At 44.6% G+C, this 54195-nt stretch carries 40 protein-coding genes and 1 riboswitch (1 of these 41 running past the window's edge); of the genes, 8 read left to right on the forward strand and 32 right to left on the reverse strand.

Annotated features, from left to right (window positions below; all coding sequences use genetic code 11):
* Together MSG38_RS18670 and rluA are read right to left on the reverse strand one after the other, a co-directional pair.
* Nucleotides 1-282 carry the 5' portion of a D-2-hydroxyacid dehydrogenase gene (locus MSG38_RS18670; protein ID WP_248402383.1) on the reverse strand. The gene continues 681 nt to the left of window position 1, outside the view, so 282 of the gene's 963 nt are visible here — the first part of the coding sequence; its start codon is at nucleotides 280-282; the stop codon falls past the left edge of the window.
* Between the two features lie 34 nt (nucleotides 283-316).
* Complete coding sequence (gene rluA / locus MSG38_RS18675; RefSeq protein ID WP_248402384.1) at nucleotides 317-1051, reverse strand: bifunctional tRNA pseudouridine(32) synthase/23S rRNA pseudouridine(746) synthase RluA; 735 nt, start codon at nucleotides 1049-1051, stop codon at nucleotides 317-319.
* 158 nt (nucleotides 1052-1209) lie between these two features.
* Between rluA and MSG38_RS18680 the strand changes: the two genes are divergently transcribed.
* On the forward strand, nucleotides 1210-2487 hold the full coding sequence (locus tag MSG38_RS18680) for a divalent metal cation transporter (RefSeq protein ID WP_248402385.1): 1278 nt from the start codon (nucleotides 1210-1212) through the stop codon (nucleotides 2485-2487).
* Nucleotides 2488-2598: 111 nt separating this feature from the next.
* Here MSG38_RS18680 and rapA read toward each other — a convergent pair whose 3' ends face one another.
* Entirely contained in the window at nucleotides 2599-5508 is a 2910-nt protein-coding gene (gene rapA / locus MSG38_RS18685) for an RNA polymerase-associated protein RapA (protein ID WP_017062952.1), read from the reverse strand.
* 466 nt (nucleotides 5509-5974) lie between these two features.
* Here rapA and MSG38_RS18690 point away from each other — a divergent pair, with 466 nt between their 5' ends.
* Nucleotides 5975-7354: a PhoH family protein gene (locus MSG38_RS18690; protein WP_017062953.1), complete on the forward strand. Its 1380-nt coding sequence runs from the start codon at nucleotides 5975-5977 to the stop codon at nucleotides 7352-7354.
* A gap of 108 nt (nucleotides 7355-7462) precedes the next feature.
* Here MSG38_RS18690 and tldD read toward each other — a convergent pair whose 3' ends face one another.
* The 26 genes from tldD to MSG38_RS18820 form a co-directional block, all read right to left on the reverse strand.
* Nucleotides 7463-8908, reverse strand: coding sequence for a metalloprotease TldD (tldD, locus tag MSG38_RS18695; protein WP_017061366.1), 1446 nt, complete (start codon nucleotides 8906-8908; stop codon nucleotides 7463-7465).
* Between the two features lie 19 nt (nucleotides 8909-8927).
* A complete protein-coding gene (locus MSG38_RS18700; RefSeq protein WP_248402386.1) occupies nucleotides 8928-9740 on the reverse strand; it encodes a carbon-nitrogen hydrolase family protein in 813 nt (270 codons plus the stop codon).
* 95 nt (nucleotides 9741-9835) lie between these two features.
* Nucleotides 9836-13711, reverse strand: coding sequence for a YhdP family protein (locus MSG38_RS18705; protein WP_248402387.1), 3876 nt, complete (start codon nucleotides 13709-13711; stop codon nucleotides 9836-9838).
* A gap of 10 nt (nucleotides 13712-13721) precedes the next feature.
* Entirely contained in the window at nucleotides 13722-15191 is a 1470-nt protein-coding gene (gene rng, locus MSG38_RS18710; RefSeq protein ID WP_017061363.1) for a ribonuclease G, read from the reverse strand.
* 20 nt (nucleotides 15192-15211) lie between these two features.
* Nucleotides 15212-15835 (reverse strand): Maf family protein, encoded by a 624-nt coding sequence (locus MSG38_RS18715; protein ID WP_248402388.1) that lies wholly within the window; start codon nucleotides 15833-15835, stop codon nucleotides 15212-15214.
* Between the two features lie 7 nt (nucleotides 15836-15842).
* Nucleotides 15843-16331, reverse strand: coding sequence for a rod shape-determining protein MreD (gene mreD / locus MSG38_RS18720; protein ID WP_017061361.1), 489 nt, complete (start codon nucleotides 16329-16331; stop codon nucleotides 15843-15845).
* Nucleotides 16321-17208: a rod shape-determining protein MreC gene (gene mreC / locus MSG38_RS18725; RefSeq protein ID WP_004735927.1), complete on the reverse strand. Its 888-nt coding sequence runs from the start codon at nucleotides 17206-17208 to the stop codon at nucleotides 16321-16323. Before mreC ends, mreD begins: the two co-directional genes overlap by 11 nt.
* 94 nt (nucleotides 17209-17302) lie before the next feature.
* On the reverse strand, nucleotides 17303-18346 hold the full coding sequence (locus MSG38_RS18730; protein WP_017062957.1) for a rod shape-determining protein: 1044 nt from the start codon (nucleotides 18344-18346) through the stop codon (nucleotides 17303-17305).
* Between the two features lie 150 nt (nucleotides 18347-18496).
* Nucleotides 18497-22387 (reverse strand): DUF6701 domain-containing protein, encoded by a 3891-nt coding sequence (locus tag MSG38_RS18735; RefSeq protein ID WP_248402405.1) that lies wholly within the window; start codon nucleotides 22385-22387, stop codon nucleotides 18497-18499.
* A gap of 3 nt (nucleotides 22388-22390) precedes the next feature.
* Complete coding sequence (locus MSG38_RS18740; RefSeq protein WP_248402389.1) at nucleotides 22391-22819, reverse strand: MSHA biogenesis protein MshP; 429 nt, start codon at nucleotides 22817-22819, stop codon at nucleotides 22391-22393.
* Nucleotides 22809-23549: a prepilin-type N-terminal cleavage/methylation domain-containing protein gene (locus MSG38_RS18745; protein ID WP_248402390.1), complete on the reverse strand. Its 741-nt coding sequence runs from the start codon at nucleotides 23547-23549 to the stop codon at nucleotides 22809-22811. Before MSG38_RS18745 ends, MSG38_RS18740 begins: the two co-directional genes overlap by 11 nt.
* On the reverse strand, nucleotides 23549-24118 hold the full coding sequence (locus tag MSG38_RS18750) for a type II secretion system protein (RefSeq protein ID WP_248402391.1): 570 nt from the start codon (nucleotides 24116-24118) through the stop codon (nucleotides 23549-23551). Before MSG38_RS18750 ends, MSG38_RS18745 begins: the two co-directional genes overlap by 1 nt.
* Complete coding sequence (locus tag MSG38_RS18755) at nucleotides 24115-24606, reverse strand: prepilin-type N-terminal cleavage/methylation domain-containing protein (protein WP_248402392.1); 492 nt, start codon at nucleotides 24604-24606, stop codon at nucleotides 24115-24117. The genes MSG38_RS18750 and MSG38_RS18755 overlap by 4 nt, the downstream gene beginning before the upstream one ends.
* A gap of 140 nt (nucleotides 24607-24746) precedes the next feature.
* Entirely contained in the window at nucleotides 24747-25214 is a 468-nt protein-coding gene (locus MSG38_RS18760) for a type II secretion system protein (protein WP_048657957.1), read from the reverse strand.
* Nucleotides 25215-25249: 35 nt separating this feature from the next.
* Complete coding sequence (locus MSG38_RS18765) at nucleotides 25250-25825, reverse strand: prepilin-type N-terminal cleavage/methylation domain-containing protein (RefSeq protein ID WP_081230434.1); 576 nt, start codon at nucleotides 25823-25825, stop codon at nucleotides 25250-25252.
* 79 nt (nucleotides 25826-25904) lie between these two features.
* Nucleotides 25905-26360, reverse strand: coding sequence for an MSHA biogenesis protein MshF (locus MSG38_RS18770; RefSeq protein WP_122082103.1), 456 nt, complete (start codon nucleotides 26358-26360; stop codon nucleotides 25905-25907).
* Nucleotides 26361-26363: 3 nt separating this feature from the next.
* Nucleotides 26364-27587: a type II secretion system F family protein gene (locus MSG38_RS18775; RefSeq protein WP_048657953.1), complete on the reverse strand. Its 1224-nt coding sequence runs from the start codon at nucleotides 27585-27587 to the stop codon at nucleotides 26364-26366.
* A 12-nt stretch (nucleotides 27588-27599) separates the two neighbouring features.
* Nucleotides 27600-29324 carry a GspE/PulE family protein gene (locus tag MSG38_RS18780; protein WP_048614829.1) on the reverse strand — a complete coding sequence of 575 codons (1725 nt, stop codon included), beginning with the start codon at nucleotides 29322-29324 and terminating at the stop codon, nucleotides 27600-27602.
* Entirely contained in the window at nucleotides 29314-30489 is a 1176-nt protein-coding gene (locus MSG38_RS18785; RefSeq protein ID WP_248402393.1) for an MSHA biogenesis protein MshN, read from the reverse strand. The genes MSG38_RS18780 and MSG38_RS18785 overlap by 11 nt, the downstream gene beginning before the upstream one ends.
* 2 nt (nucleotides 30490-30491) lie before the next feature.
* Nucleotides 30492-31331, reverse strand: a complete 840-nt coding sequence (locus MSG38_RS18790; RefSeq protein ID WP_048614825.1) for an AAA family ATPase — start codon at nucleotides 31329-31331, stop codon at nucleotides 30492-30494.
* A gap of 53 nt (nucleotides 31332-31384) precedes the next feature.
* A complete protein-coding gene (gene mshL / locus MSG38_RS18795) occupies nucleotides 31385-33028 on the reverse strand; it encodes a pilus (MSHA type) biogenesis protein MshL (protein ID WP_050622247.1) in 1644 nt (547 codons plus the stop codon).
* A 15-nt stretch (nucleotides 33029-33043) separates the two neighbouring features.
* Nucleotides 33044-33376 carry a hypothetical protein gene (locus MSG38_RS18800; protein WP_017061346.1) on the reverse strand — a complete coding sequence of 111 codons (333 nt, stop codon included), beginning with the start codon at nucleotides 33374-33376 and terminating at the stop codon, nucleotides 33044-33046.
* Nucleotides 33369-34016: a type 4a pilus biogenesis protein PilO gene (gene pilO / locus MSG38_RS18805; RefSeq protein ID WP_048618122.1), complete on the reverse strand. Its 648-nt coding sequence runs from the start codon at nucleotides 34014-34016 to the stop codon at nucleotides 33369-33371. Before pilO ends, MSG38_RS18800 begins: the two co-directional genes overlap by 8 nt.
* Complete coding sequence (locus MSG38_RS18810) at nucleotides 34016-35458, reverse strand: MSHA biogenesis protein MshI (RefSeq protein ID WP_248402394.1); 1443 nt, start codon at nucleotides 35456-35458, stop codon at nucleotides 34016-34018. Before MSG38_RS18810 ends, pilO begins: the two co-directional genes overlap by 1 nt.
* 2 nt (nucleotides 35459-35460) lie before the next feature.
* Entirely contained in the window at nucleotides 35461-37476 is a 2016-nt protein-coding gene (csrD, locus tag MSG38_RS18815; RefSeq protein WP_248402395.1) for an RNase E specificity factor CsrD, read from the reverse strand.
* Between the two features lie 161 nt (nucleotides 37477-37637).
* The gene (locus MSG38_RS18820; RefSeq protein WP_017061342.1) at nucleotides 37638-38195 is read right to left on the reverse strand and encodes a single-stranded DNA-binding protein; all 558 of its coding nucleotides are present in this window, start codon (nucleotides 38193-38195) and stop codon (nucleotides 37638-37640) included.
* 278 nt (nucleotides 38196-38473) lie between these two features.
* Here MSG38_RS18820 and MSG38_RS18825 point away from each other — a divergent pair, with 278 nt between their 5' ends.
* The 4 genes from MSG38_RS18825 to MSG38_RS18840 all read left to right on the forward strand — a co-directional run bounded on the left by MSG38_RS18825 (nucleotide 38474) and on the right by MSG38_RS18840 (nucleotide 44992).
* Nucleotides 38474-39121, forward strand: a complete 648-nt coding sequence (locus MSG38_RS18825) for a LuxR C-terminal-related transcriptional regulator (RefSeq protein WP_248402396.1) — start codon at nucleotides 38474-38476, stop codon at nucleotides 39119-39121.
* A 157-nt stretch (nucleotides 39122-39278) separates the two neighbouring features.
* A complete protein-coding gene (gene galU / locus MSG38_RS18830) occupies nucleotides 39279-40151 on the forward strand; it encodes a UTP--glucose-1-phosphate uridylyltransferase GalU (protein WP_048609613.1) in 873 nt (290 codons plus the stop codon).
* A 149-nt stretch (nucleotides 40152-40300) separates the two neighbouring features.
* Nucleotides 40301-43132, forward strand: a complete 2832-nt coding sequence (gene uvrA / locus MSG38_RS18835; protein WP_122082109.1) for an excinuclease ABC subunit UvrA — start codon at nucleotides 40301-40303, stop codon at nucleotides 43130-43132.
* Between the two features lie 96 nt (nucleotides 43133-43228).
* A complete protein-coding gene (locus MSG38_RS18840; RefSeq protein WP_248402397.1) occupies nucleotides 43229-44992 on the forward strand; it encodes a PglL family O-oligosaccharyltransferase in 1764 nt (587 codons plus the stop codon).
* Between the two features lie 104 nt (nucleotides 44993-45096).
* On the opposite strand, the gene MSG38_RS18845 is transcribed toward MSG38_RS18840, so the two are convergent.
* Nucleotides 45097-46236 carry an alanine--glyoxylate aminotransferase family protein gene (locus MSG38_RS18845; protein ID WP_248402398.1) on the reverse strand — a complete coding sequence of 380 codons (1140 nt, stop codon included), beginning with the start codon at nucleotides 46234-46236 and terminating at the stop codon, nucleotides 45097-45099.
* A gap of 176 nt (nucleotides 46237-46412) precedes the next feature.
* Nucleotides 46413-46590, forward strand: a riboswitch (Lysine riboswitch).
* A gap of 108 nt (nucleotides 46591-46698) precedes the next feature.
* Between MSG38_RS18845 and lysC the strand changes: the two genes are divergently transcribed.
* Nucleotides 46699-48066 carry a lysine-sensitive aspartokinase 3 gene (gene lysC / locus MSG38_RS18850; RefSeq protein WP_050643104.1) on the forward strand — a complete coding sequence of 456 codons (1368 nt, stop codon included), beginning with the start codon at nucleotides 46699-46701 and terminating at the stop codon, nucleotides 48064-48066.
* A 114-nt stretch (nucleotides 48067-48180) separates the two neighbouring features.
* Here lysC and metH read toward each other — a convergent pair whose 3' ends face one another.
* Nucleotides 48181-51858 (reverse strand): methionine synthase, encoded by a 3678-nt coding sequence (metH, locus tag MSG38_RS18855; protein WP_248402399.1) that lies wholly within the window; start codon nucleotides 51856-51858, stop codon nucleotides 48181-48183.
* A gap of 169 nt (nucleotides 51859-52027) precedes the next feature.
* On the opposite strand from metH, the gene MSG38_RS18860 reads away from it, so the two are divergent.
* Nucleotides 52028-53308, forward strand: coding sequence for a sodium:proton antiporter (locus tag MSG38_RS18860; protein WP_017061334.1), 1281 nt, complete (start codon nucleotides 52028-52030; stop codon nucleotides 53306-53308).
* A 622-nt stretch (nucleotides 53309-53930) separates the two neighbouring features.
* Here MSG38_RS18860 and MSG38_RS18865 read toward each other — a convergent pair.
* On the reverse strand, nucleotides 53931-54195 hold a 265-nt coding region (locus MSG38_RS18865; protein ID WP_248402400.1), incomplete at its 5' end, for a hypothetical protein.

Here is a 54195-nt window from a genome sequence, read left to right on the forward strand (position 1 = left end):
AGCCACTGCGATATTGTTACCCTTGCAATAGTCAACATCGACATTATTGACGCCAGTCGCTGACACCGCGATCAACTTGAGTTGTTGTGCTTGAGCTAAATTATCAGCATTGAGCACAACCTTATTGGTGATAACAACATCCGCTCCGGCAACGCGCTCAGCAACGAGTTCTGGAGCAGTAAAGTCATACTCTACCCACTCATGTTCAAAGCTGAGAGGTTTTAAATGGATTTGAGATGGAATGGTGGCTCTGTCGAGAAAGACCACTTTCAACTTCGGCATTGTACGTCCTTGCATTGGTATTGATTTAACCATTCTAAGCTTTTAGCTTGCTGTAGTCTGGAAGCTCTGGCGCAATTTCAAAGTGCTGTTCAATTTGCAGTGATGCTTGAGGGTAAAAGTCACAAGGAACAAAGGCTTTGAAAAGCTGATTGTCAGCCGGATGATAAAAGCTCAGTTCACACGCGTGCAGAGCTAACCTATCACTATAGTTAAACGCATCTGGCGTGGCATAAAACTCGTCGCCAACGATTGGATTCCCTAGTTCCATGCAGTGAACACGTAACTGATGAGAGCGGCCAGTGATCGGCAGCAACTTCAACAATGCCGTTTGAGCCTCTTGTTGCTCCACCACATAGCGAGTCTGTGATGGCTTGCCATCCACGAAGCACACCTTTTGTCTTGGTCGATTTGGCCAATCACAAATGAGCGGCAGATCAATCAAACCTTCTGCTTCTTCTACTGAACCCCATACTCGAGCGTAATAGAGTTTGTGTGTCAGTCGATATTGAAATTGCTTCTTCAAATGACGCTCAGCTTGTTTGTGTTTAGCGAGCAGCATCAATCCCGATGTCGACATGTCTAATCGATGCACGACTTGAATCTCTGGAAATTCGACAACTAACCGACTCCACATGCTGTCGTAATGCTCAGGTAACCTCCCCGGAACAGAAAGCAGGCCTGCAGGCTTGTTCACCACAAGAATATCGTCATCTTGATAAACAATATCAATCCACGGTTCACGCGGTGGTGTGTACTGTTCTAACGCCATTGAAGCCTCTTAATTGCTAGTGAATAAATAATTTACGGTTGATTCGTTTATAAAAAAATACAATTTTCAACATTTTCGTACATAAAAGTTGACGACTTTACAAAACATGGTATTGATAGGGTAACGGATAATAAGAAGTCAGCATCAAAGGAAAAACGATGGACAGTACGGTTAAAACCACCAACACAAAAACACCAACCTCAGCTCCCCTATCAAGTTTAATTAAGTCTCTTGGCCCAGGCATTATGATGGCCGCAGCGGCTGTAGGTGGTTCTCACTTAGTCGCCTCAACCAAGGCGGGTGCGATTTATGGTTGGCAGCTTGCCGCTCTCATTATCCTCGTTAACGTATTTAAATATCCATTCTTCAGAGCCGGCATCCAATACACGCTAGGAACGGGTCAAAGCTTGGTGGAAGGTTACTCTAACCTAGGCCGCCCTTACCTTGTGATCTTTTCGATCTTGAGTGCCATATCTGCGGTCGTGAATACCGCTGCCCTGCTATTATTCAGTGCAAGCCTACTCAGTTACTTTGTTCCTTTCAATTTAGCCACTAGCACCTTGTGCATGATCGTTTTAGCGACCTGTTTGATCATTCTGTTTGCTGGCCATTATCGTGCTCTAGATACACTATCTAAAGCGATCATGGCGATCTTAACCATCACAACCTTAGCTGCTGTTGCGATTGCTATCGGCTCCCCAGTCCAGCCTGATGCTGCTTTTGTTCCGCCATCGCCTTGGTCATTGGCTGCTATTGGTTTTATCGTGGTGACCATGGGTTGGATGCCTGCGCCGATCGAGATTTCAAGCATCACCTCTATGTGGCTAAAAAGCCAAAAAGAGAAGCAGGAAGTGACCGCACAATCAGCACTGTTCGATTTCAATGTCGGCTACATTGGTACTGCATTGCTTGCTTTAGTATTTGTTGCGTTGGGCGCGCTAGTACTTCACGGTTCGGGTGTTGAACTGTCTCGCTCTGGTGTGGGCTTTACTCATCAATTGGTCGGCATCTACGCTTCGACAATTGGTGAATGGTCTCGTCCATTAATCGCTCTTATCGCTTTCTTCTGTATCTTTGGTAGCACGATTACCGTTATCGATGGCTACTCTCGCGTGCTTGCTGAATCACAGCGCCTATTATTCAAAAAAGATTCAAGCCCAAGAATGCTGCAAGGCTGGATCATCATTGTCTCTCTCGCGGCATTAGCGATTGTGATGTTCTTTAGCGCTGCACTGATGCCAATGCTTGATTTTGCGATGGTGCTTGCCTTTGCGACCACGCCATTCTTCGCGCTGCTTAACTTCATCCTAGTGAACAAGGCTAAGCTTCCAGAAGCGCTAGCCATTGGCAGCAAGCTAAAATGGCTGTCTGTCGCGGGTCTTGTTTACCTGTTTGGTTTCTTAGCAGTATTTGTTTGGTGGAAGTGGTTGATGTAGCTCCTCTACCTATACATCTTTCAACAACCAATACAGCTTTCAAACGCTAGATAAAAATAAGGCCTTCATGATGAAGGCCTTATTTCGTTGAAGCATTTCGCTAATTCAAAACTAGTTGTGAGAAACCACAATCAAGCGTAATGAGTCTAGCTGAACCTGAGCTTTGCTGATGTAACCAGTCAGTTCATTGATTTGAGCTTCGATTACCTCTAGCTCTTCATCACGAATATTAGGGTTCACGGCTTTAAGCGCTTGTAGACGCTCTAACTCACCGTTCAGGTTAGTCTGCATATCTCGTTGAGCTTGTTCACGCACTTCTTCCACTTTAGGAAGTACGTGCGTCTCACCCGCTTCGATTAGCTTATGAATCTCACCTTGTACCGAGTTAACTAGCTTGCTCGCTAAGTGACGGTTTACAGGGCTTAATTGACGGTTAAAGCTGTCGAACTCGACCTGAGCTGATAAGTCATTACCACGGCCATCCATCATCAAACGAATTGGCGTCTTAGGTAAGAACTGGCTGATACCGCTGCGTTTCGGCGCTTGCGCATCCACAAGGTAAACCAACTCAAGCAGGATAGTACCCACTGGCAGCGCTTTGTTTTTCAGTAGCGATACCGCTGATGCACCAACACCTTCACTCAGTAGCAGATCGATACCACCCTGAATCATCGGATGTTCCCAGCTAATGAAGTTCATGTCTTCACGAGAAAGTGCAGTATCACGGTCGAATGTGATGGTTGCGCCTTCGTATGGTAAGCCTGGGTAGCTTGGTACCATCATGTGCTCAGATGGCGTCACAACCAGCGCATTCTCACCCTTGTCGTCTTGGTTTAAGCCAATCGTGTCGAACAGGCTCAATGCAAACGTCACTAGGTTAGTATCGCCGTCAGTCGACGCGATCTTTTCTGCAATTTCATGCGCTTTATCACCACCGTTTGAATGCATTTCTAATAGGCGATCACGGCCTTTTTCTAGATCTGATTTCAGGCTTTGATTTAGCTTGGCAGACTCTTCAATCACTTCATCAAGTTGCTCTGTGTTACCAGAAGCCAGCATCTCGATAAGAACATCTGAGTACTTATCGTAAACCGTGCGACCCGTTGGACAAGTTTCCGCAAATGCATTCAGACCTTCATCGAACCAACGCGCAAGAATCGCCTGTGATGTGCCTTTTAAGTAAGGAACATGAATGTCGATATCACGCAGCTGACCAATACGGTCCAAACGACCAATACGTTGCTCAAGCAAGTCTGGGTTGAACGGCAGATCAAACATCACAAGTTGGTTAGCGAACTGGAAGTTACGACCTTCAGAGCCGATTTCACTACAGATAAGAACCTGAGCGCCGCCCTCTTCTTGAGCAAAGTAAGCCGCAGCTTTATCACGCTCTAGAATCGACATGCCTTCGTGGAATACGGTTGCACGTACACCTTCACGCTCACGCAGTGCTTGCTCTAATTGAAGAGCCGTACTTGCACGAGAGGCGATCACTAGGATTTTCTCGCTGCGCTTGTCTTGGATCTTTTCAATCAACCAGTTAACGCGTGAGTCGAACTGCCACCAGCTTGAATCTTCACCTTCAAACTCTTGGAAGATCTCTTCTGGATACAGCATCTTCATAGCACGAGCTTCGGGAGCCATCTTGCCACCGATCATGCCAGATACACGCATTGAGGTTGTGTACTGCGTTGGAATCTCCATCGGCAGTAGGTTCACATTACGCTTAGGGAAGCCTTTGATTGCAGCACGTGTGTTTCTGAAAAGAACACGGCCAGTACCATGGCGATCCATAAGGTTATCAATCAATTCTTGGCGAGCTAAAGCTTGCTCTTCTTCGCTGCTATCACCTTCAATCACACGGAACAGAGGCTCAACATCTTGCTCAGAAAGCAGTTCCGTAATCTGGTTCTTCGCGCTGTTTTCAAGCTTCACGCCGGAGAACAGAGCCGTTACTGCATCTGCAACTGGTGCGTATTGATCTTCTTCTTCAACGAATGCTTCGTAATCGTAGAAGCGATCAGGATCAAGCAGACGCAGACGTGCAAAGTGACTCTCACGACCAAGCTGTTCAGGCGTTGCTGTTAGTAGTAGCACACCAGACGTATTTTCCGCTAAGCCTTCAACCACTTGGTATTCGCGGCTTGGTTTGTCTTGGCTCCACTCAAGGTGATGCGCTTCATCGACAACCAACAAGTCCCACTCGCCTTCAAGTGCTTGCTCGTAGCGCTTACGGCTCTTACGTAGGAAGTCCAAAGAACACAGAACGTATTGCTGGGTATCAAATGGATTGTCCGATTCAGCAAACGCTTCAATACAACGCTCTTCGTCAAAGATAGAGAAATGCAGATTGAAACGGCGCATCATCTCGACTAACCATTGGTGTTGTAGAGTTTCAGGAACCACAATCAGAATACGTTCAGCACGGCCAGACAACACCTGTTGGTGGATGATCATGCCCGCTTCGATGGTTTTACCTAGACCCACTTCATCAGCCAATAAAACGCGCGGAGCGTGACGACGACCCACTTCATGAGCGATGTATAGCTGATGAGGGATTAAGCCAGCACGCATACCACACAAGCCACGCATAGGGCTCTTGTGTTGTTGGTACTGGTTGCTCAGCGCGCGGTAACGCAACACAAAGTTATCCATACGGTCGATTTGACCTGCGTACAGCTTGTCTTGTGGCTTGTTAAAGCGGATCTGGTTACTTAAGAAGATTTCACGCAGAGTGACTTCTGTTTCTTGGGTATCTTCGCGAGTACCTAAGTAGGTTAACAGCCCTTTGTCTTCGATAACTTCTTCGACAGACAGAGACCAACCTTCTTGGCATTCGATGACATCGCCTACATTAAACGTTACTCGGGTTACGGGAGCATCAGTACGTGCATAAACACGGTTTTCTTCTGACGCTGCAAACATTAGTGTCACTGTGCGAGCATCCATTGCTACAACGGTACCTAAACCTAAATCGCTCTCCGTATCGCTTATCCAGCGTTGCCCCAAAGCAAATGTCATGAATCGACTACCTCAATCTTATAGTTGGAATTTGGTCTTCTTAACTGCAGTTTCAAACAAGAACGTTATCGCTCCTGAACTAAAAATATAGCCAAAAATGTCTAGTTTGCAGCCACTTTTTAAGTGCGCTCTCAATAATAAATATCTCGAGAAAATGGTGCAGAAAAAGGTCGCTAATCTTACTCGATGCTGTGATTTAGGTCACGCCTAAAGGAGATGATTTCATGCTTTTTTTCTGTTTTCGCCAGTGCAATCAAACTGTCAAAAATTCATGGTTAATCTATAGGTAGCAGATTGCTGCTCTCAAACGAATACGCCATGTTCACTCGTAACGATATGGTGCTATTCCTCTAGATGAAGTTTAGGTGAGTAGTTGACTATCACCAGAATCAGATACTAATCTTTATATGAGCTTTATCTACGTTCAATGAATGCAAGGCAAGCCGCACGTCGGCAAGGAGATGCTATGGGCGAGACCAACCGGAAGCTATTTGTTTTAGACACCAATATTCTACTTCACGAACCCTTCGCTATATTTTCTTTCCAAGAGCACGATGTCGTTATCCCCATGACAGTGCTAGAAGAACTCGACAGAATCAAAGACAGTAAAAGAGACGTTGCTCGAGACGCAAGAATTGCGATTCGAACGCTCGAAGACCTGTTCAGGGAAGCCACACCAGACCAAATATCGGAAGGCATCCCTTTTTCTAAAGACATAAACGCATCTGGCAGTATTTCAATACTCGCTGACTACGAACTTCAAGAAAGCATCAAAGCCTTCGCCGATGACAAGGCAGGCGATAACAGAATCCTCAACGCAGTCCTCTATCTTCAAAATAAACGCGCGCCACGCGAAGTGGTTCTTATCACTAAAGACATCAACATGCGTTTACGAGCAAAAGGCGCCGGTGTCCGTTTTGTTGAAGACTATCAAACTGACCAACTGATTGATGATATCCAATACCTCACTAAAGGCTTCCAACAACTGGAAGGCTCATTTTGGGATGGTATCGATAATGTTGAGAGCAGAAGTTTAGGCGGAAAGACGCTGCACACCTTAGCAAGAGCGCCGTTCGAGCCAACCTTCCTCAACCAATATGTGATTGATGAAGAAAGTGATTTTGCCGCTCGAGTCGAGGAGATTGAGCCTGAAAGCATTACCCTGAGAGACCTCAGCCGCGAAAGGCTGATGAATCGCAGGGCATGGGACATCACACCAAAGAACGTCTATCAAGGCATGGCGATAGATGCGCTGCTCGACCCTGATATTGATCTGGTGATTCTCACTGGCGCAGCGGGTAGTGGTAAGACGCTGCTAGCCATGGCTGCTGCACTTGAACAAACCATTGAGCGCAAACAGTTCGACAAGATCATCGTAACCCGCAATACGCCTGATATTGGTGAATCGATAGGTTTCCTTCCGGGTACAGAGGAGGAGAAGATGTTGCCTTGGTTAGCCGCAGTGACCGATACGCTGGAAGCGCTGCACAAGAATGACCACTGCACAGAAGGCTCGATGAAATACATCTGTGACAAAGCCAATATTCAGTTCAAATCGATTAACTTCATGCGTGGCCGCTCGATTCAGAATGCGTTTGTGCTTTTGGATGAGTGTCAAAACCTCACCGCTTCACAGATCAAAACCATCATCACCCGTTGTGGTGAAGGTACTAAGATCGTCTGCTCAGGTAACCTAGCGCAGATAGACTCTTCTTACCTAACCCCTGTGACTTCAGGCTTAACCTACATGGTTGAGCGTTTTAAAAACTTCGAAGGCAGTGCCAATATCCACCTCAATGGTGTGGTGCGTAGCCGACTGGCTGAGTTTGCGGAAGAGAACATGTAGTGACTCTATACGCTCACTGAATCCGTAATCTAAAAACAAAAAGCGCCTCACATTGGAGGCGCTTTTCAATTTAATATTTTGAAGTAAGTCTGCAGAGGTTAGTCTGAATTACTCAGTACCACCAACGGTTAGCGAGTCTAGCTTCAATGTTGGTTGACCAACACCCACTGGCACACTTTGGCCAGCCTTACCACACACACCAACACCACGGTCGATGCTTAGGTCGTTACCGACCATAGACACTTGCTGCATTGCTTCGATACCAGAACCGATTAGCGTCGCGCCTTTCACTGGGTGAGTGATTTTGCCATTTTCAATCATGTACGCTTCAGACGCTGAGAATACAAACTTACCTGATGTGATATCAACTTGACCGCCGCCGAAGTTCGGTGCGTAGATACCTTTCTCAACCGTTGCGATGATCTCTTCCGGCGTGTGTTCGCCCGGTAGCATGTATGTATTCGTCATACGTGGCATTGGAAGATGCGCGTATGACTCACGACGACCATTACCTGTCGGTGCTACACCCATTAGACGCGCGTTCAGCTTATCTTGCATGTAACCTTTTAGGATGCCGTTTTCGATTAGCGTGTTGTACTGACCGTTAACACCTTCGTCATCAACGTTCAATGAACCACGTAGATCCGTTAATGTACCGTCATCGACAATCGTACATAGGCTTGAAGTGACTTGTTCGCCAACTTTGCCAGAGAATACTGATGACTCTTTACGGTTGAAGTCGCCTTCTAAACCGTGGCCTACCGCTTCATGCAGCAGAACGCCCGGCCAACCAGAACCAAGAACCACAGGCATTGCACCAGCAGGCGCAGCAACTGCTTCAAGGTTAACTAACGCTTGGCGAATCGCTTCATCCGCAAATTGGTAAGCAACTTGAGTGCCTTTGTCATCACTTAAGAAGAAGTCGTAACCAAAACGGCCACCACCACCAGCACTACCACGCTCACGACGATCACCCTTCTGTGCAAGTACGCTAATAGATAAGCGAACCAACGGACGAATATCACCAGCGTAAGTGCCATCAGTCGCAGCAACCAGCATCTGCTCATGCACACCACTTAGGCTCACCGATACTTCAGTGACCATCGGTTCTTTAGTGCGAATGTAAGCATCTAATGATTTTAGTAATTCTGTTTTCTGCTGTTTTTCCCAACTTGCTAGTGGATTAACTGCATCATAGTAAGCTTGGTTAGAGTTGCGTTTGAACGCTTGAACCTTGCCGTTTTGACCTTGTTTAGCAATACCACGAGCCGCAATTGCGCTCTGCTTAAGGCCATCCAATTGGATTTGGTCAGAGTAAGCAAAACCGGTCTTTTCACCAGATACTGCACGAACGCCAACACCGCAATCGATATTGAAAGAGCCGTCTTTAATAATGCTGTCTTCTAGCACTAAAGATTCGTGCCAGCTTGACTGAAAGTAGATATCAGCATAATCAATTTGGCGGGTAGCAATGCTCGCCAATGTATCTGCGATATTTTGCTCCGTAAGCCCTGTCGGGTTCAGTAGCGCTTCTTCAATTTGATTAATGCTCATAGATGGCTCTTGTTTGTAATTAAAATTGATTGGTAAATCGAGAGTGTTGCGCGATGGGCATATTTTGCCTAATGGACTCGCAACTGGATGTGTCTATCTCAACCACCATACTTTTAGGATCTTGGTCTAACTGTGCGACCACTCGTCCCCATGGATCAACCACCATTGAGTGTCCCCATGTTTCTCTTTGACAAGGGTGTTTTCCGCCTTGTCCTACCGCGACAATCCACGACTGTGTTTCGATCGCGCGGCATCTTAACAGTGCTTCCCAGTGCGCTTGACCCGTTACCGCTGTAAAAGCCGCAGGCACCACAATGATTTGTGCCCCTTGCTTACGTAACTCTGAATACAAGTGTGGAAAGCGCACATCATAACAAATACTCAAACCTAAGCGACCAAAAGGCGTTTCCGCTGTCACAACTTGGTTGCCCGGAGTGAAAATATCGGACTCTCGATAGCACTTATGGGCGTCAGCGACATCCACATCAAACATGTGTAGCTTGTCGTAATGAGTAACGAGGCAACCAAAATCATCAATCACCAAGGTTGTGGTAGTCACACCTTTAGCTGTGCTTATCGGCATACTACCAATAACGATCCAAACTCGATGAAGCTTTGCTAGCTCAGAGATTTTCTTTTGCAGTGAGCCATCATTTAAAGGTTCAGCATACTGGTGATAGTCGGCTTTACTGCCAAAAACTAACGCGTTTTCAGGGCACACAACCCACTTAGCCCCTAACTCTTTGCACTTTGCTACTTCTTGAGCAAGGTAGTCAAAGTTCAATTCAGGGCTAGGGCCAGATGTCATTTGAATCAACCCAACACAATCCATGTGTATCGCTCCTCCATTCATTATGATTCAGAAATCAGCATTTCACCGTATATTAGCTGATTAGGGTACTAGGGTCTTCTCGGCTAATTTAAGGTTTATTCGGCTAATTTTCTCAGCTTCTCTGGTAGCTGGAACTCACCGGAGCTACGAGAAAGCTCGCTCACCGTTGGTGAATCAAGCGGCCCTTTCACCGAGTAATTAACTTGGGTAAAGACTTCAACCACTGGCGAAATAACTGTGGTCACCGCCAATACGTACAGCGCCGTTTGAGGGGTTACCGCAAAGGCCGTTAATACGGGAATACCCGAGGTAATATCTGGGGTAAAGTTCACCTCAGCATCAACCTGACGCGTGTTGAGGTTAGCGATACCTTTGATCTTCATCTCACCGGCGACCGCATCCATATTCAGATCATTGGTCAGGAAGATGCCATTTTGAATCTCGCCAGTGCCTGTGATGCTGTTAAATGCCATACCTTTATCAAACACGTCCGAGAAATCGAGCTGCATCTTACGGATGATCGAATCTAGGCTAAACAGACCAAGCAATCGAGCAGCGCCGCTCACATCCGAGATAATGCCTTTACCAAACTTAGTTTTAACGTTGCCATCAAGAGTATCCATTTTGATCCCCCAAGGCGAGCCGTCCCAGTTTAGTTGGCCTTCCAACGCAAATGGCGCTTTTTGAATCCCGGAAGTAATACCAAAGCGCTCCATGAGTTCGCTGTTGTTTTCACCTTCTACATCAACGGTTAACGATGAATGACTCTTGTCACCTTGCAGTTCCCACCAGCCACTCACATCCGCTTTGTTGCCACCACTTCGAACCTGGATTTTGTTCCACTCGATACGGTCTTCGTTCCTCGTCATTTCAACATCGACCTTACCAACCTTGTAGCCTTGTAGCCAAAAGTCATTCAGCGTCAGGGTCAGGTTTGGCATCGCATCGTGGATCTTTCTATCCAATTTGGAGATCAATGGCGCAGCTTGTTCTTTGCGTTGCAGCAGCTGCTGATCTTGGTTGTTCTTATCACTCCACTCAGGAACAAACAGGTGCAGACGATCCAGTGAAACCGTCAAATCGTAAGGTGGCAGATAGTTAATATCCCCTTCCAGCTCTTGGCTAGACACTTCCATTTGCCACGCTTGTTTGTTCTTGCGAGCACTAAAATCGACATCATTCCAAGAGATACCACCCAAGATCAGCTCTTTACTCTCAAAGGTAATACGGCTTGGCGCAGGTATGGTTGGCGTGTTCATTTGGCTAAGCACAGCCGTTGAAGGCTTGACCGGTTCCATCACAACTGATAACCAATCATCGGCATTGAATTTATCCGTACGAATCAGTGCGTGATGGCCAACAACCGGACTAATTTTATAGCCACCGCGACCAAGCACTAAATTAGTCGCCGTTAACTCTGGCACGTCGCCTGTAATATCAATCTCAGCTTGGTACTTGGTGTTTGGCAATTGCAGGCGCGCGGTAATCGTCTCTTGGTTACCCGATGCTTGTAGCCTTGCAGAGCCACTTTCTAGTGATTTTTTCTCCAAAGGATACGGGTAATCACTCGCCAAGTATTTTAGATCTGATTGTAAGTCTAGTTGGTAGGTAAAGCCGATATCATTCAGCTGGATATCAATCTGGCTTTGCCATTGCGCATGACCTGATAAGCGGCTTAACCATTGCTCACCGATGTAAGGTTCTAGAGGCTTAACGTCCCAATCACCTAACACATCAATATCAACTGCATAGCCAGGACCATCATTAAGGCCCTTAAAATCAAGCGAGATACTTTGGTTAAGCAGATCCGCAGCGAGGCCATTTGCCGTCACTACGTCATTATCAAATTCAATTCGACCCGTGGTGTTCTCAAGCACCATTGGTGGCGCTTCAATCTCAACATGGTTACCACTTAAGTCTGCATAACCCCACGCTCTTGCTTCTTTTTCAGAATCAAACGGAATATTAAGCTGGAACTCAGAAGAGACATCACCACTCACTTGAAGTGCGGTTAACGCTGCGCCTACTGAACCCACCAGTGGCGAAGACGTCATGTAATCGCGCACTGCATTACCTGACGCCGTCGCTTTAGCTTCAATTTCAATATGGCCGCCTTCCCCTAAATAAGGAATGCGTCCTGTGATTCGATCGGCTGTTACATCCATCAATTGAGCGGAACGAGAGTCCAGGTGCATCGCATCATTTTCAAATAGCAGATCAAGCTGAAGATCAGTAATCAGTGGCCACGCGGTATCAAAGCTGAATTTCGCGTCTTCTAAACCAACCCAAACTTGGAAAATACCATCATGATTGGTGTATGGATACTGAGATAAATCACCATGCCACAGCAGTTTTACGGTATCCGCTTTACCCGCTTGAATCGCAGTCGAAAGGTAATCCGTCAAGTCCTGTCCAAGCGCTAGAGTCGGCAGGTAACGCCATGTTTCTCCTACGTTGTAAGCGTCTGCTTCACCGTAAAATGATAAGTAAGGGCTCGCATCTTTAGGGAAGTCTAAGCGGAATGCGCCTAGTACTTGTAAATCTGGCGTTGCTGCTGTGATTTTGTCCGACCACAGTTTCCAGCCGTTTTCATCTTGCTGCCAAACAATATCAACCTGACCTTGTTTGATATTCAAAGGCGCTTGGAAGACATCACCATAAGGGAACACATCGTCAATAACGTGCAGACTGGCTTTGGCTTCCGAAGCCGAACCAAACACACTACCTGACACTTGGCTAAAGCCTGGGACTAATTCCCACTGCTCAATCGCAAGATCAGAAAAGCTGGCTGAATAACGTAAACTGTCGATTCCTGAATCCATAGAGACACGAATATCAGAAACAGAACCGCCCGGTGCCAATACGTTAATCATTTTGGTTGATTGTTCAGAGTCAGGCAGCAGCTTAATCAACGGAGTAATGGTCGCAATATCCAGCTCGGAAACGTTGAGTTGCCATGGACCTTGGTTCCACTTGAACGCTACGTCGAGTTCCGGCCAAGGTGTGTCATCCGTTCTAAGATTTAGTGAGTGACCATTTACTTGCCAGCCATCATCCGTCGGGGACAGCTTAAAGACACCGGACTCAAGCATGAGGTCATGCTCGCCATCTTCGTTCCACGTCAATTCTGAGGGTAAAACCTCAACATAAGCGCTTACTGGTTTGCTATTGCGCAGCGTAAGCCAGCTATTCAAGCTCACTGTACCCGTTTCAATGCCGGATTCCGCCTGCATATAACGAGTTAACCAAGGCTTAACCGAGATACTGTCCGCACTGACATAAAACTCACCCGTCATATCAGTTAACGAGCCGCCATCAATAAAGTTAGCGCTCACTGACAAAGAGTTTAAATTGGCATCTTTAATACTCACCACACCTTCCGCAAGGTGATGTTTACCTGAGTTTTGCCATTTCAGAGTTTCGATATCAAGCTGACGTTCTTCATCAGAGATAGTTCGATATAAAAGAGTGGAATCTTTGGCGGTCACATCCACCAAAGTTTTCAGAAGTAAATTATCGAGCTCTTGTATCACTCGCTTGGAGGAACCGGGATCTTTAGGTTCGTCTTTACCGTTTTGTCCGGCAAACAGATCAATTGAGCGGATATCAAGATACATTTGATTCATGACCAAGTCGGCCACAACCGGGCGCATCTGTACAACCGATTGAATCAAGTCAAACTCGACTTCAACACGCTCGACAGAAAAGCTCACATCTTCAGCATTAGGAAGACTGGCTTTAACGCCTTGCAGAGCAATAGAAGGGTGAGTGTTACGCCAAAAACCGCCCACGTCTTGAATCGAAAAATCAAAACCGGAGTGTTGGTTTACCCAAAGCTCAATTTCAGATTGATACTTGTTTAAATTGGGCAAGGCTACACGCAGTGTAGTAACGGCAATGGCTAGCGTTACTAAGAGAGTAACCACTAACCATAAACATGCACGTAGAATCAGAGTAACGCTTGAGCTCACAAAATTTCCATTACATCATAACAACATCAAACTGCTCTTGTATGTACAGAGGCTCAGCCTGGATTTTAACTTGCTTACCAATAAAGACTTCAAGCTCCGCAAGCGCATGAGATTCATCGCCCTCTAACGCCTCAGCCACGGCAGCTGCCGCATAGACCACAAATTTATCGGCGTCGTACGCACGGTTCACTCGCGTGATCTCTCGAAGAATTTCATAACAAACGGTTTCAACTGTCTTCACACTGCCACGGCCTTCACAAGCCGGACAGCTTGAACACAGGATATGCTCAATACTTTCACGAGTACGTTTACGAGTCATCTCAACCAAACCAAGCTGTGTGAAGCCATTAATATTGGTTTTCACACGGTCTTTGTCGAGCGCAGCCTCTAAAGAAGTTAGTACTCGCTTACGATGTTCCTCAGACAACATATCAATAAAGTCGATAATGATGATGCCACCTAAGTTACGTAGACGCAGCTGACGAGCAATCGCTTGAGTCGCTTCTACGTTGGTGTTGAAAATCGTCTCTTCTAGATTACGACGACCAACAAACGCGCCAGTGTTGATATCAACAGTGGTCATCGCTTCAGTTTGGTCGATAATCAGATACCCACCAGACTTTAATTCAACTTTACGATCCAATGAACGCTGAATTTCGTTCTCGGTATCGTACATATCAAAGATAGGCTTATCACCTTCATACAGCTCAAGCTTGTCTGTAAGCTCAGGCACGTATTCAGAGGTAAACTCTTTTAGGTTTTCATATTCTAGGCGAGAATCGACCTGAATCTTGCTCAGCTCAGTACCGACAAAGTCACGCAAGATACGCTGGCTTAAGCAAAGCTCACCATACAAACGAGTACGCGCCTTGTGCTTACCACGACGCTCTAATACTTTTAACCATAATCGCTTCAAGAATGCGGCATCTTGTGCCAACTCATTTGAATCTGCACCTTCTGCGGCAGTGCGGATGATGAAGCCACCATGTTCGTCACAGTAACGAGACACGACTTTTTTAAGGCGGTTACGTTCAGACTCGCTGTCGATACGTTGAGATACACCAACATGACTTGCGCCCGGCATAAATACCAAATAGCGAGACGGCAGAGTGATATCAGTGGTTAAGCGGGCACCTTTAGTACCAAGAGGGTCTTTGACCACTTGCACCACAATGTCTTGCCCTTGACGAACAAGCTCTGAAATATCACGAACCTGAAATTGCTTCTTTTCGTTTTCAGCGACACATTCAGTGTGTGGGACAATATCAGAGGCGTGTAAAAAAGCTGCTTTCTCAAGGCCTATATCAACAAAAGCCGCCTGCATTCCCGGAAGAACACGGCTTACACGTCCTTTATAGATATTTCCTACGATACCGCGTCGAGCATCTCGTTCGACATGGATCTCTTGAAGAGCCCCCCCTTCAATCATGGCCACACGAGTTTCACTCGGGGTCACGTTCAGCAACAATTCAGCACTCATGGTGCACCTCAGATTAGTAATTATAAGAATTCTTGCAGTAGCTGGTCCGTTTCAAATAAAGGTAAGCCGACAACGGCGTAATAACTACCTTCGATTCGAGTGACAAAGCGTCCACCCAAACCTTGGATCCCATAGCTACCGGCTTTATCGCATGGCTCCCCTGTTTGCCAGTATTGTTCTATTTCTTTTTCACTGAGGGGTTTAAACCATACGTCGGTAATAATGATTTCTGTTCTTTGTTTTTCCTCTGAAACCACAGAAACCGCCGTCATCACTTGGTGACGTTCATTCGCTAACTGAGTAAGCATGCGCTTAGAGTCAGCAAAATCGGAGGGCTTCTCGAGCACTTGCCCTTGGCTTACGACGACTGTGTCAGAACCAAGAACGACTATATCAGAGCCAAGAACTACAGTATCAGAACTAGGAACGACATGCTGCTTTTCAGAAGGGTTATCTTTCAATAAAGACAACGCAGCTAAAGCTTTATCTAAAGATAGTCGCTTAACATATTCTTCGGCGGTTTCTTGAGCGTGTTTACACTCTTCAACATCGGTTACAAGGACAGAAAACTCATAACCGAGTTGAGATAGCAATTCTTTGCGGCGTGGAGAGCCGGATGCCAAAACTAAATGTTTCTTTTCCATCGTCACGCTACCTCACATGCCAATGGCGACGCACGCGTCTCATTAATAAAAACATCCAAGGCCAAAGTATACAGTTTATCAATGCGCTCCATAACGATAACGGATTGAAAACAACATCTTGGATCAAATATTCACCAAAGAAGATCAACACCTCAAACAAGACCGTTAACGCGGCAATGATCATCGCTTGCTGCCATAACGCCATGTTACGAATGACGAGGAAGTTCATCGCAATAATGTACATCACTATTGCCATCATCATGCCTCGAATACCCAGAGTAGAGCCGATCAAAAGGTCCCACAGTAAGCCTAGAATCAAAGCACTACCCACGTTAACACGATGCGGTAGAGCCAAAACCCAGTAACACGTAACCAGCAGTAACCAAGATGGTCTAAATAAATCTAAGCTACCAGGCCAAGGGATCGTCTGCAGAATCAGTGCTATTAAAAATGAGCAGAAAATTACTACCTTGCTTCTCAAAACGCTATTGGCCATCTTCGCCCTCTAACAATGCTTGTTCTATGCTCGATTGATCCGCTTGCATCTGTTTGTTTTCATCAGGCCATACAAGCAGCAGGTATCTGAGCTTATCGAACTCAACTACAGGCTCTGCTTTAATCACAGCGAACTCACGTTTCGGGTCGTAATCAACGGCAGTAACATAGGCGACTGGATAACCTTCTGGGTATACACCACCGAGACCCGATGTCACCAACAGATCTTCTTCTTGTATATCGGTACTGGTTGGAATGTGCTCTAGCTGGATCTCATCAATCATGCCATTGCCCGAAGCAATCACACGGATGTCATTACGAATAACCTGAACAGGAATCGCATTGTTTGCATCAGTCAGTAGTAATACACGACTATTATGAGCAGCAACGAAAGTGACTTGGCCGACAATGCCTTTTTCGTTGATCACCGGCTGACCTTCATACACCCCATCAATCTGACCTTTGTCGATCACGACTTGATGGCGATATGGTGAAGTGTCTACCGCCATAACTTCTGTGACGACTTTCTTCTCATCACGGATAAACGGAGACCCCAACAGCTTACGAAGGCGCTTGTTTTCTTCTTGATATTGCTCAAGCAGAATCAGCTCGCTCTTCAGACGCAAGACTTCTCGTTTAATATTATGGTTGGATTCAATTAACCCTTTGCGAGTGCTAAAACGGTCGTAAACACCATCGAACATAGTGCGAGGCAAGTTGGCTGCATATTGAATAGGCGCAACCATGCTGTTTAATAGATAGCGAACATTTGAGAAAGCATCTAAACGACTATCAGCCAGCATAAGGCTGGCTGATAAAATTACAGCAAAAAACAGGCGCAATTGTAGAGAGGGACCTCTACCAAAAATTGGCTTCATTCTATATTTGGTCCTAGAGCTACATTTGATCCTATAGACAAGGTCCTAGGCTCTTTACATAAAACTAGATAAGAAAAGAGCCTAACACTAGATATTATTCTTCGCTGAACAGATCGCCGCCGTGCATGTCGATCATCTCTAGCGCTTTACCGCCACCTAGAGCAACACACGTTAATGGCTCTTCTGCAACAACAACAGGGATACCTGTTTCTTCTGTTAACAGACGATCAAGGTCTTTAAGCAGTGCACCACCACCTGTTAGTACCATACCGTTTTCTGAGATATCAGAAGCCAGCTCTGGTGGACACTGTTCAAGTGCAACCATCACTGCAGATACGATGCCAGATAGAGGTTCTTGAAGTGCTTCAAGGATTTCGTTTGAGTTTAGGCTAAAGCTACGAGGCACACCTTCTGCAAGGTTACGACCACGTACTTCGATCTCTTCTACTTCATCGCCTGGGTAAGCTGAACCGATTTCGTGTTTGATCTTCTCTGCTGTCGCTTCACCGATCAAGCTGCCGTAGTTACGACGAACGTAGTTGATGATCGCTTCATCAAAACGGTCACCACCGATACGTACAGAAGATGAGTAAACCACACCGTTCAGAGAGATAACTGCAACTTCAGTAGTACCACCACCGATATCAACAACCATTGAACCTGTTGGCTCAGAGACACGGAGGCCAGCACCAATCGCAGCAGCCATAGGCTCATCGATTAGGTAAACCTCACGAGCACCAGCACCTAGCGCTGATTCACGGATAGCACGACGCTCAACCTGCGTTGAACCACAAGGTACACAAACCAAAACTCGAGGACTTGGTTTAAGCACACTGTTGTCATGCACTTGTTTAATGAAGTGCTGAAGCATTTTTTCCGTTACGTAAAAGTCGGCAATTACACCGTCTTTCATTGGACGGATCGCTGAAATGTTACCAGGCGTACGACCAAGCATTTGCTTAGCAGCGTGGCCAACAGCAGCGACACTCTTTGCAGAACCCGCACGATCTTGGCGAATAGCTACAACTGAAGGCTCATCAAGAACAATGCCTTGGCCTTTTACATAAATAAGGGTATTGGCTGTACCTAAATCAATCGATAGGTCGTTTGAAAACATGCCACGAAGTTTTTTAAACATATTCTTCGCTCATCCTGCAAGAATTAGAAGACAAAAATTGCACTAAATGTACCAATGCCTTGCTGTTACGGCAAGGCATTGAAGTACAAACATGGACTGAAACCCGCAATTTCTTACAGATTCCTAACTTAAGGGGCAAAAATTATATTATTACTGACCTGTTAAGCCACTTTCACCTCGGTAGATCACACGATCGTTACCACGGTAGATGCCAAATGTGACGACGGTGGAGGGATCTTCATCGCCTAACTGTCTCCAGTTGTAGCGCAACCATGGTTGATCTTGATCTCCACCACTACATGAGATGTTATTTCCGCCATCATTATCAGGCTCAGAGTCGTCCATTCTTAACCACAGACGGACTTGTTCACGAAGCGAATCAGTATCTGCTGGCGTATTTTGATTTGCTGTGACCTCTTCCTCTCCATCATCCACATTTCCACTACCGTTAAGTGAAACTAAAGTGGTTGCCGCCCCTTCACTGTGCCAAATAACTTGTTTGCAAATATTTGAGCCATTGAAGGAGCTGCGATCATCATCCTCATTAGCAATAAACTCACTGCCATCCCAAAACTCAGCTCGCAGCGGAATAGTTAGAGTAGTACCGGAATTACCACCAATATCATCGAGCGCCATTCGACCATAACGAGCAGGAGGTTGAGCTGGGAATACTGCCGAATCAGTAACAGGGTCAGAGTCCGTAAATGACACAGGATCAACTCCTGTCACTGTTAAACCAAAATTAGTGGCTATTGAGCTAATATCCGAAGTATTAAACGGGGCATCTCTACGGCTAACATCATCTGAATCTGTAACTCGTTGAAGCTCGGCCGCATTGTCATTCAGCAACCAATGTTTACGATCAGCAGACCAAGATCCAGCATCCGTATCTAGCAAGAAGCCGTTATCTATGTTGCTATCATCTAGAACACTAAACTTTGCTTGTAGTTCTGTATTAAAGAATCGGTAATTATTAAGCGCATTATCCGTATCACCTTCACCTGATGCCATTGGATACACTAGATGAACAGCAGAGTCATAAGGCTGACCTAAATAAGCAATGTCGTTTTGATTAGCTACATTCCACTCAGGGGTACCTTGCACAAAATATTTAGGATAAAAACGACCAATAGATTTACTACCAGTGAAACCACCTAAGATTGAGCTGTAGAAGCTTCCGGTTTCAGTTGCAATAAAGTTAAAGCTACCAGCCTCTGAATATCTTAAGCCCTCAAATTTATAACCTTTATTCGCCTGGTCATTCGGTGAAATCTGTTTGGTTAATCGTTCCTCAGGGGTTAAATCACCTAACTCAGCATCAGGATAATCAGTAATGGAGGGGGTGTCTAAAGTTGTTGTAACTTTCACGCTTGCTGTCGACTCAAAGTAATTATTAGTCAACAAATCGTCATCAGTACAAACAGCAGATGAATCGGTATACTTTACTGGGCGAGCGTAAACATCAAATGGCTCTCTAGCACCAATAAAACTGTCTGAGCCTTCCTCTTTACTGTTTCCATCCGAGCTCTTATTAGTACAAATTGCAAATTTCCAAGGTCGAGAGTAGATCGAGAAACTTCCCTCTACATCGTAACTCCCATCCTCGGGGCAACCTGCGAAACCTGTACAATCAAAACTGCTGTCTTTTAAAGTGACATTGAAAAGGCCTGATTCAGAGATAGTTAAGTCTGTTGAGGCGCTGCCTTCTTCAAACTCAGGTAAATAAACCAAAGAACCATCGGAACCACTCCAAGAACTATCAAGCTCGTGGGAAATAGTAATTTCATCATCAGCTTCACCTACATAGTTTTCAGCAACAACAATTGAGTCATCAGAATCGCATGCTAAAACTTTAGTTACTGTCGGTGTCGCCTTTCCCGCAATAACGTTAAGACGATTGGTTGGAGTATTGCCATCCACTAAAGAGAACTTAAATGGTACGAACTTAAACTGACTTTCAACCTCCTTATCTGAATCATCAACTAGCGTTGCAGTTAGTTTATAATCAGAGTCAAAATCGATATTGGCAGTCTCTTTAGCGACGACTTTTAAAGTTAACTCACCCTCGTCATTTGAAAAATAATTAGGGTAAGTACCTGAACCCTGCAGAACAGAAACGTCGAATTCATCAGCATCTGGCGCAATACCTACGGTAACACCTAGACTTTGCGCCGCACCATTATTAGAGGTATTAATGGTAAATTGAGGGGAATCGTCGCCACACATCAAGGCTAGATTCGTCGCAGGTGATATATCAATTTCATAGTCATCTGAAGGTTGAAAACAATGATTGTCAGTCGCGATAATCTGAGCTGTATTCGCCATATAAATTTCATTCGCAGTTACTGCACCATAAACAATACTCGAATTACTTAACCGTACAGCAGACTCACTATAGATAAGTCCAGTAAATACGGCATTTTGACTCAACGTTAAACCACCACCTGATTTTGCGTGGACCAGAAGAACGAACTCAGCTTCACCCAAAGCACCGAACGAGCTGTTATTATTACTCACGCTCACCTTGCGAGCATGAATAGTAACCTTATGTCCGTCAGGGATTTCAATATTACCCGCATTATTAATATCAATCTCATCAACCCAATAAGTACCAGAAGTAAAAGTTACGGTACCCTTGCCTACACTTAACCGACCAATAATCTCATCATTAGAAAAAGTACGGTCTTCTTGCCAAACATTAACAACCTCTGACGATACCTTAAAACTTTCCAGTTCCTGCTTATCAACCATTAAGCCGGAGTCTCCTGAACACCTCAGACCATCACATCCGGGAGTATTCTCATCGGTAATACTCTCCTGCCTAAAACCAACAAAGCGCTGTCCACCGGACATTGGAGCGCCAGAGATGTTTGATTGATTAGATAAACGCAATGCAGCAGAACTACTAGTTGTCCACGTTTGGGCTGGAGATGGAAATAGCTCACAGATTTCAGATATAGGTGGCTTATCAAACAGGAAATAAGAAAAAGGTTCAACAACATGTCCTCTTTCAGGGTCTTTAGTCATATCTTCTTCGTTGATAAGAGAAACCCCTGTTTTGCTTACCGAACATCTACGCAACCAACCACCATTGTTACCGTTCCGAGTTCTTTTAGATGCAAGCAAAGTCGGTGTGGAAGTAAAGCCTGACACAGAAAAAGGGCTGACAAGTTTGCACCCCTCAGTAATCGGTTTAATTATATTGTCATTCAAGGTTGTTGTTTGTTTCGTTGAGCCTTGACCAAGCCAGAACTTACGACCATTAACAAAGCCTTGTCCTAAACCTGCGACAAAACCAACCTTTTCCGGAGTTATCGAATAGCTATTACGACTAACCTCAGACCGGTCAAGAACCAAAGAAAACGAAGAACGAGAGGGGTTTAACGCTATAGGAGTCAACCACAATGGAGAACCATTAGTGCTATTCTGAACGGTTTGGATTTGAACTAACACACCAGGAGAGCTGTTAAAGCTTTGGTTTAATCCAAAATCACTAAAACGCACTGTCTTATTATTATTCCCCGAACCACCGGCATTAGAGTATGTTTTATCGTAGCTAACTTCACCCGCAACGATTTTTGCACCGTTATCGAATTCAAGCACTCCCGGTTCAATAACCAAATAGTCGATATTTTCCATCGGAGCATCTACATAAGTAACTACTTTATGTCCACTGTTATTAGGGTTGCCACATTTCCCCCCGGGCCTCATTCTTACACACGCCTTCGTGGTAGGAGGGAGGAGTTGCTTCACAGATGCTCCAGATGTCGATACTGACATAACACGCAAATCTGAGGGATATTCAGTTGTGTTTGAATTAAAATTTGAGCGACTAGAATTGACAGTTGCCATAACAAAGACAAGTGGAGGAGCTGTATAAGTATTACTAAAATCAAGATCACAACTTACTGACGGCCCCGAAATAGTACACTTGTCAGCGGAAATCGTACCGAACTCAAACTGAGGGTTAGTATTGATATTCGCTTGAACTAATGGAGATAAGAAAAGCGCAACTAATAATATTGAAAAATGCTTTATCATCATTTACTCCTTCACCCAAACTTCTTGAATACGTTGTACTTGGTTGACACCTGAACCACAGATAGCTGTTGATTCTATTTTGAAAAAGCCAACGCCATCTAACACGCCGATTTGTCGACAAGTTAATTGATCTACAGTACAGATGGTCGACATACCACTACTTACTTGGCTTGAGTTTAAGTTGCTACACACGGTGCTCACACTCGTTGAAACCGCAGGCGAAACAGTCAAAGGGTAAACTTGGGTGAGTGCCCACTCATTAGCGGAGTGTGCTAATAGCCAAGTCTGTGTTCCAAGTTGCTTACGGGTCAACGTATCGTGATTTGACCACTGAACTTGCACTAAAGAAGTCGCGAGGAAGCCCATCACCACAATAACAAATACTGCGACGACCAAAACACTGCCTTTTTGAGATGATTTACTATGGCGCATTAAGTACCTGCACATCTTGTTGGTAAACACTTACTTCATTGTTTTGCTCAAGTACAAGATCGATGTGAATTACACCACCTCTTTGTAAGCTTGGCTCTTCGTAACGAAAATTACTTTCAGAATAATTGATGCTATCCGCAACGGTAACTCCATTACGCTGGATTAGACCTTGATTTTGAATAGTATCGTTCACCAAACAGTAACTCACAGAAGCACTTTCATCGTAGATATAGTGGCGCTGAGCGATTGAGTGGCTACTAATACTGACAGAAGGAGCAGTAAATACATTACCTGTCGAAACCAAGCCCGACACAGGAATTCGCTTAGTTGAACCAGCCACCAACTCCGAGTAAGCGGTTGGGTTAATAATAAGGAAATCATCTGCATCGAGTATTGGGGAGTCTTGGCCGATAATAAAATTCAGTTCATCTGTCGCTTCATCAAGGTGATAAAATCCTGAGTACTTAATAGCGTAAAAGGTAAGACATTTTTGAGCAAAAACCGAAGCCGGAGTAATACTCGAATCAAAACTATTAGGGACCGCATGACTGATTTCTCGCGACATTTTCTCAACAACAAACTGCCCTTTTACTTGCACCTTTTGTCTATCGATAGTGTCGACATAACCTTTCATGCCGTATTCAACAAAGCCAGCGATCGCTAAACCAATCACACCTACGACGACAATCGTTACAATCATCTCAATTAAGGTAAAACCACGTTGCTTCATTAGTAGTTCCCCTTGTAAGCGATCACGCTGTAGCGGTTGTTGCCACCAAAGATCTGTAACTCAATACGCTTCATCGTGCCAATAACGTTATCGTTAATACCATCCATGTTTTGATCGTAAAATACGGAGATTTCAACTCTAAAATTGGCATAACTGCCTTCAATATTTTCATCTAGGATATTAGCAAGTGGGTACTTAATAGGTGATACACATGTTGATTCAGTGGTATCGGTGTACCAACAGCCAATATAATCATCGACATCATTAAAAGCAGCGGGCGTTGCCTCTGAGCCATCAACGCCAAGTTCATTAGGCGCAGAACAAGCAGTCGCACCTGCATCCCCACAACGCACCAGACCACCATCAAAATCACTGTGTTCATCAAAACCACGTGCCAATATTTGGTTCATCAAACTCTGACCTAAGGCCACGGAACGGTTTTGATACTGTGGGTCTGCTGAACTTGCCACTTGTGGTGCTAAAAAACTGGTAATCGTGACCATCGCAATACCCAAAACGATAATCACAACAATACTTTCAATCAGAGTAAAACCACGTGAGCGAATCATAGACATGCTCCCTCACGCACATAACCTTGAGAATTAATACAGACTTGGGCGCTATTGCTCGAAGTGGTTGAGTTAATCGAAATGTCCACTCCTGCACTTACTGAAGGGTTCCCCAATAAATCAAAGTCGATAACAGTATTCGCTGGAGAAAACGTTATATCTGATATACGCACATAATCACTACGCGCATCGGCTTGTGACTTTTGATCGCTGTTCGATAGATTTAAGCTGCAAGCGGTGACAGAACCTAGACAGTTACTATTTATAGCAAGGCGAAAACTGTCATTAGCAGCTGAAACATTCGATTGCATTCGATTGACTTGGATTTGGCGAATTACAGAAATGGTTTGCTCTTGCGCAGTAAAAGTGGAATAGCTAGAGGTACCAGCGAAGCGACTTGCGGCAAAGGTGGAAACAATACCTAGGATAATGATAACGATGATCAGCTCTACCAAAGTAAAGCCTTTGGGTATGGGGCTGTTATCCATAATGAGCCTCTAACTGCCAAGCGAATACTAATTATACAAGATAACGAATGTAGTGATCTTATGTATATGAATAGTTTTGATATTTATGCGCTTTAGATAGAAAAAAGGCCAGCAGGAGCTGGCCTTATTTTTTACAAAAATTACGGTGTACAGATATTATTTGAACCACCTGATACTACATTTGCTGTCGCTTCAGTAGTTGCTGTCGCCTCGGTATATAGCACACAGTTTGTGACATAGTTAGCAAGACCGAATGTTGCTGTTGTATCGTTCACATCTTTGATTGCAATAAAGTCAGTACCTACACCTTGTACGATTGCTGCGATTGCTGTTGACGTTGCTTCTGGGTAACCAAATACAGTTTCAATACTTTGCGAGCCTACACCTGTACTAACTGCACCAGAAGTAGATTCAATGCCTGCGATTGCAGCCTTACCGTAAATGATACCTGAAGCACCTTGAATAGCACCCGCTAGGCCTTCAAGAGTTGCATTTTTCGCATCATCTTGCAGGTTTAGGAAACGAGGTGCCGCAGTTACAGCAAGAATACCTAGAATAACAATTACAACCACTAGTTCGATTAGGGTGAAACCGCCTTGTCTTTTCATAGTTAAGCTCTCTCTATGTTTAATTTTACGCAGACTTACTGCAAAGTTACGGTCACACGACCAGTTTTAATTTCGTAAACAAATTCATGTTCTGTACTACCTTCTAATTGAACGTAAGTACAGGTTGCATCACCTGAATTCGCTTGCGCTGAATATTTGTAATTTGAGTCACTAGCAACAACTGAGACTTCACCAACTTTAGGTGGGTTTTGCAGCAAGTTTTCCATCAGTTCAGAACATGTTTTATCTGAAATATCTTGTGGCGCAGTGCCAGAATTGTTGTTCAGAGTCCAAGGGTAGCCATCTCGAAAGTCTGTATCGACGTTGCTACTGTTCTTTGATCTTGTTAACCAAAAATCAACACCATCATAATTTACAGTATTGTATGTTTCAACACCTATCTTCTCTGATGGCCTAGCTTCTGCTTCCCACTGTGCTCTCGCCGACAAAACTGCGGTCGCAAAACCACCAGCAACGCCTTCAATGCTTGATTTCTTGGCTTCATCTGTCACATCTAAAAAGCGAGGTAGAGCGGCAACCGCCAATAAACCAACGACCACGATCACTATGACTAATTCGACAAGGGAGAAACCCTTTTGATTCTTAAGCATTTTCTACCTACTCATCTAATTATTAACGCGCATTATACATTCGCACTCGTATAAAACCATAAAAAAACTGTCAATATTTTCACAAAGCCAAAATATTGGCTTTCACACTAAACCTTTCGCTTTCAAGTAATACATCTATCTGATATTTATCAGAATAATGATAACTACAGTGAAAGTGTATGTTATCACTTTTATCTTCAACACTTGGAGAGCTTAGCCCTAAAATGCTCCCTTGAGGATATAATTGATCCAGCCAATAGTTACAGTCTCGCTCCGTACCTTGAATAGGCATTATCCATCCAGTTCTGCTATAGACCTTTGAGGGTTCCGAGCCTTCTTCTTGCCCAACACCCGATAACAAATACTGCTGTTTGAACAAATTGGCTTGTTCAAGAATCCGCTTGCTCGCGACGATAAATGCTGTGTTAGTCGCTTCCTCTTCTACCGTTTTGAATGCCGAAAGCACACCGACAATAAGAAAAAGAATAACCACAGTCCAAATAACAAAACGTGAGCGTTGTAGGTTATTTAGCATTCCCTAACCTTTGATTGCATCCAACATTCCCCACATCGGCAAGAAAATACCCAGAGCTAAAATCAACACCATACCAGCAACGATGGTTAACAAAATGGGTTCAATTCTCGCGGTTAGGGTTTTCAGATCGTAATCAACTTCGCGGTCATAAAAATCAGCCACTTCAAGTAAGAGCTCATCAATACGGCCCGTCTCTTCACCAACTGAAATCATTTGTATCACGAGCGGTGTGAAAATTTCGCTGTTAATCGCGGTCGATGAAACCGTGCTACCGGCTTCAATGGCCGACTTCATCGCTTGAACTCGCAACTCTAGAAAACGGTTATCTAAGGCTTCCGCCGAAAGCGCTAGCGACTGGTTAAGTGGTACGCCCGCTTTTAGCATCAAAGCAAAAGTACGCGAGAAGCGCGACAATAGTGCTCGATTCACGACCCCACCAATGACCGGCATTTTTAAGCGTAACCGATCCCACTTTTCTAGCCCTTTGTCTGTCTTAACCCAAGCTTTAAAAGCAAAGATAAGGCCAAAGATCACGCCAAGCATTAAGCCCCAGTAATTCACAAAGAACTCAGACATACCAATCAAGATACGAGTCGGCAACGGCAGATCGACACCGAAACGTGCGAACATGCTTGAGAACTGTGGAATAACCTTGATGTTAAGAATGAACATCGCAATCAAAATAAAGCTAATCACGAAGGTTGGGTAACGCATCGCGGTCTTGATTCGCTTACGAGTCTCAACTTCCTGCTCATAGTATCCAGCTAATTGCAGTAAAGCTTGGTCTAGACGACCGGTATTTTCACCAACCCCTATCATCGAGACAAACAGCGGACTGAATACCTTTGGGTGCATCTGCATTGACGCCGCCAACCCACGACCATTAGTTAACTCAGCAACCACTTCTTCTAAGGCGGCTTTCAACTGCTTATTTTCACAGTTTTGAGTTAGGCCTTTCATCGACCTTAATAGTGGTACACCCGCTTTGGTCAGGCTGTATAACTGTCGACAAAACAGAACCAACACCTCTAACGGTACACTCGGAGAGAACAGACTCGATACATCCATATCTAAGACTGAACCACCACTTTTACCCAATTTGATAGAGGTTGGAATGATCCCTTTGCTCATCAAGCTTTCAGCAGCAAGATCTTCGTTATTCGCGTCTAATTGCCCACTTACTTGGCTACCATCAGAGCTGCGACCTACATAACGATACGTTGGCATATCATTCCACCCCTACAGATAAATTGGGTCAGTGGCGCCGGACGCATCACCTTCGCCAAGGTGCATTATCTCATCAAGACTCACAACACCTTGCAGAGCTAGCTCCATCGCAGAAGCTAACAACGGTTTGTAATTTTCAGACTGTCTCGCCGTTTGAGCAAACCCTACCGCATCATTCGCTCTCAGTGCATCCATCATGTTTTGCTCTAGTTCCAACATTTCAAATACACCAATTCGCCCACGGTAACCGGTTAAGTTACAGTTCTGGCAACCACGGCCTTTCATAAACGGCACACCTACTTGGTTAGGGAAACGGACGCTCAGCCACTGCTTGCGAGGTTCATCTAACTCATCCTCAACCTTACAATCTGTACACACTTTACGAACTAATCGCTGAGCGACTACTGCTCGAACAGCGCTCGCCACCAAGTAACCCGGAGCACCCATATCCATCATACGCAACGCACTGTCTACCGCATCATTGGTATGCAACGTACTTAAGACTAAGTGACCGGTCAGTGCAGCTCTCAAGCCAATCTCAACGGTTTCGTGGTCACGCATCTCACCGATAAGAATGATATCGGGATCCTGACGTAGAAAGGTTCTCAAGATAGTAGAGAAATCGAGATTGATCTTAGGGTTAACCTGAACTTGGTTCACACGAGGAAGGCGGTATTCCACCGGGTCTTCCGCGGTAATGATCTTTTTACCGGGCTCGTTTAGCTCGCTTAACGCACCATACAAAGTCGTGGTTTTACCTGAACCAGTTGGACCAGTAACCAAAATCATGCCATGTGGACGGCGCAATTGTTGACGCAGACGAACCAACAGATCACTCGGTATGCCCGACTCTTCTAGTTTACGTAGGCCCGCTGATTGGTTAAGAAGACGCATAACCACTGATTCACCGTGCTGTACTGGCATGGTCGACATACGAATATCAACCGACTGACCTTTAGCACGGATATTAAAGCGGCCATCTTGAGGAAGACGTTTCTCTGAAATATCGAGGTTTGCCATCAGCTTCAAGCGCAGTACAAGTGCAGAAGCGATATTCACTTCATTCAGCAATGTTTCATGCAGTACGCCATCAATACGCTGACGAAGACGCAATACGTTTGAATCTGGCTCGATATGAATATCCGAAGCGCCAACCTGAATAGCATCTTCAAATAGCGAGTTGATCAGCTTAACGACGGTAACTTCATCACTGTCTTCTTCAGCGATATCGAAATCAAAGGCATCATTAACTTGGTGTTCAGCGTGAAGCTGTTCTGCAAACGAGGCAATCTCTTTGGTTCTTCGATAATAGCGATCGAAGCCATCAACCAATTGCCTTTCTTGAGCAACAACGAATTCCAGCGCGTAATCGCCGAGTTGACCAAGCAAAGACTCTTGGGCAAACAGATCTGCAGGGTCACTCATGGCAACACGCAAGGTGTCACCTTGGCGTCCAATAACCAATGCACGAAGGCGACGAGCATGTACTTCGGGTAAAAGCTGTACCGCTTCAACATCGACAACGGCTCGGCTTAAATCAATAAGAGGAATCGCTAACTGCTGCGATAGAAAGCTCAGCATTTGTTGTTCTGACAAGAAGCCAAGCTCAATTAGCGCATCACCGAGCTTACGCCCAGTACTTTTCTGAGCGGCCAGTGCTTGTTCAACTTGAGCCTCAGTGATAATGCCTTCTTCGACAAGCAAATCACCAAGTCTTTTTCTTAATCTAATTTGCATCGCCGCTCTCCTCTAAAGCATTGAGTATTTTTAACCGGTCACGCACAAAGCTCTGTGATTGAGATGAGATACCGACTCTGGTTAAGGCACCTTGGTATGACGCTTTAGCGGCTGTGAAATCGAGCTGGCGTTCTTGCTGAATAGCTAAGCCCAACCACCAGCGAGCGTTATCTGAATCGACCTCAACCAACTTTTGGTAACTTTCCAATGCCACTTCTTCTTGCTGAGACTTTTGACTCAGCGCCGCACGCATCGCCAAGTAATTTTGAGTAGGGTTCGGCGGTAAATGTATTAACGGGCTTAAAGCCGCTTCTGATTGATTCGCTTTAACCAGCAGTTTAGATAACCCTAATCGCAATTTTTCACTGTTGATATTGAGCTTGATACCAGACTGATAAAGCTCATAGGCTTTGCGAGTATCGCCTTTACCAAAATAGAGAATCGCAAGTTTCTGACGGACATCTTCATTTCGTGGCGTATACCGTAGAGCTTCAGTGTAGCCCTTTAACGCACCAGTAAGATCGTTCGCATCAAGCGCTTTCTGAGCCCGACCTTGTGCATTCACAGATAGCTGTTCCGGAGTTAACTCAACCTGCTCGATCAACATTCCGCTATTTTCTGAACCTCCAGAGGCTACAGGCTCATTAGAGATAGACGCAGGGTCTTTTTTTGCCACACTCGCAACGTAAATCGGTTGGGGAACTTCAGTATCAGTCGTTTTAGGCGTGCTTAGAGGTTTAGTTGGTATTTGTTGTTTTGTCGCTTTTGGGGCAGACATAACAACTGATTCGGAAACATCGGGCTTAACTTGAACGCTTTTTGCCATCACTGAATGTTCTGTTGAAAGGCTCGCAGAGTCTAGCGTCACCAGTTTCTTAGTTGGTGATGAGATAGGTTGAGCAACTTCCTGAATGCCATTTGAACCATCAACGACAGAAACTTGAACTTGTAGATCTCGAGTTGAGATTGGCTGCTCAACAATAGACGGCTCAATCACCGGGCCTTGCGATATCGCCCAGCCACCCATAGCTAAGCTCAAAGTAAAGCCTGCAACTACCCAAACCAATGGGGAACGCGTTTTTACTTTAGGTACGACTGCCGCTTCTATCGAAGTCGCTGATTTTTTCTTTGCCAATTCAGACAAGGCGTTGTTAATGACGCTCATAATTAATTCCAACCCCACAGTATTGGCGTTTTAAATTTAGGCTTACACACATCGTACGTTTCATGCATAGCTGAAAACAGATGTTGGTTGTCGATACTTTTCTTATCTTCACTGAACGAAAGCAATAGAGCCTTATGGCAAAGTTGGTTTATCAATCTAGGGATACCTAACGACGAACGACAGATCGCCTTTTTTTGATTCAAGCTGAATAACTCAGGACTGCCACCAGATTTAGCGATTCGATTATCAATATAAGCCACCGTTTCATCGAGATTCAGCGGTCTCAGTGTCGAACTAAATGTGATTCTTTGGCGAAACTGCCTTAGGTGGTAAGCCTCTAATCGAGCATCCAATTCTGGCTGACCTAATAAGACAATCTGCAGCAGTTTTTTATCTTCCGTTTCAAGGTTACCAAACAACCTTAATGTTTCGAGCGCTTCGTCCGATAGAGCCTGAGCTTCATCAAGAATAGCCACCACTCTTAAACCAGAATTGTGCAATTCAATGAGCTTATGCTGAATGTTATCAACCAAGGTTGCTTCATTGTCGACAGCTAAACCAAGCTCTTTAGCAACAGCCTGGCGCAAGTCTGCCCCTGATAACACAGGGTTTGGTAAGTAGATCAGAGCTGTACAGTCATGTAGGTGATTGACCAACATCCGGCAAACCATGGTTTTTCCAGTGCCTACCTCTCCGGTCACCTTAATCACGCCCTCGCCCATTTCCAACGCCGAGATTACCGTCTGAATCGCTTCGAAATGAGGCGCTAAACCATAAAAGAAATCGGTATTCGGCGTTAAGGTAAATGGCAGTTGTTCAAAACCAAAGTGAGCTTGATACATACGACGACCTAGCTTAGTGAGACACTGCCACTCTATATTGAGAAAGTAAGCAATTACTCTTCATCAGGGAACCACTGTTGAAGAAGATCACGTGAACGCTCCAACTCATTTTGCCAAGTATTCACACCCACGATCGTTGGCTTAAGCAAGATCACGAGCTCAGTTTTTTGCGTTAACTGATTGGTATTACGGAACAAATGACCTAAGGCTGGAATATCACCGAGGAATGGAACTTTAGAGGTCACATCACTAGTGTTGGATTTCATCAAACCACCAATAACAACCACATCGCCGTCTCGTGCTCGAATCACTGAGTCAGATTCACGAATAGAGCTTTTCGCTAAAGGAAGTTGCACGATGCCAGTTGTTGAACCTAGGTTGAGCTCTTTCACTTCTTCCTCTACTTCGATAACCGCTGGGTGAACATGTAAGAACACACTGCCTTTGTCGTCTATCTGAGGGGTCACATCTAAAGAGATACCAGAGAAGAACGGAGTTAACTCAACCTCAGGTGCGACGTTCGCGTTGTCACCACTACCGACCGCGCTAGATAAATCCGTCACGTAGTATTCATCAGTACCCACTTTGATAACCGCTTTCTGGTTGTTTGCAGCAGTGACTCGTGGGCTTGATAGAACGTTCAAGTCACCTTGAGTATCCATAAAGCTCAATACCGCTTCAAAACTGCCATCTGAAATCGTTACGTTGGTTTGTCCGCCTAACAAAGAGCTGATGGCATCTAATGGAGGCAATGTTCCACCTGGTCGGTCGATAACCACACCACCACTACCAATCGACTTAGATAAATTAGACCAGCTAATACCTTGTTGGTAACCATCACTCAAGGTTACTTCCATGATTTTGGCTTCTAAGATAACTTGACGCTGCAGGCGTTTTTGAGAAATACCTAAGAACTCTCGAACCTCACGAATTTCGTCAGGGTAAGCTCGCACTGTAATCACACTCGCTTGCGGGGTCACGACAACGCTTTGCCCATCACCCGAACCAATTAAGTGAGCAACCGCCGCTTCAAGCTGTGGCCAAAAATCACTTTCAGAGGTCGTTTCAATCTCTGTACCACCGTTCGATGTCGAGTTTGATGAATTAGAAGAGTTAGATGAATTTGACGAGTTTGAGTTCGAATTCGAGTTTGAGGAGCTCGATGAATTCGAATCTGAGTTAGAGATCGTGCCTGTGGTGATCGTCGTTAGTGAGCGACCAGAACGCTTAACTTGTAAGTAATCGACAGGGATAGTTACGGTGCGAAGACCGGCAGGATAAACTTGAATCACTTTGCCACGCTTTTCAATATCGTAGCCATACATGTCTTGAGCAACAGCCAGTACCTCATCTAACGTCACGTCAGTTAGATTAAGCGTAAGGTTTCCAGACACACTTGGGTGAATAGCCGCGCTATACTCCGTACCTTTCACTAGGCTTGCAAAAAAGGTTCTCGCTTCAACGCCTTTTGCCTGAATACGAAAACGCTTAACCGTTTCCATACCCGGAGACATAGAGTCAGAATTAAGCTGTGGCATAAGGTCATCTTGAACCGACGAAGGCAGCTCATGAAGCGCTCTGCTATTGGCTTCATTAATTGATTCGTTTAAAGACTCTTTAATCTCAACAGGATCTCTATGCCCCATCGAACAGCCGACTAAAGATGACACTAGGATTGCTACTACAAGTTTACGCATGTCTTCACTCTAACCTTAATTATTCTTAACATCTAAAGAGAACATCTCTAATTTCCACTGCTTAGAGCTTCTCTGCAGAGTGACGTATTCTGGATCTATGTTCTTAACTCGGTACCCTCTGATCGTTTCCCCTTGTCCGAGAATCTGACCATTCATAATCGCATAACAAGGCGTATCTCCCTTACACACGATGCTTTCTAAAGAAGGCAAGCGATAACGAGTTGGTGCTTTCTTAGCAGGCGCCGTTTTCTGTTGAGGTGAAAGCCAGCCTAATGGCGCCGTGGGATCTTGCTCAGCCCACACAAAAGAGCTGCTAAATAGCAAGGACAACAAAAGAGTTCTAACCACCGATAAACTCCTGTCTAGTACCTAATGTGTAAACCTCGAACACCAATCGAGCTTTGGGATATTCTTCTACTGAGTATTCAAATGTGCGCCAGTAGTAACTCACAGGTAGAGACTCAAGTGCTTGAAGGTAAGCTGAGATATCAAAGTAACTGCCGGTTAGCTCCATTCTTACAGGGTGAAGAAAGTAGCCTGAATATTCGCTGGTCTCTTTATTGTTCGAAATCGCTTCTGGTTTTAATGACTCTAGAGATTCAAGCTTTAGCCCATTACCGGCGTTAAGAACGCTCTCCAATAACTGCGACATTTGAGAAGGTGTGATTAATCCATCGACAATCTGCGAAAGTTGAAGTGAGAGATCTTGGCTCTCCACCAGCAGCTTTTTGTACTCTCGATTAATGTCTTTATCTGGGTCTTTGTTTAACTTAGCTTGCAGAACAAGTAGCTCACCCTGCTGCCTTTGATTCGATTGAGTCAGGCTGGTCGCCTTGGCATTTTTAGCTTGTAGGTCGAGATACGCAGGCTCAACCAATAAGGTGAACAACAACATCGATAGGCCAACAAATCCACACAAAAAAAGTAGCCATTTTTCTCTTTGACTTAATGCAAGAAACTTATCGCTCAGCTGGTTCCACTGCTGCATTATTTACTCTCCCGACGAGTACTTAGCTCGAACGTCACCACATCCTGATCATTACGACCAATTTTTAGTTTTTCAAAAGTGCGTCCAACTAAATTAAGCTCACTTTTGAACTGACCAATCCAGTTCGGAACGACATTTGCGTTACGAGCCAAGCCACTAAGATCTAAAGTATCGTGGGTCATGTAGATGTGCGAAAGAGAGATGTCATTTCGGCCTAATTTAGCTAAGGAATTCATGACGCCAGAATACCCGACTTGTTGGGATTCGTCGTATTGTCCTACCGCCTTCAAAGCCTCTTTTTTAGCTTCAGTCTCACGTTTGAGACGCGCAACAGCCGCGACTTTCTCTGGAGACGGTTTATGCTGAGTTAACTTACTATTCAGTTGGTTAACTTGCTTGTTAAGTTGATTCGAGTCTTGTTGCAGGGCTGTTAGTTCTTTATCTAGATTAGAGACTTGATACTGCATCGCAAAGTAACCACCAAGCAGCAAAACACAAACTACTCCCCAGCTCGCAACAACATTGGTCAGCGTAAAATATTCTTTTTTAGGCTTAAGGTGTTCTGGATAAAGATTGACCTTAAACGTCTCTTTTTCCGCTGCGAGTTTAACCAGTAAACTCTCTGAATTATCACGATCACCTTCAACCAACAATGAAACTGTCGAGCTCAATGTACTGTTTAAGGCACTTTGTAACTCTGCTTCATCTTCTTCGTCACAACAGATTTTCAGCTGGTGAAGCTGGGTGCCTTTAATTTGCGAAGAAAGGTAATCAATCGAGCGTTGAAGCTCTAAAGCGAGACCATCCAACTGCAGAGCACTTGACGCAACACCGGTTAAAGGCGGGACAACACTGCGGATGGTTCTTTGAAAACAAACGGTATTTTCAACAAACGCACCCAACTTAAAGTGTGAATTGGTGCTTCGCTGTAAAAGAATGAAATTAGACAGTTCACCAGCGCTGTAACCCCAGATTTCATCTTCAGGAGCAACGCCTATTAATTCAACCTGAGCCGAATTAGCAATATTCAAAAGCTTGTCTAACAGCTTTTTAGGCAGAACGTATACTTGCAGCTTGTTCGACGTTGGTAACGCGACCGCACTCGCGGTAATTTCAGTGACTCTTTCTGAAACAAGATCTTTGAGTAAAAAAGGCAGAGCTACCGACCATTCATTCTCTGGAATGTCCGGTTTCTCAATTTGGTAGGTTTGGTAGTAGTTAGCACAGACAATCAGTTGGGCACTATGACTGGTAAACGCCTCACTGCTAAACGATTTTTTTAGCGCACTCTCCCAATCCCCATTAATCACGGGAATGCTGGCTACTTGAGGCTCTTGTTCTGTCGATGAAATATAAATAGCATCATTGCCCAGCAGGACAACTTGCGAACTACCTTTATTATTCGTTGGCTTTATCTTGTCTAAAATCGCTTTAAAATTCATTCTTAACTACTACTCTTACGCCATCGATTTCTTCGTCCAACTTTGACAACAGATTCCGCTTTCGCGGCCTTTTCTGCTTGATTAGGCAAAGGGATAATTTGTTGTTCTTCGTCGAAATATCGCCCTTGATAGCCGTTAATGCCTAACTCTATCAAGGTATTCTTTTCTTGTTTTGTCTCGACTCCAACGGCAATAACTTGAGTTGGAGAATCACCGCACGCCCCAATTAAGCTTCGAACAAACAGTTGGTTCTCATGCCTTTGATCGATTTTCTTAATTAGGCTTCGATGAAGCTTAATATAATTAACCTTCAAATCCTTGATGTAGTGAGTGCTAACAATGGTTCGTCCAGCTTGGCCGACCACAACTTTACACCCTAAACCCCGCAGCATCTTTGCCACCGGTCTCATATAATCAAGATGAGCAATCAAGTGCCCTTCTGGAAACTCAAAAGAAAGCTGAGAGCGGTGTTGAGCAGAAAGCTGTAACAACTCACTCCTAAACCACTTAAAGTGCTGTTTATTAGCAAACGGGGTAACATTCAGATTCACCGAATAGTTGATAGGTGGAGTTGACCCTTTCAATGATTTCAACACAACCTTTAGAACCGATTGGTCCATTTGAGCTTGGTAACCCACTTGCTCTACCGCAGGCATAAATCGAGACGATTTCAATAAACCTTTATCAGGGTCCTGAATTCTAGCGAATATTTCTCTATGTAATTCATTAGCTTGACCAGATTCCGGCATAAGATAACACCGCTGAGCAAAGATTACTAAATTTTCAGGAAGCAGCGCTTTATCAAGTAATGTTCTCCAACGAACACTGCCTCTATCAAGCTCATTCTTATTCTCTTTCGGGTAGCGGCTCCAGTTATTAATACGCTCTAACTGAGCACTCTTTAATGCTGTTTCCGTTTCATCCATGATCTGGCTGTGACGCTCACCTTCGGTATACATGGTCACACCGATATGACACCAGTTATCCGACTCCAAAGGCTCTGGCGGGGTTAGCTTATCTAACTGCCTTAAACACTGAGCAGCTAAGGTCGCAATATCTTTTGCGCCCTGATGAGGGATAAATACAGCAAAGTCCGCTTCGTAATAGCGAGAAAAAATGACATCGGGATAGCGCTGAACGATATTCGACAGTACTTCACCGACTTCAATAATAAAGCCGTCAGTGATTTGCTTGTCGTTGGCATCACGAACTTGCTCCCATTCGTCGATACGTATCAGTAACACACCGCCTCGTGCGCCACTTTCATGCAGTGCCGATTCCAGCTTATTATCGAATAAAACTCGGTTTGCCGTTCCCGTGAGTTTATCTAAGAAGGTATGGGTACGAATAAAGGTATCAAAGCGGCTTCGTTCTTGACGAGCATCTTGCAGCTCTTCGATCAAGACATCTAAGGCTTCGCTTGCGGTATAAGGCCACTCTCGCTCATCTCCCTTTGCATGAGCTTCAACCTGACCGGCCAAGATCATTCTTCCTCGCTCTTCCAAAATCTCAGAACCCATGAGTTGCTCTTTCAACCAACGAACACCACGAGCAAGGCAGAAAAGGACTAATGCGACAGCCAAAGTAATTGACCACATCGCTTCCATTGAGTAGTTGTAGCCAATATAAGGAGGAAGCGCTTTAAATTCGATTCGGTAGCCTTCATTACGCTCTAAAATGAAGCTTTTCTCATAAAGACGATTAGGATCAATTTGTGGGGAAGTATCTTTGAAACGATAAACAATGCCGGTCTTGTTCGAGAGTTTCATCTCAACAATATTGCTCGCCTGCAGCATCTTAGGCATCCAACGCTGCATTGAATAAGCGGCGTCGGGGTCTTCCATCTCTTTATCTACAACGTCGACAATGCCAACCAAATAATGGTCTAAATATTCCTGTCCAATACGCTTAAAGGAAAGTGTGCCACCAATAAAAAGAATGAACATCGCGCTGATCACTATCACGGTGACAAATGCGACCAATCGAGTGCTCAATTTTAGTGTCGGGGTATATCTCATGAATAACGAAATCCTTTTCAACTCACATTATACCGTATTGCTACTTATACTATAAATTGACGTTGTAAATAAAGCGTTAAGAATTGTAGGTAACAAAAAGCCGCGATGAACGCGGCTTTTTCCAATTTAATACTGTCTTTATAATATATTAAAAACAGGGCTTAAAATGGGATGTCATCATCAAAATCCATTGGTGGCTCATTATATTGAGGTTGAGCCTGCTGAGGAGCTTGTTGAGGTGCTTTGGGCTGCTGTTGAGCTGGAGCACTGTATTGTTGCTGCTGTTGTTGTGGCTGTTGTGGCTGACCCCAACCACCTTGCTGTTGGTTGTTACCCATGCCACCTTGAGCAGGAGCACCACCTTGAGCACGGCCGCCAAGCATTTGCATTACACCATTGAAGCCTTGAACAACCACTTCAGTTGTGTAGCGATCTTGACCGCTTTGATCTTGCCATTTACGAGTTTGAAGTTGACCTTCAATGTAAACTTGAGAACCTTTACGTAGGTACTCACCAGCAACTTCCGCTAACTTGCCAAACAGAGCAACACGGTGCCATTCTGTTTTTTCACGCTGCTCGCCAGTTGCTTTATCACGCCATGACTCTGACGTTGCAATGGTAATGTTCGCTACTGCGCCGCCATTTGGCATGTAACGAATTTCAGGGTCATTACCTAGGTTACCCACTAATATAACTTTGTTAACTCCACGGCTAGCCATGATTTGCTCCGTCTAAATTCATAGTCTCAGAAAATTTTAGCGCACAAGAATAGCATGCTTTTCTGCAGTGATAAATCGCATTCCTATTCTCTCCTCACTACAAAGAATAAAAACGTAACAAATCATGATATTCAGAGCGATGTTGCTTTTTTCTCCACTTACAAACCACTCATTTACTTTGATAATTGATATTCAACGCAAGTCACTATTAATGCGCTAGAGAAGCGAAAGCCTGCATGACAACGTGGAATCTAATTCCCCTTAAACAGGACGTTTCAATGAGAAAATCACGATACGCTCGCACTTTGCATTTTCTGTGCATCGACCCAAACGACACCTATCTACATGTAAAAGAGATAGAAAAGCACTTATCTATTATTCTCTACAAAATGACGCCCGACGAATTAATGCTAGTTGATAGAAAGCAGAGTAACCGGATCTTGCTCGTCGATTACAGAGAGGTAAAACAACTACTGATTATTTGTCCTAACCTGACTGTTATGTGGAAAAACCATGAGATCATCTTATTCAATGTCCCTCAACAACTTCCGACATCTGAGCTTCTTACCTATGGTGTACTAAAAGGGCTCTTTTACAACACCGATCAAAAGGACAAGATTGCTCGTGGTCTTCAAGAAGTCATAGATGGTGAGAACTGGCTGCCAAGGAAGGTAACCAATCAACTGCTGTTTTATTATCGTAATATGGTCAATACCAACACCACACCAACCAATGTTGATTTAACCATTCGCGAGATTCAGGTGATTCGCTGTCTTCAGTCAGGGTCATCAAACACACAAATCGCCGATGACTTGTTTATTAGTGAGTTCACGGTTAAATCTCACCTTTATCAGATATTCCGTAAGTTGGCGGTCAAAAATAGGGTTCAAGCCATTGCGTGGGCCAACCAGAACCTACTTGCATAATCGATCCGCCTCTTAATCTAACGATAATTTTGAGGGAAGCTCTAGAAAACCATGGCTATTGTTGCTGAATTTTCGACATAACTTGTGCTAGAGTTGCCCTCAGAAATATCGACCACTCAGGTTGAATCAATAATTATTATAGATAAAGGGTCTTATCATGATCAAAAAGTGCCTTTTCCCAGCGGCTGGCTACGGTACACGTTTTTTACCTGCAACTAAGTCAATGCCTAAAGAAATGATGCCTGTAGTAAACAAACCTCTGATTGAGTACGGTGTAGAGGAAGCTATCGAAGCTGGTATGGATGGAATGTGCATCGTTACTGGCCGTGGTAAACACTCACTGATGGATCACTTTGATAAGAACTACGAGCTTGAGCATCAGATTAGCGGCACCAATAAAGAAGATTTACTGATCAATATCCGTGAGACGATTGAAGCGGCAAACTTCACCTACATTCGCCAGCGTGAGATGAAAGGCCTTGGTCATGCTATCTTGACGGGTCGCGAACTCGTAGGTGATGAACCATTCGCCGTTGTACTTGCTGATGACCTTTGTGTGAACGAGCAACAAGGTGTATTGGCTCAGATGGTTGCGCTATACAAACAGTTCCGCTGCTCAATTGTTGCTGTACAAGAAGTACCTGAAGAAGAAACTCATAAGTACGGTGTTATCTCTGGCGAAATGATCAAAGATGACCTTTTCCGAGTTGATGACATGGTAGAGAAGCCAGAGCAAGGTACAGCACCAAGCAACCTAGCGATCATTGGTCGTTATATTCTGACTCCAGATATCTTTGAATTAATCGAGCAGACTGAACCTGGTAAAGGCGGCGAAATACAGATCACTGATGCTCTATTAAAACAGGCAAAAGCAGGCTGTGTATTGGCTTACAAATTTAAAGGCCAGCGTTTTGACTGTGGTAGTGTTGAAGGCTATATCGAAGCAACAAACTACTGCTTCGAGAACCTATACAAGAAAGACCAGCAGCAAATCGAGCTAGGTAAACACTCGACAAAGAAAGAAGCATAACGACTGGTTTATCACTAACGTCACTGATTTTAGGAAGGGCGACTCTTTGAGTTGCCCTTTTTGTTTACTGTTTTTTTATCCAGTAAAACTTTGCACAAATCTCACTCTATGTAATACTTTAGCCACTTAAAATTACATGGTCTATTGAGATGGATAAAATAGAAATTAGAGGCGCTCGTACGCATAACCTCAAAGACGTCAACCTAACCATTCCACGTGACAAACTGACTGTCATCACCGGATTATCAGGTTCAGGTAAGTCGTCACTTGCGTTTGACACACTCTACGCAGAAGGTCAGCGTCGTTATGTTGAGTCTCTGTCTGCTTACGCTCGTCAATTTCTATCTCTTATGGAAAAGCCGGATGTCGACCATATTGAAGGCCTGTCTCCAGCTATCTCAATAGAACAAAAATCGACTTCACATAACCCTCGCTCAACCGTCGGCACGATTACTGAAGTCTATGACTACCTTAGATTATTGTATGCGCGAGTTGGCGAACCTCGCTGTCCAGATCACAACATCCCTCTAGCAGCACAAACCATCAGCCAAATGGTCGATAAGGTCTTAGAACTGCCTGAAGGTTCAAAGATGATGTTAATGGCTCCGATCGTCAAAGAGCGTAAGGGCGAACACGTCAAGACGCTTGAGAACTTAGCTGCTCAAGGCTTTATCCGTGCCCGAATTGATGGTGAAACCTGTGATCTATCCGATCCACCAGCACTTGAACTTCATAAGAAGCACACCATTGAAGTCGTGGTAGACCGATTCAAGGTTCGTCCTGATCTTCAACAGCGTTTAGCCGAGTCATTTGAGACCACATTAGAGCTCTCTGGCGGTATCGCTGTCGTCGGCTGGATGGACGAAACGGATCAAGAAGAGATCGTATTCTCTGCTAACTTCGCTTGTCCTAAATGTGGTTACAGCATGCAAGAGCTTGAGCCTCGCCTGTTCTCATTTAATAACCCGGCAGGAGCCTGTGGTACGTGTGATGGTCTTGGTGTTCAACAGTATTTTGATCCAAGCCGAGTGATTTTAGATGAGAACCTAAGCATTGCTGAAGGTGCGATAAAAGGTTGGGATCAAAAGAACTACTACTATTTCCAGATGCTAACGTCGCTGTCAGAACATTATGGTTTTGATCTGTATGCGCCATTTAATTCTCTACCGAAAAAGACTCAAGAGATCATTCTAAAAGGATCAGGTCGAACTGAAGTGGAATTCAAGTACATCAATGACCGAGGTGATATTCGAGTTAAGCGTCATCCATTCGAGGGAATATTAAATACCTTAGAGCGCCGGTACCGTGATACTGAATCTAGCGCGGTGCGTGAAGATCTTGCCAAATATATCTCAACCAAATCGTGTTCTAGCTGTGATGGCACTCGCCTGAGGTTAGAAGCTCGCAATGTTTTCATTGGTGATACCACACTGCCAGAAATCGTTGAACTTAGCATTGCTGACGCACTACAATTTTTCCAAGAATTGAAGCTAGACGGTCAGCGTGGGCAGATCGCAGATAAAGTGATGAAAGAGATCAATGACCGTCTGCATTTCTTAGTCAACGTTGGTTTGAACTACCTTAACCTATCACGCAGTGCTGAAACGCTGTCTGGTGGTGAGGCGCAACGTATTCGTTTGGCGAGCCAAATCGGTGCCGGTTTAGTTGGCGTTATGTATGTACTGGATGAGCCATCAATTGGACTCCACCAGCGCGATAATGAACGTCTGCTACAAACCTTGATTCACCTTAGAGACTTAGGTAATACCGTGCTTGTCGTGGAGCATGACGAAGATGCAATTCGTTGTGCTGACCATGTTATCGATATCGGCCCGGGGGCAGGTGTTCATGGTGGTCACGTGGTGGCAGAAGGTACCATGCAAGACATCATCGAAAACCCGAACTCTTTGACAGGCCAATACCTGAGCGGTGCTAAAGAAATTGCAGTGCCTGAAAAGAGAACACCTATCGACAAGAAAAAGGTCGTCGAGATCGTTGGCGCAACGGGGAACAACCTAAAGAATGTGACTGCGACAATTCCTGTTGGCTTGTTCAGTTGTATTACGGGTGTCTCAGGTTCGGGTAAATCAACGCTGATCAATGACACCTTCTTTAAAGTCGCCCACACTCAATTAAACGGGGCCACGACTGCAGTTCCGGCACAGCACAAAAAGATTAAAGGGTTAGAGCATTTTGATAAGGTGATCGACATAGACCAAAGCCCTATCGGTCGCACCCCTAGATCAAACCCTGCGACCTACACCGGTATTTTCACCCCTATCCGAGAGTTATTCGCAGGCACTCAGGAATCACGTTCTCGTGGCTACAAGCCAGGTCGATTCAGCTTTAACGTTCGTGGTGGTCGTTGTGAGGCTTGTCAGGGCGATGGCGTAATCAAGGTAGAGATGCACTTCTTACCCGATGTGTATGTGCCTTGTGATGTGTGTAAAGGTAAGCGCTATAACCGTGAGACTCTAGAGGTCCGCTACAAGGGTAAAACCATTGACGAAGTTCTAGAGATGACCGTGGAAGATGCTCGTGAATACTTCAACCCGGTGCCTGTTATCGCTCGTAAGCTGCAAACTTTAATGGACGTTGGCCTTTCCTACATTCGCCTCGGACAAGCAGCGACAACCTTGTCTGGCGGTGAAGCTCAACGCGTTAAGTTAGCAAGAGAGTTGTCTAAACGAGACACAGGGAAAACCTTATACATTCTCGATGAGCCAACAACAGGTCTTCATTTCCACGATATCCAGCAGCTGTTAACGGTGCTACATAGACTGCGTGATCACGGTAATACGGTTGTCGTGATTGAGCACAACCTAGATGTTGTTAAAACCGCAGACTGGATCCTAGATCTTGGCCCAGAAGGTGGGCAAGGTGGTGGTGAGATTGTTGCAGAGGGTACACCTGAAGATGTGGCGTTAGTCGAAGGTTCACACACTGCTCGCTTCCTTAAGCCTATGTTAAATTTGAAGTAGGTGTAAAATAGCGCCCTGCGGGCAGACAGAAAAATGTTAAAGTAACAGAGCTTGTTTCAGAAGGAACAAGCTCTGTTTTTATAAGGTTAGGGATTTATGGCAACAATACACACTAGCGGTACCCAGTTAGAAAATCAGGTCACTCAGCTACCACTCAACAAAGCATTTCTGGCTTCTTTAGCTGTTGTATTCTTGTTAGCCATGCATTTTTTCATGCCGAATCCTGGAGGCTCGGGGCTTGCTCTATCCTTTAACCCTACCACTTGGTTGGCGCTAAGCTTCGCGCTAGCAATTGGCTTTTACCAACTCGCGACCAATAGAGTACTCAAGTATTCCAAATTAACGATTGGTTTGTTGATTAGCTGCATCATACTCACACTACCTATTTTATACAGTAATGCAGCTCCTCAAGGAGCGTCAGGGCGCTTGCTTGGATTATGGGCGGGCTTTGCCTTATTTGTGGTGCTGCAGCAATTTAAGTTCAGCAATAAACACAAGCAACGTATGTTGTGGTTCATTGTGCTTGCTGTTGTTATACAAGCACTGTTTGGCTATGTGCAATATTTCTTATTAGAGCCTGGTAACCTATTTGGCTACAACACAGCGGCAAACCGACCATATGGGATATTTCAACAACCGAATGTAATGGCAAGCTTTCTTGCTACTGGTTTTGTGCTGTCCGCTTACCTTTTAGCAAGACAGCCAGCTAAATATAATCACAAAATTAGCGAGTCATTCTTACTATACCTAACCCCAACCTTAACCGTACCCTTGCTGATCATCATCGCATCACGTACCGGATGGTTGGCCGCTGTCATTGGGTTTATCTGCATTCTGCCCTATCTATACAAGTTCTCGACTAAGAAACGCTTCTACGGATGGTGCGCATCAGTGCTCGTCGGTGTCATCGTCGCTTTTACGGTGATCAACCTCAGTGCGACAGATAGCCTCGCAAGTAAAAGAGCTAACTTAGAAAGCCCGCGCGCTTATACGTTCCCGCAAGCTTTAGATATGATGATCGAAAAGCCATTCACAGGTTATGGTTACGGGAAATTTGAGTCTGAATACACGCTATATACGGCTCGCCAACATCAACTCAACTCGAACTATCACCCAGGTCTTCCTTCAATGGATCACCCGCACAATGAGTTCCTGTTTTGGGGAGTTGAAGGGGGGATTGTACCAATCATCGGAATCTTGATTGCTGCAATATTGGTGATGTCACGCATAGCAAGTTCTGCAAAAGGAACACGTCTAGCCCTGCTCGCGTTATTTATCCCAATCCTTTTGCACTCCCAGCTTGAGTATCCTTTTTACCACTCGGCGATTCACTGGATAACATTCATTATATTGATTTACTGGGTAGACCAGCGCTCTTCCCGACATTATCAACAGTCGTTCAGTATCATCAGCAAGACCCTGTTTAGAGTGTCGAGCTTAGTGATACCTATCTTGGTTAGTTTTTATATGTTGAGCGCACTTCACACCAATTATGTACTGACTAAATTTGAACTGTCTAAGCCTAAAAACCCGGACATTCTTAAGCAGGTAACGAACCCTGTGGTGTGGAAAGATCGCTACGATTGGGACATATACAGCACTTACCTTAATATTGGCCTCTACAAAGCCGACCCAAGTCTTATACAGCCTTACATCGATTGGTCACTGGAGATCATAAAGAGCAAACCAAGACCGGCTTTCTACAGCAATCTGATTCTGGCGTATCAAGGCCTAGGCGAAGAGAGTAAAGCAGAGCAAATTCGTAGCGAAGCGAACTTTTTATTCCCAAACAGAGACTTTTCAAAGGTTCAGTATAAGAAAGTGTCACAAGCAGAAGATAACGTTTCGTCTGCTGAATAATATTTAGACCTCACAACTAAAATATCATTTAGGAGCTTGGGGGTAGATATAAAAAAGCGCACGATCTCTCGTGCGCTTTTCTTTTTAATTTCAGTTCATTGCAGCTACTTCAAAACATCTTTTAGCGCTTTTAGGCACAACGCGACATTCTCTTTACGAGCGCCGTAGCCCATCAGGCCGATACGCCATGCCTTACCAGCCAAAGAGCCAAGCCCAGCACCGATTTCAAGATTATATTCTTCTAAAAGCTGCATTCTGATCTTAGCCTCATCAATTCCTTCTGGGAAATAAAGTGCGTTAAGCTGCGGCAAGCGGCTATCTTCATCAACCACAAACTTTAATCCTAGCGCTTCTACACCTTCTTTAAGCTCTTGGTGCATCGCATGATGACGAGACCACGCATTATCTAGGCCTTCATTTTTCAACAAAACCAGCGACTCATGCAGAGCATACAGGCTGTTCACGGGTGCGGTATGGTGGTAGCTACGCTTACCTTCTCCACTCCAGTAACCCAATACTAAACTTTGATCCAAGAACCAGCTTTGTACTGGTGCTTGGCGGGCTTTCATTTTATCAACCGCACGCTGAGAGAAAGTCACTGGAGATAGCCCTGGCACACAAGACAGACACTTTTGGCTGCCAGAATAAACCGCATCAAGCTGCCACTCATCAACCAGCAATGGCACACCACCTAATGATGTCACCGCATCAACAATCGTTAACGCATCAAACTGACGAGCGATAGCTGAGATAGCTTGAGCATCAGATAGCGCTCCGGTTGATGTCTCTGCATGAACAAAAGCCACAGCAACAGCATCGGGATTTTCTGCCAATGCTTGTTCTACCTTTTCAACTGAAACGGGCTTGCCCCATTCGTCATCAACAAGGATGGCTTGGCCACCACAACGCACCACGTTTTCTCGCATACGCTCACCGAAGACACCGTTACGACAAACAATCACCTTTTCACCAGGCTCAATCAAGTTAACAAAACAGGTCTCCATACCCGCACTGCCCGGTGCAGAAACGGCAATCGTAAATTCGTTTTCAGTCTGAAAAGCGTATTTAAGAAGCTGTTTAAGCTCGTCCATCATCGCAATAAACAGCGGATCTAAGTGACCTATGGTAGGACGGCTCAAAGCCTGTAGCACTTGAGGCGAGATATCTGAAGGACCTGGTCCCATTAACGTTCGGTGTGGTGGATAAAAGCTATCGATAGCAGTAGTGAGTGTTAAATTAGACATGTACATCCCTTACGTTAATGTTGTGAACAATCCACCCTAAAGCAAATTGATTACCTCAGCAATTAGCCATAAGTATTGAGGTCAAACCACTGTCACATAATTGTTAAAATTATTTTTCAATTATCTCAAGTTACGGATTGACATTGTTACAACAAAAACGTTCAATGAAACGGCTATCTAGCAGAAGAGGAGCACTGCCCAGGCAGATGTTTTGTGGAACCGCATTTCCAATACAAAACATTTATGGGGAGCAGTGCCGAGATAATAAAAGGATGCAGGACCTTTATTATCGGTTGAGCGGGCTGAATCCCTTCAACTGTCGCCATTTCTATATGGTGAAGAGCTTCTGAGGTTACTATTCTAATAATTCCTCTCTTTTTGCTCTAAAACTCTCTTCGAAAAACATCGGACGTTGGATTACCCAACCGTAATTTTATTTTAGGAAGTCGTGGGAGATATATCGTGAGTGCATCTAATGTAGCTGGTTCTTTTAATGTCGCTAAGTTTGGTGGAACAAGTGTTGCCAACTTTGAAGCAATGAGCCGTTGTGCTGCCATTATTGAAAACAACTCAAACACGAAACTGGTCGTGAGTAGTGCATGCTCTGGTGTCACTAACTTGCTGGTTGAACTGGCAAATGGTGTTCAAGACAAAGCTCGTCGTCAGGAACTAATGGCGCAATTAGCGGATATTCATAACGCAATTCTTGATCAACTCGCAGACCCAATCAGCATCGAAAAAGAAGTTCACAGCATTCTTGATGACATTGCGAGCGCTGCAGAGGCTGCATCATTCCAAACAAGCACTAAACTGACTGATCACCTTGTCGCATGTGGCGAGTTGATGTCGACACACATCTTGGCTCAGATCATCCGTGAACGAGGCACTCCTGCTGTTCGCTTTGATATCAGAGATGTGATGCGCACTAATGATGATTTTGGTAAAGCCGAACCTCAACTCGAAGATATTGCCGCTCTAGCTCAACAGAAACTTATTCCACTTTGCCAACAACAAGTTGTCGTTACACAAGGTTTTATCGGCGCTGATAGCGAAGGTAACACCACGACTTTAGGCCGCGGTGGCAGTGATTACTCAGCAGCATTGATTGCCGAATCTGTACAGGCGATTGGTCTAGAAATCTGGACGGATGTTCCGGGTATTTACACCACTGACCCTCGTATTGCACCTAAAGCTTCTCCTATCCCAGAGATCAGCTTTAGTGAAGCATCGGAAATGGCAAACTTTGGTGCGAAGATCTTGCACCCATCAACGCTAGTACCTGCACTACGCCACCAAATACCGGTATTTGTCGGCTCTTCTAAAGCGCCAGAGTTAGGTGGTACTTGGATTCGCCAACAAGTTGAGAGCTCCCCTCTATTTAGAGCGCTTGCCCTACGCTGCAACCAAACCATGGTTACGCTACGCAGTGCTAACATGTTCCACGCCTATGGCTTCTTAGCAAAAGTGTTCGAGATCCTTGCTAAACATAAGATCTCTGTCGATCTTATCACTACCTCAGAGATCAGTGTGTCACTTACTCTGGATCAAACAGACACATCAGGTGGTGCTCCTGAGTTACCTGAAGCCGCTCGCCTTGAGCTTGAAGAGCTGTGTTCTGTCGATATTGAACACGACCTATGCCTTGTTGCACTTATTGGTAACAACATGAGTGAAAGCAAAGGCTATGCGAAGCAGGTATTCGGCACTCTTGAAGATTTCAACCTACGCATGATTTGTTACGGAGCAAGCCCACACAACCTGTGTTTCTTGCTAGATGAATCTGTTTCTAAGTTGGCGATTCAAAAACTGCACCAAGAATTGTTTGAGTAAAAATGCGTTTATCACCAACAGATAAATAACTAAATCTCAGATACAAAAAGGGTTGCTATTAAGCAACCCTTTCTCTTTTTTACTATACGAATCAAAGCTCGTCGTAGATTCAAACTAGTTAATGTTTGGACCTAACCACTTCTCGGCTTCTAACATGTCCCAACCTTTGCGGTCAGCATAGCTATCCACTTGATCCTGTTGAATCTGTGCAATAGCAAAGTATCTAGCATCAGGGTGTGAGAAATACATACCAGACACTGAGGCACCAGGCCACATCGCGTAGCTTGTCGTTAATGACATATCGATTGCCTTTTCAACGTCCATCAGCTCCCACAACGTACCTTTCTCTGTATGCTCTGGGCAAGCAGGGTAACCTGGAGCTGGACGAATACCTTGGTATTTCTCTCGAATCAAATCGTCGTTAGACAAATTCTCATCTGGCGAGTAACCCCAAATATCCTTTCTCACTTCTTTATGCAGATATTCCGCGAACGCCTCAGCCAATCGGTCAGCAACCGCCTGAATCATAATCGCGTTGTAGTCATCGCCTTTCGCTTTGTATTCATCAGCCAGCTCTCGCTCACCAATACCACCCGTAACCGCAAAGCCACCAATCCAATCCGCTTTACCGCTTTCTTTTGGCGCAATGTAATCAGACAAACAGTAGTTAAAGCCTTTTGGTTTCTCTGTTTGTTGACGAAGATTGTGTAGAACTTTTAGAACTTCGGTACGAGATTCATCGGTATACACCTCAATATCATCACCAACACTGTTCGCTGGGAACATGGCACACATACCACGCGCTTCAAGCAGCTTCTCTTTCTCTACGCGATCCAGTAAATCATTAGCATCTTTGAATAAACGTTTTGCCTCTTCACCCACTTCTTCATGATCAAGGATTGCAGGGTATTTACCAACCAATGACCATGTCATAAAGAATGGAGTCCAATCGATGTACTGACGCAAAGTCGCCACATCAAAATCATTGAAGATGTGAACTCCCGGCTTAGCGGGTGCAGGTGGCGTATACGCATCCCAATCGATAGCAACTTTATTGGCACGAGCTCTTTCAAGCGTGACAGGCTTGGTACGAGGTTTCTTACGATTGTGCTGATCTCGAACGCGATCGTAATCGATATCCAGCTTCTCAACGAAAGCGGGTTTCAATTCATCAGAAAGTAGTGAAGTACAAACTCCCACAGCACGCGAGGCATTATTTACGTATACAACAGGTTCTGAATAATTCTGTTCAATCTTAACCGCTGTGTGAGCTTTAGATGTGGTTGCACCACCAATCAGAAGAGGCAGTTTGAAACCCTGTCTCTCCATCTCTTTAGCAACATGTACCATTTCATCAAGAGACGGTGTAATCAGTCCAGACAGGCCAATGATGTCGACATTCTCTTCTTTCGCTACCTTGAGAATCTTCTCACAAGAAACCATCACACCTAAGTCGATAATTTCGTAGTTATTACACTGCAAAACCACGCCAACGATATTTTTACCGATATCATGAACGTCACCTTTAACGGTCGCTAACAATATCTTACCGTTAGTTGCGCCCACTTCTTTGGATGCATTGATGAATGGCTCTAAGTGGGCAACGGCCTGCTTCATCACACGCGCAGACTTTACAACTTGTGGTAAGAACATCTTACCTTCACCAAATAGGTCACCCACAACGTTCATGCCGTCCATTAGAGGACCTTCAATCACTTCAATAGGACGAGAGGCATTAACACGAGCTTCTTCGGTATCTTCAACAATAAAGTCAGTGATACCTTTAACCAAAGAGTGCTCCAAACGCTTCTCTACAGGCCAAGTTCGCCACTCTAATGCAGATTTATCTTCAACCTTACCGACAGCTCGCTCTAGGTATTCGGTCGCCATATCCAGCAATCGTTCAGTTGAATCATCACGACGGTTTAGTACGACATCTTCAACAGCGTCACGCAGATCTTCTGGAACATTATCGTAAATTTCCAACTGACCAGCGTTTACAATGCCCATATCCATACCGTTTTTAAAACAGTGATATAGGAACACCGCGTGAATAGCCTCACGGACGTAGTTATTACCGCGGAATGAGAATGAAACATTCGACACACCGCCAGAGATCATCGCATGCGGGAGATCGCGTTTGATGTCCCCTACCGCCTCAATGAAATCAACCGCATAGTTGTTATGTTCATCGATACCCGTCGCCACTGCGAAAATATTCGGGTCAAAAATAATATCTTCTGGCGGGAAACCGACTTCATCAACAAGAATGTTGTAGGCATTAGTACAGATCTCGACTTTACGCTCTCGAGTATCAGCCTGCCCGACTTCATCAAACGCCATCACGATGACAGCAGCACCATAACGACGAACTAATTTGGCTTGCTCAACAAACTTCTCTTTGCCTTCTTTTAGAGAGATGGAGTTAACGATGCCTTTGCCTTGAATACACTTTAGGCCAGCTTCGATAACTTCCCACTTAGAAGAATCGACCATAACAGGTACTTTCGAGATTTCAGGTTCTGAAGCACACAGATTCAGGAATTTAACCATACACGCCTCGGCGTCTAGCATACCTTCATCCATGTTAATATCGATAATTTGAGCACCATTTTCGACTTGCTCTCGAGCTACACTCAAGGCTTCGTCGTAGAGCTCTTCTTTGATAAGGCGCTTAAAGCGTGCAGAGCCGGTAACATTGGTACGTTCACCCACATTCACGAACAAAGATTCTTTAGCTATCGTCAGTGGCTCTAGTCCCGAAAGACGACAAGAAACTGGTAAGTCTGGCAATTGACGCGGCGTTACACCTTCAACGGCCTCAGCCATTTGACGGATATGCTCTGGAGTAGTACCACAACACCCACCAATTAGGTTCAAGAAGCCACTTTCAGCCCACTCTTTAACATGTTCAGCCATATCCTCAGGAGAAAGGTCATACTCACCAAATGCATTAGGCAAACCCGCATTAGGGTGAGCAGAAACGTTGCACTCTGAGATACGAGACATCTCACCGACATACTCACGCAGTTCATCAGGGCCTAATGCACAGTTCAATCCGAATGAGATAGGTTTTACATGACGAAGGGCGTTGTAGAATGCTTCTGTCGTCTGTCCTGAAAGGGTACGACCCGATGCATCAGTGATGGTACCGGAAATCATTACAGGCAGACTAGTACCTACTTCTTCAAAAACAGATTCAACCGCAAAAGCACACGCTTTTGCGTTTAACGTATCGAAGATAGTTTCAATAAGTATTAAGTCTGAACCGCCCTTAATGAGCGCGCGAGTCGATTCAGAATAAGCTTCAACCAGTTCGTCAAAGCTAACATTACGGTAACCAGGATCGTTTACATCAGGGGATATAGAACAAGTTCGGTTGGTTGGACCTAATACACCCGCGACGAAGCGAGGCTTGTCTGGGGTCTTTGCGGTCCATTCATCAGCTGCTTCACGAGCAAGCTTGGCAGCAGCAAAGTTAATCTCTTCACTAAGACTTTCCATATCATAGTCGGCCATAGCGATGGTTGTAGCGTTAAAGGTATTGGTTTCGAGGATGTCTGCCCCAGCTTCCAAGTATTCTGAATGGATATCTTTGATAAGCTTAGGCTGTGTAAGAACTAAAAGGTCATTGTTGCCCTTCAAGTCACTGTGCCAATCAGCAAAGCGTTCACCACGATAGTCTTGCTCTTCCAATTTATAATCCTGAATCATGGTGCCCATGCCACCATCAATCAGTAAAATTCGTTGCTTCAACAGAGCGTCAATCTTTTGCCTTACATTACTTCCCACGGTACAACCTCATTCCTTTAATTATCCCTCCATCCTATCACACATTAAAAAGGAGTCTAGACGTCTAAAAAAGGAAATTGATTACTGAGTCATGACAAAAAAATGTTTGCTATTTGAGCATGAGACAACGAAAATTCATATTCATACTTTGTTACATGTTGGAATCCCAATGTCGGTCTATTACACCTTATGCTTCTTGTCCGCTGCAGCCATGCTTATTGCTTTCGTTAATACCAAAATTGGTAAAATGCAGACAACCATCGCCATCACAGCTGGCTCAATGATGTTATCTCTATTGATTATCATTGCGGGACAAAACAATTGGTTCCAACTGGCTGACATCGCCTCAGAAACCGTTGCCAGTATCAACTTTGAAGATTTCCTACTAAAGGGAATATTGGGCTTCTTACTCTTTGCCGGTGGTTTAGGGATTAAGTTACCAAATTTAAAAGACCAGAAATGGGAAATAACAGTACTCGCGTTAGGTGCTACGCTGTTTTCAACCTTCTTTATCGGTTTTGTGCTGTACGGGTTCTGTCAGTTCATCGGTATTCAATTTGATCTGATTTACTGCCTACTCTTTGGCTCGCTAATATCTCCAACCGACCCAATCGCCGTGTTAGCAATAGTAAAGAAGCTCGATGCGCCCAGAAGAATCTCTACTCAAATCGAAGGAGAGTCTCTATTTAACGATGGTTTTGGCTTAGTGATCTTCGTAACCCTATTTACTATCGCATTTGGTACAGAAGCACCAACCGTCGGTAGTGTGACCATGCTATTCGTTCAAGAGGCAATTGGCGGCATCGTCTACGGTTTTGTTTTAGGCCTCGTATTCCATTACCTAATCAGCAATACCGATGACCACTCGATGGAGTTGCTATTAACCATCGGCATCCCAACTGCTGGTTATGCGTTTGCTGAAGTTCTACATGTATCAGGTCCATTGGCAATGGTGGTATCAGGTATCATGATTGGTAACTGGACTCGCTTTATCGGATTCTCAAAAGAGAGTGAAGATCACCTAGATCATTTCTGGGAATTGATAGATGAATTCTTAAACGGCGTATTGTTCTTATTGATTGGTATGTCGATGTTGTTATTCAAATTCCACCAAGAAGACTGGATATTAATGGCGTTCGCAGTCCCTCTAGTATTGAGTGCACGTTACTTAAGTGTTTTCTTGTCTTACATCGGATTTAAACGTTTTAGAACTTACAACCCGTGGTCGATTAAGATTCTAACTTGGGGTGGCTTACGCGGTGGCTTAGCTTTAGCCATGGCACTTTCGATCCCTTCAGGTATCTGGGTAATTGAAGACAAAGCAATAGATGTAAAAGAGATAATCCTTGTCATGACATACGCCGTTGTTGTGTTCTCTATTCTAGTTCAAGGCTCAACAATCACTCCTATGATAGAGAAAGCAAAACAAGCAGAGAAAGAGCTAGATTAACACTTAGATAGATCAATCAAGGCCGCCTACTTTAGGTGGCCTTTTTTACACCTAATGAAAGTCAAACTCACCAATTCCCACACTGAAGCTATAGCTGAAAGGTATACGTGGAATATAGAACTTATATCGATATTTGATATTTGATACCGCTAGTATTTAAGCAATTGAAAGCATTAATGTGGGTGGCTAGAACTCTTTAAGGAGCTTAAGTCATACAGAGAATTAGTTCTTCTGCCCACTCGCTAGTCTACCCAATAACCCACTCTCAAGTTATATAAGCTTCAATCGAAAGGCTTCACCTTTCACCTGGAAACAAAAGTAACGGGACTCAACGTCTCGCTAGAATAGCGTTAGTTATTAACAGGACTACGAGCTAGATGAGTGGTGAACAGAAAGCTTTAGCTTTGAACTAAGTCATTAAATACAGCAAGGCTGCACTAAATCAGTGTTCGATAGAGATAGCTAAAGGAACACTTGGTACTTCTAGTGATACTTGTAAAAATGACAGGAATAAAAAGCGCTAGCATTTCTGCCGAGACGTGCAGACTAGAGTCTTAAATATGGCAAGGCTGGAATGAGCAGGCACTCCGGAGATTCGAGCACGCAGGTGAGCTAGGAGCTCCTAGTTATCCCACATTACTTCGTAGAAGCAACAGACGTAAAAAAGCCCCAGCATTTCTGCTGAGGCGTAGATATGACAGGCTGGAGGTTTCAACTCCAACACGCGCTGTTTTGGTAAGTCGGGGGGATCCGCTGCTTTGCTAATGGCGTATATTGGATTCAGAAAGCAAAAAGGCTCCAGCATTTCTGCTAGAGCCTTAAATATGGCAGGGGTGGAGAGATTCGAACTCCCAACACGCGGATTTGGAATCCGCTGCTCTGCCAAT

The organism is Vibrio sp. 1CM24A (genome assembly GCF_023161725.1).
Classification (GTDB): domain Bacteria; phylum Pseudomonadota; class Gammaproteobacteria; order Enterobacterales; family Vibrionaceae; genus Vibrio; species Vibrio coralliirubri.

Excerpts from the sequence above, each read along its gene's own strand:
- MSG38_RS18745 (WP_248402390.1), bottom strand. The coding sequence starts at position 23,549 with ATGAAGCAACGTGGTTTTACCTTAATTGAGATGATTGTAACGATTGTC.
- MSG38_RS18790 (WP_048614825.1), bottom strand. The coding sequence starts at position 31,331 with ATGTATCAAGCTCACTTTGGTTTTGAACAACTGCCATTTACCTTAACG.
- MSG38_RS18845 (WP_248402398.1), bottom strand. The coding sequence starts at position 46,236 with ATGTCTAATTTAACACTCACTACTGCTATCGATAGCTTTTATCCACCA.
- MSG38_RS18840 (WP_248402397.1), top strand. The coding sequence starts at position 43,229 with ATGGCAACAATACACACTAGCGGTACCCAGTTAGAAAATCAGGTCACT.
- MSG38_RS18690 (WP_017062953.1), top strand. The coding sequence starts at position 5,975 with ATGGGCGAGACCAACCGGAAGCTATTTGTTTTAGACACCAATATTCTA.
- uvrA (WP_122082109.1), top strand. The coding sequence starts at position 40,301 with ATGGATAAAATAGAAATTAGAGGCGCTCGTACGCATAACCTCAAAGAC.
- csrD (WP_248402395.1), bottom strand. The coding sequence starts at position 37,476 with ATGAGATATACCCCGACACTAAAATTGAGCACTCGATTGGTCGCATTT.
- MSG38_RS18755 (WP_248402392.1), bottom strand. The coding sequence starts at position 24,606 with ATGGATAACAGCCCCATACCCAAAGGCTTTACTTTGGTAGAGCTGATC.
- MSG38_RS18810 (WP_248402394.1), bottom strand. The coding sequence starts at position 35,458 with ATGAATTTTAAAGCGATTTTAGACAAGATAAAGCCAACGAATAATAAA.
- MSG38_RS18715 (WP_248402388.1), bottom strand. The coding sequence starts at position 15,835 with ATGGAAAAGAAACATTTAGTTTTGGCATCCGGCTCTCCACGCCGCAAA.
- MSG38_RS18750 (WP_248402391.1), bottom strand. The coding sequence starts at position 24,118 with ATGATTCGCTCACGTGGTTTTACTCTGATTGAAAGTATTGTTGTGATT.
- pilO (WP_048618122.1), bottom strand. The coding sequence starts at position 34,016 with ATGCAGCAGTGGAACCAGCTGAGCGATAAGTTTCTTGCATTAAGTCAA.
- rapA (WP_017062952.1), bottom strand. The coding sequence starts at position 5,508 with ATGACATTTGCTTTGGGGCAACGCTGGATAAGCGATACGGAGAGCGAT.
- mreC (WP_004735927.1), bottom strand. The coding sequence starts at position 17,208 with ATGAAGCCAATTTTTGGTAGAGGTCCCTCTCTACAATTGCGCCTGTTT.
- tldD (WP_017061366.1), bottom strand. The coding sequence starts at position 8,908 with ATGAGCATTAATCAAATTGAAGAAGCGCTACTGAACCCGACAGGGCTT.
- mreD (WP_017061361.1), bottom strand. The coding sequence starts at position 16,331 with ATGGCCAATAGCGTTTTGAGAAGCAAGGTAGTAATTTTCTGCTCATTT.
- MSG38_RS18785 (WP_248402393.1), bottom strand. The coding sequence starts at position 30,489 with ATGAGCGTCATTAACAACGCCTTGTCTGAATTGGCAAAGAAAAAATCA.
- mshL (WP_050622247.1), bottom strand. The coding sequence starts at position 33,028 with ATGCGTAAACTTGTAGTAGCAATCCTAGTGTCATCTTTAGTCGGCTGT.
- MSG38_RS18860 (WP_017061334.1), top strand. The coding sequence starts at position 52,028 with ATGTCGGTCTATTACACCTTATGCTTCTTGTCCGCTGCAGCCATGCTT.
- MSG38_RS18820 (WP_017061342.1), bottom strand. The coding sequence starts at position 38,195 with ATGGCTAGCCGTGGAGTTAACAAAGTTATATTAGTGGGTAACCTAGGT.
- MSG38_RS18760 (WP_048657957.1), bottom strand. The coding sequence starts at position 25,214 with ATGAAAAGACAAGGCGGTTTCACCCTAATCGAACTAGTGGTTGTAATT.
- MSG38_RS18735 (WP_248402405.1), bottom strand. The coding sequence starts at position 22,387 with ATGATAAAGCATTTTTCAATATTATTAGTTGCGCTTTTCTTATCTCCA.
- rng (WP_017061363.1), bottom strand. The coding sequence starts at position 15,191 with ATGAGTGCTGAATTGTTGCTGAACGTGACCCCGAGTGAAACTCGTGTG.
- MSG38_RS18770 (WP_122082103.1), bottom strand. The coding sequence starts at position 26,360 with ATGCTAAATAACCTACAACGCTCACGTTTTGTTATTTGGACTGTGGTT.
- MSG38_RS18680 (WP_248402385.1), top strand. The coding sequence starts at position 1,210 with ATGGACAGTACGGTTAAAACCACCAACACAAAAACACCAACCTCAGCT.
- MSG38_RS18780 (WP_048614829.1), bottom strand. The coding sequence starts at position 29,324 with ATGCAAATTAGATTAAGAAAAAGACTTGGTGATTTGCTTGTCGAAGAA.
- MSG38_RS18765 (WP_081230434.1), bottom strand. The coding sequence starts at position 25,825 with ATGCTTAAGAATCAAAAGGGTTTCTCCCTTGTCGAATTAGTCATAGTG.
- galU (WP_048609613.1), top strand. The coding sequence starts at position 39,279 with ATGATCAAAAAGTGCCTTTTCCCAGCGGCTGGCTACGGTACACGTTTT.
- MSG38_RS18740 (WP_248402389.1), bottom strand. The coding sequence starts at position 22,819 with ATGCGCCATAGTAAATCATCTCAAAAAGGCAGTGTTTTGGTCGTCGCA.
- rluA (WP_248402384.1), bottom strand. The coding sequence starts at position 1,051 with ATGGCGTTAGAACAGTACACACCACCGCGTGAACCGTGGATTGATATT.
- MSG38_RS18730 (WP_017062957.1), bottom strand. The coding sequence starts at position 18,346 with ATGTTTAAAAAACTTCGTGGCATGTTTTCAAACGACCTATCGATTGAT.
- MSG38_RS18700 (WP_248402386.1), bottom strand. The coding sequence starts at position 9,740 with ATGGATTGTGTTGGGTTGATTCAAATGACATCTGGCCCTAGCCCTGAA.
- MSG38_RS18775 (WP_048657953.1), bottom strand. The coding sequence starts at position 27,587 with ATGCCAACGTATCGTTATGTAGGTCGCAGCTCTGATGGTAGCCAAGTA.
- MSG38_RS18825 (WP_248402396.1), top strand. The coding sequence starts at position 38,474 with ATGAGAAAATCACGATACGCTCGCACTTTGCATTTTCTGTGCATCGAC.